At 69.7% G+C, this 54,529-nt stretch carries 55 protein-coding genes, 1 tRNA gene and 5 pseudogenes (2 of these 61 only partly in view); 33 read left to right on the top strand and 28 right to left on the bottom strand.

What is annotated here, in order from left to right; genetic code table 11:
* The 3 genes from ACZ6ZQ_RS27860 to ACZ6ZQ_RS27850 all read left to right on the top strand — a co-directional run.
* Window positions 1-631: the end of an FAD-dependent monooxygenase gene (locus ACZ6ZQ_RS27860; RefSeq protein WP_469771241.1), read on the top strand. The gene continues 1,070 nt to the left of window position 1, outside the view; 631 of the gene's 1,701 nt are visible here — the last part of the coding sequence; its start codon lies off the left edge, out of view; it ends in the stop codon at window positions 629-631.
* Window positions 632-819: 188 nt separating this feature from the next.
* Window positions 820-897 (top strand) — tRNA-Met (locus tag ACZ6ZQ_RS27855).
* A 904-nt stretch (window positions 898-1,801) separates the two neighbouring features.
* Window positions 1,802-2,536, top strand: coding sequence for a VOC family protein (locus tag ACZ6ZQ_RS27850; RefSeq protein ID WP_469771240.1), 735 nt, complete (start codon window positions 1,802-1,804; stop codon window positions 2,534-2,536).
* A 66-nt stretch (window positions 2,537-2,602) separates the two neighbouring features.
* Here the strand turns inward: ACZ6ZQ_RS27850 and ACZ6ZQ_RS27845 are convergent, their stop codons facing one another.
* Window positions 2,603-3,550 carry an STAS domain-containing protein gene (locus tag ACZ6ZQ_RS27845; RefSeq protein ID WP_469771239.1) on the bottom strand — a complete coding sequence of 316 codons (948 nt, stop codon included), beginning with the start codon at window positions 3,548-3,550 and terminating at the stop codon, window positions 2,603-2,605.
* 224 nt (window positions 3,551-3,774) lie between these two features.
* On the opposite strand from ACZ6ZQ_RS27845, the gene ACZ6ZQ_RS27840 reads away from it, so the two are divergent.
* Window positions 3,775-4,110 (top strand): helix-turn-helix transcriptional regulator, encoded by a 336-nt coding sequence (locus ACZ6ZQ_RS27840; protein WP_469771238.1) that lies wholly within the window; start codon window positions 3,775-3,777, stop codon window positions 4,108-4,110.
* A gap of 504 nt (window positions 4,111-4,614) precedes the next feature.
* Complete coding sequence (locus ACZ6ZQ_RS27835; protein ID WP_469771237.1) at window positions 4,615-5,319, top strand: GAF and ANTAR domain-containing protein; 705 nt, start codon at window positions 4,615-4,617, stop codon at window positions 5,317-5,319.
* Window positions 5,320-5,344: 25 nt separating this feature from the next.
* Here the strand turns inward: ACZ6ZQ_RS27835 and ACZ6ZQ_RS27830 are convergent, their stop codons facing one another.
* Window positions 5,345-5,506 (bottom strand): hypothetical protein, encoded by a 162-nt coding sequence (locus ACZ6ZQ_RS27830; protein ID WP_469771236.1) that lies wholly within the window; start codon window positions 5,504-5,506, stop codon window positions 5,345-5,347.
* Between the two features lie 301 nt (window positions 5,507-5,807).
* On the opposite strand from ACZ6ZQ_RS27830, the gene ACZ6ZQ_RS27825 reads away from it, so the two are divergent.
* Both ACZ6ZQ_RS27825 and ACZ6ZQ_RS27820 read left to right on the top strand, forming a co-directional pair.
* A complete protein-coding gene (locus tag ACZ6ZQ_RS27825) occupies window positions 5,808-7,271 on the top strand; it encodes an NAD(P)/FAD-dependent oxidoreductase (RefSeq protein WP_469771258.1) in 1,464 nt (487 codons plus the stop codon).
* Window positions 7,272-7,288: 17 nt separating this feature from the next.
* A complete protein-coding gene (locus tag ACZ6ZQ_RS27820) occupies window positions 7,289-9,133 on the top strand; it encodes a transketolase (RefSeq protein ID WP_469771235.1) in 1,845 nt (614 codons plus the stop codon).
* Between the two features lie 75 nt (window positions 9,134-9,208).
* On the opposite strand, the gene ACZ6ZQ_RS27815 is transcribed toward ACZ6ZQ_RS27820, so the two are convergent.
* Window positions 9,209-9,766 carry a TetR/AcrR family transcriptional regulator gene (locus ACZ6ZQ_RS27815; protein ID WP_469771234.1) on the bottom strand — a complete coding sequence of 186 codons (558 nt, stop codon included), beginning with the start codon at window positions 9,764-9,766 and terminating at the stop codon, window positions 9,209-9,211.
* 93 nt (window positions 9,767-9,859) lie between these two features.
* Between ACZ6ZQ_RS27815 and ACZ6ZQ_RS27810 the strand changes: the two genes are divergently transcribed.
* From ACZ6ZQ_RS27810 to ACZ6ZQ_RS27800, 3 genes are read left to right on the top strand one after another with little or no spacing between them, the layout of a single operon-like run.
* Entirely contained in the window at window positions 9,860-10,474 is a 615-nt protein-coding gene (locus tag ACZ6ZQ_RS27810) for a DUF2867 domain-containing protein (RefSeq protein WP_469771233.1), read from the top strand.
* 42 nt (window positions 10,475-10,516) lie between these two features.
* Complete coding sequence (locus tag ACZ6ZQ_RS27805; protein ID WP_469771257.1) at window positions 10,517-11,044, top strand: protein kinase domain-containing protein; 528 nt, start codon at window positions 10,517-10,519, stop codon at window positions 11,042-11,044.
* A gap of 16 nt (window positions 11,045-11,060) precedes the next feature.
* Window positions 11,061-11,306 carry a hypothetical protein gene (locus ACZ6ZQ_RS27800; protein WP_469771232.1) on the top strand — a complete coding sequence of 82 codons (246 nt, stop codon included), beginning with the start codon at window positions 11,061-11,063 and terminating at the stop codon, window positions 11,304-11,306.
* Window positions 11,307-11,738: 432 nt separating this feature from the next.
* On the opposite strand, the gene ACZ6ZQ_RS27795 is transcribed toward ACZ6ZQ_RS27800, so the two are convergent.
* Window positions 11,739-12,251: a hypothetical protein gene (locus ACZ6ZQ_RS27795; protein ID WP_469771231.1), complete on the bottom strand. Its 513-nt coding sequence runs from the start codon at window positions 12,249-12,251 to the stop codon at window positions 11,739-11,741.
* A gap of 245 nt (window positions 12,252-12,496) precedes the next feature.
* Entirely contained in the window at window positions 12,497-13,093 is a 597-nt protein-coding gene (locus tag ACZ6ZQ_RS27790) for a TetR/AcrR family transcriptional regulator (protein WP_469771230.1), read from the bottom strand.
* A 65-nt stretch (window positions 13,094-13,158) separates the two neighbouring features.
* On the opposite strand from ACZ6ZQ_RS27790, the gene ACZ6ZQ_RS27785 reads away from it, so the two are divergent.
* The 3 genes from ACZ6ZQ_RS27785 (at window position 13,159) to ACZ6ZQ_RS27775 (ending at window position 14,955) form a co-directional block, all read left to right on the top strand.
* Window positions 13,159-13,641, top strand: coding sequence for a DUF3995 domain-containing protein (locus tag ACZ6ZQ_RS27785; protein ID WP_469771229.1), 483 nt, complete (start codon window positions 13,159-13,161; stop codon window positions 13,639-13,641).
* Between the two features lie 3 nt (window positions 13,642-13,644).
* Window positions 13,645-14,058 (top strand): DUF6463 family protein, encoded by a 414-nt coding sequence (locus ACZ6ZQ_RS27780; protein ID WP_469771228.1) that lies wholly within the window; start codon window positions 13,645-13,647, stop codon window positions 14,056-14,058.
* Between the two features lie 423 nt (window positions 14,059-14,481).
* Window positions 14,482-14,955 (top strand): carboxymuconolactone decarboxylase family protein, encoded by a 474-nt coding sequence (locus tag ACZ6ZQ_RS27775; protein ID WP_469771227.1) that lies wholly within the window; start codon window positions 14,482-14,484, stop codon window positions 14,953-14,955.
* A 32-nt stretch (window positions 14,956-14,987) separates the two neighbouring features.
* On the opposite strand, the gene ACZ6ZQ_RS27770 is transcribed toward ACZ6ZQ_RS27775, so the two are convergent.
* Window positions 14,988-15,404, bottom strand: coding sequence for a VOC family protein (locus ACZ6ZQ_RS27770; protein WP_469771226.1), 417 nt, complete (start codon window positions 15,402-15,404; stop codon window positions 14,988-14,990).
* 409 nt (window positions 15,405-15,813) lie between these two features.
* On the opposite strand from ACZ6ZQ_RS27770, the gene ACZ6ZQ_RS27765 reads away from it, so the two are divergent.
* The 3 genes from ACZ6ZQ_RS27765 (at window position 15,814) to ACZ6ZQ_RS27755 (ending at window position 18,310) form a co-directional block, all read left to right on the top strand.
* Window positions 15,814-16,221, top strand: coding sequence for a YciI family protein (locus ACZ6ZQ_RS27765; RefSeq protein ID WP_469771225.1), 408 nt, complete (start codon window positions 15,814-15,816; stop codon window positions 16,219-16,221).
* Between the two features lie 8 nt (window positions 16,222-16,229).
* A complete protein-coding gene (locus ACZ6ZQ_RS27760) occupies window positions 16,230-17,405 on the top strand; it encodes an RNA polymerase sigma factor (protein ID WP_469771256.1) in 1,176 nt (391 codons plus the stop codon).
* A 470-nt stretch (window positions 17,406-17,875) separates the two neighbouring features.
* A complete protein-coding gene (locus ACZ6ZQ_RS27755; protein WP_469771224.1) occupies window positions 17,876-18,310 on the top strand; it encodes an ester cyclase in 435 nt (144 codons plus the stop codon).
* 214 nt (window positions 18,311-18,524) lie between these two features.
* Here the strand turns inward: ACZ6ZQ_RS27755 and ACZ6ZQ_RS27750 are convergent, their stop codons facing one another.
* Complete coding sequence (locus ACZ6ZQ_RS27750; RefSeq protein ID WP_469771223.1) at window positions 18,525-19,022, bottom strand: peptidylprolyl isomerase; 498 nt, start codon at window positions 19,020-19,022, stop codon at window positions 18,525-18,527.
* Between the two features lie 346 nt (window positions 19,023-19,368).
* The gene (locus ACZ6ZQ_RS27745) at window positions 19,369-19,923 is read right to left on the bottom strand and encodes a hypothetical protein (RefSeq protein WP_469771222.1); all 555 of its coding nucleotides are present in this window, start codon (window positions 19,921-19,923) and stop codon (window positions 19,369-19,371) included.
* Between the two features lie 287 nt (window positions 19,924-20,210).
* Here ACZ6ZQ_RS27745 and ACZ6ZQ_RS27740 point away from each other — a divergent pair, with 287 nt between their 5' ends.
* On the top strand, window positions 20,211-21,662 hold the full coding sequence (locus ACZ6ZQ_RS27740; protein ID WP_469771221.1) for an amidase: 1,452 nt from the start codon (window positions 20,211-20,213) through the stop codon (window positions 21,660-21,662).
* A gap of 33 nt (window positions 21,663-21,695) precedes the next feature.
* Here the strand turns inward: ACZ6ZQ_RS27740 and ACZ6ZQ_RS27735 are convergent, their stop codons facing one another.
* From ACZ6ZQ_RS27735 to ACZ6ZQ_RS27725, 3 genes are read right to left on the bottom strand one after another with little or no spacing between them, the layout of a single operon-like run.
* Complete coding sequence (locus ACZ6ZQ_RS27735; RefSeq protein WP_469771220.1) at window positions 21,696-22,046, bottom strand: nuclear transport factor 2 family protein; 351 nt, start codon at window positions 22,044-22,046, stop codon at window positions 21,696-21,698.
* On the bottom strand, window positions 22,024-22,221 hold the full coding sequence (locus tag ACZ6ZQ_RS27730) for a sigma factor-like helix-turn-helix DNA-binding protein (RefSeq protein WP_469771219.1): 198 nt from the start codon (window positions 22,219-22,221) through the stop codon (window positions 22,024-22,026). Before ACZ6ZQ_RS27730 ends, ACZ6ZQ_RS27735 begins: the two co-directional genes overlap by 23 nt.
* 7 nt (window positions 22,222-22,228) lie before the next feature.
* Window positions 22,229-22,921, bottom strand: coding sequence for an NAD(P)/FAD-dependent oxidoreductase (locus tag ACZ6ZQ_RS27725; protein WP_469771218.1), 693 nt, complete (start codon window positions 22,919-22,921; stop codon window positions 22,229-22,231).
* Window positions 22,922-23,503: 582 nt separating this feature from the next.
* Between ACZ6ZQ_RS27725 and ACZ6ZQ_RS27720 the strand changes: the two are divergent.
* Window positions 23,504-23,587, top strand: a pseudogene (locus ACZ6ZQ_RS27720) (antibiotic acetyltransferase); the annotation flags it as partial.
* Here ACZ6ZQ_RS27720 and ACZ6ZQ_RS27715 read toward each other — a convergent pair.
* Window positions 23,586-23,765: pseudogene (locus ACZ6ZQ_RS27715) on the bottom strand (SMI1/KNR4 family protein); the annotation flags it as partial. The pseudogenes ACZ6ZQ_RS27720 and ACZ6ZQ_RS27715 overlap by 2 nt on opposite strands.
* Window positions 23,766-23,795: 30 nt before the next feature.
* The gene (locus tag ACZ6ZQ_RS27710; protein ID WP_469771217.1) at window positions 23,796-24,095 is read right to left on the bottom strand and encodes a putative quinol monooxygenase; all 300 of its coding nucleotides are present in this window, start codon (window positions 24,093-24,095) and stop codon (window positions 23,796-23,798) included.
* A gap of 156 nt (window positions 24,096-24,251) precedes the next feature.
* On the opposite strand from ACZ6ZQ_RS27710, the gene ACZ6ZQ_RS27705 reads away from it, so the two are divergent.
* The gene (locus tag ACZ6ZQ_RS27705) at window positions 24,252-25,127 is read left to right on the top strand and encodes a helix-turn-helix domain-containing protein (protein WP_469771216.1); all 876 of its coding nucleotides are present in this window, start codon (window positions 24,252-24,254) and stop codon (window positions 25,125-25,127) included.
* Between the two features lie 100 nt (window positions 25,128-25,227).
* Here ACZ6ZQ_RS27705 and ACZ6ZQ_RS27700 read toward each other — a convergent pair whose 3' ends face one another.
* The 4 genes and pseudogenes from ACZ6ZQ_RS27700 to ACZ6ZQ_RS27685 form a co-directional block, all read right to left on the bottom strand.
* On the bottom strand, window positions 25,228-26,172 hold the full coding sequence (locus tag ACZ6ZQ_RS27700) for an ornithine cyclodeaminase family protein (RefSeq protein ID WP_469771215.1): 945 nt from the start codon (window positions 26,170-26,172) through the stop codon (window positions 25,228-25,230).
* Entirely contained in the window at window positions 26,169-27,302 is a 1,134-nt protein-coding gene (locus tag ACZ6ZQ_RS27695) for an aminotransferase class I/II-fold pyridoxal phosphate-dependent enzyme (protein ID WP_469771214.1), read from the bottom strand. Before ACZ6ZQ_RS27695 ends, ACZ6ZQ_RS27700 begins: the two co-directional genes overlap by 4 nt.
* Window positions 27,299-27,913: a helix-turn-helix transcriptional regulator gene (locus tag ACZ6ZQ_RS27690; RefSeq protein WP_469771255.1), complete on the bottom strand. Its 615-nt coding sequence runs from the start codon at window positions 27,911-27,913 to the stop codon at window positions 27,299-27,301. Before ACZ6ZQ_RS27690 ends, ACZ6ZQ_RS27695 begins: the two co-directional genes overlap by 4 nt.
* 203 nt (window positions 27,914-28,116) lie before the next feature.
* Window positions 28,117-28,384 (bottom strand): annotated as a pseudogene (locus ACZ6ZQ_RS27685) (PaaI family thioesterase); the annotation flags it as partial.
* Between the two features lie 560 nt (window positions 28,385-28,944).
* Here ACZ6ZQ_RS27685 and ACZ6ZQ_RS27680 point away from each other — a divergent pair.
* From ACZ6ZQ_RS27680 to ACZ6ZQ_RS27670, 3 genes and pseudogenes are all read left to right on the top strand, one after another.
* Window positions 28,945-29,355 (top strand): VOC family protein, encoded by a 411-nt coding sequence (locus ACZ6ZQ_RS27680; protein WP_469771213.1) that lies wholly within the window; start codon window positions 28,945-28,947, stop codon window positions 29,353-29,355.
* Between the two features lie 329 nt (window positions 29,356-29,684).
* Window positions 29,685-30,013: pseudogene (locus ACZ6ZQ_RS27675) on the top strand (AraC family transcriptional regulator).
* A gap of 45 nt (window positions 30,014-30,058) precedes the next feature.
* A pseudogene (locus tag ACZ6ZQ_RS27670) lies at window positions 30,059-30,331 on the top strand (VOC family protein); the annotation flags it as partial.
* 9 nt (window positions 30,332-30,340) lie between these two features.
* Here the strand turns inward: ACZ6ZQ_RS27670 and ACZ6ZQ_RS27665 are convergent.
* Window positions 30,341-30,931 (bottom strand): cysteine hydrolase family protein, encoded by a 591-nt coding sequence (locus tag ACZ6ZQ_RS27665; protein WP_469771212.1) that lies wholly within the window; start codon window positions 30,929-30,931, stop codon window positions 30,341-30,343.
* 164 nt (window positions 30,932-31,095) lie between these two features.
* Between ACZ6ZQ_RS27665 and ACZ6ZQ_RS27660 the strand changes: the two genes are divergently transcribed.
* Window positions 31,096-32,085, top strand: coding sequence for a GlxA family transcriptional regulator (locus ACZ6ZQ_RS27660; RefSeq protein ID WP_469771211.1), 990 nt, complete (start codon window positions 31,096-31,098; stop codon window positions 32,083-32,085).
* 79 nt (window positions 32,086-32,164) lie between these two features.
* Here the strand turns inward: ACZ6ZQ_RS27660 and ACZ6ZQ_RS27655 are convergent, their stop codons facing one another.
* On the bottom strand, window positions 32,165-33,490 hold the full coding sequence (locus tag ACZ6ZQ_RS27655) for a PP2C family protein-serine/threonine phosphatase (RefSeq protein ID WP_469771210.1): 1,326 nt from the start codon (window positions 33,488-33,490) through the stop codon (window positions 32,165-32,167).
* Window positions 33,491-33,893: 403 nt separating this feature from the next.
* Entirely contained in the window at window positions 33,894-34,637 is a 744-nt protein-coding gene (locus tag ACZ6ZQ_RS27650; protein ID WP_469771209.1) for an AraC family transcriptional regulator, read from the bottom strand.
* Window positions 34,638-34,691: 54 nt separating this feature from the next.
* Between ACZ6ZQ_RS27650 and ACZ6ZQ_RS27645 the strand changes: the two genes are divergently transcribed.
* Entirely contained in the window at window positions 34,692-36,008 is a 1,317-nt protein-coding gene (locus ACZ6ZQ_RS27645; protein WP_469771208.1) for an MFS transporter, read from the top strand.
* Window positions 36,009-36,120: 112 nt separating this feature from the next.
* A complete protein-coding gene (locus ACZ6ZQ_RS27640) occupies window positions 36,121-36,531 on the top strand; it encodes a hypothetical protein (protein WP_469771207.1) in 411 nt (136 codons plus the stop codon).
* A gap of 138 nt (window positions 36,532-36,669) precedes the next feature.
* Here ACZ6ZQ_RS27640 and ACZ6ZQ_RS27635 read toward each other — a convergent pair whose 3' ends face one another.
* From ACZ6ZQ_RS27635 to ACZ6ZQ_RS27600, 8 genes are all read right to left on the bottom strand, one after another.
* Window positions 36,670-37,281, bottom strand: coding sequence for a TetR/AcrR family transcriptional regulator (locus ACZ6ZQ_RS27635; RefSeq protein ID WP_469771206.1), 612 nt, complete (start codon window positions 37,279-37,281; stop codon window positions 36,670-36,672).
* Window positions 37,282-37,424: 143 nt separating this feature from the next.
* A complete protein-coding gene (locus tag ACZ6ZQ_RS27630) occupies window positions 37,425-38,285 on the bottom strand; it encodes a 3-hydroxybutyryl-CoA dehydrogenase (RefSeq protein ID WP_469771205.1) in 861 nt (286 codons plus the stop codon).
* A gap of 177 nt (window positions 38,286-38,462) precedes the next feature.
* Window positions 38,463-39,638 (bottom strand): acyl-CoA dehydrogenase family protein, encoded by a 1,176-nt coding sequence (locus ACZ6ZQ_RS27625; protein WP_469771204.1) that lies wholly within the window; start codon window positions 39,636-39,638, stop codon window positions 38,463-38,465.
* Window positions 39,639-39,677: 39 nt separating this feature from the next.
* On the bottom strand, window positions 39,678-40,850 hold the full coding sequence (locus tag ACZ6ZQ_RS27620) for an acyl-CoA dehydrogenase family protein (protein ID WP_469771203.1): 1,173 nt from the start codon (window positions 40,848-40,850) through the stop codon (window positions 39,678-39,680).
* 86 nt (window positions 40,851-40,936) lie between these two features.
* Window positions 40,937-42,997, bottom strand: coding sequence for an acetate--CoA ligase family protein (locus ACZ6ZQ_RS27615; RefSeq protein ID WP_469771202.1), 2,061 nt, complete (start codon window positions 42,995-42,997; stop codon window positions 40,937-40,939).
* A 1-nt stretch (window position 42,998) separates the two neighbouring features.
* Complete coding sequence (locus ACZ6ZQ_RS27610) at window positions 42,999-43,190, bottom strand: ferredoxin (protein WP_453668716.1); 192 nt, start codon at window positions 43,188-43,190, stop codon at window positions 42,999-43,001.
* A gap of 11 nt (window positions 43,191-43,201) precedes the next feature.
* Entirely contained in the window at window positions 43,202-44,683 is a 1,482-nt protein-coding gene (locus tag ACZ6ZQ_RS27605) for an NADH-ubiquinone oxidoreductase-F iron-sulfur binding region domain-containing protein (protein ID WP_469771201.1), read from the bottom strand.
* A complete protein-coding gene (locus tag ACZ6ZQ_RS27600) occupies window positions 44,680-45,129 on the bottom strand; it encodes a hypothetical protein (protein WP_469771200.1) in 450 nt (149 codons plus the stop codon). Before ACZ6ZQ_RS27600 ends, ACZ6ZQ_RS27605 begins: the two co-directional genes overlap by 4 nt.
* Window positions 45,130-45,535: 406 nt before the next feature.
* On the opposite strand from ACZ6ZQ_RS27600, the gene ACZ6ZQ_RS27595 reads away from it, so the two are divergent.
* From ACZ6ZQ_RS27595 to ACZ6ZQ_RS27560, 8 genes are all read left to right on the top strand, one after another.
* Complete coding sequence (locus tag ACZ6ZQ_RS27595) at window positions 45,536-46,774, top strand: aromatic ring-hydroxylating oxygenase subunit alpha (protein WP_469771199.1); 1,239 nt, start codon at window positions 45,536-45,538, stop codon at window positions 46,772-46,774.
* Window positions 46,775-46,991: 217 nt separating this feature from the next.
* Window positions 46,992-48,128 (top strand): polyamine ABC transporter substrate-binding protein, encoded by a 1,137-nt coding sequence (locus ACZ6ZQ_RS27590; protein ID WP_469771198.1) that lies wholly within the window; start codon window positions 46,992-46,994, stop codon window positions 48,126-48,128.
* A gap of 4 nt (window positions 48,129-48,132) precedes the next feature.
* Window positions 48,133-49,035 carry an ABC transporter permease gene (locus tag ACZ6ZQ_RS27585; protein ID WP_469771197.1) on the top strand — a complete coding sequence of 301 codons (903 nt, stop codon included), beginning with the start codon at window positions 48,133-48,135 and terminating at the stop codon, window positions 49,033-49,035.
* Window positions 49,032-49,964 carry an ABC transporter permease gene (locus ACZ6ZQ_RS27580; RefSeq protein ID WP_469771196.1) on the top strand — a complete coding sequence of 311 codons (933 nt, stop codon included), beginning with the start codon at window positions 49,032-49,034 and terminating at the stop codon, window positions 49,962-49,964. The genes ACZ6ZQ_RS27585 and ACZ6ZQ_RS27580 overlap by 4 nt, the downstream gene beginning before the upstream one ends.
* Window positions 49,965-49,969: 5 nt before the next feature.
* Window positions 49,970-51,076: an ABC transporter ATP-binding protein gene (locus tag ACZ6ZQ_RS27575; RefSeq protein ID WP_469771195.1), complete on the top strand. Its 1,107-nt coding sequence runs from the start codon at window positions 49,970-49,972 to the stop codon at window positions 51,074-51,076.
* A gap of 47 nt (window positions 51,077-51,123) precedes the next feature.
* Complete coding sequence (locus ACZ6ZQ_RS27570; RefSeq protein ID WP_469771194.1) at window positions 51,124-52,446, top strand: flavin monoamine oxidase family protein; 1,323 nt, start codon at window positions 51,124-51,126, stop codon at window positions 52,444-52,446.
* Window positions 52,439-53,848 (top strand): aldehyde dehydrogenase family protein, encoded by a 1,410-nt coding sequence (locus tag ACZ6ZQ_RS27565; protein ID WP_469771193.1) that lies wholly within the window; start codon window positions 52,439-52,441, stop codon window positions 53,846-53,848. Before ACZ6ZQ_RS27570 ends, ACZ6ZQ_RS27565 begins: the two co-directional genes overlap by 8 nt.
* A gap of 118 nt (window positions 53,849-53,966) precedes the next feature.
* Window positions 53,967-54,529 carry the 5' portion of a hypothetical protein gene (locus ACZ6ZQ_RS27560; protein WP_469771192.1) on the top strand. Its footprint extends 349 nt past the window's final position, so the window shows 563 of its 912 coding nt (coding positions 1-563); its start codon is at window positions 53,967-53,969; the stop codon falls past the right edge of the window.

The raw sequence follows: 54,529 nt of genomic DNA, 5'->3' as shown, positions 1-54,529 counted from the left end.
CGAGCGTCGCCCGGTCGGCGAGGAGGTCGTCGGCCGGACCGTCCGGCACGCCACGCACGGCATCGAGACCGACCCCGACGATCCACGGACCTTGATGCTCCGCGAGGCCCAGCTGCTCGTCGGCTACCGGGGCGGCCCGCTCGCAGGCAGCCCGTACGGGCCGGCCGACGCGCCCCAGCCCGGTGACCGGGCCCCGGACTGCGCCGGGCTGACCGCGCCCGTGGCCACCTACCCGTTGCGCCTGCTCGACATCCTGCGCGGCCGCACGGGGCACGTGGTGCTCCTGTACACGGCCGGCATTGCCGACCTGGTCGAAGCCGCCGAAGCGAGCAGGGCCGCCGGGGTGCTGTTGATGGCCGACGGCAGTCCGGGCACCCCCGAGGGCCCGGACCCCAGGACCGGGCTGCAGGCCGTCGTCGTCCTCGCCCTCGAAGCCGCACGGACCGCCGCCGATGCCCTGGCCGTCCCTGGATACCGCGACGCCGCCGGGGAGTTCGCCCGGCTCTATCGCCCCGACGGCTCGACGGGCTTCGTCGTCCGCCCGGACGGGCAACTCGGCGCCCGCTTCCCACTCACCGGCACCGCGGCGGCCCTGACCGACTACCTCGCGGCTCTGTCCGCGCAAGGGTGAGCACCGCGGAGGGCCACGCCGAAGATCCCCGCAGCGGAACGCCGAAGTCCCCCGACATGGCCCCTCGCATCGCCGGATGCCGTCCATCCGGACGCGCGCGGCCCGCGGCAGGCGGGCCCTCCGCCGGTCGGCACGGCCTGGTAATTCCCCGTCGCAACCTGACAGATGGCGTACGGCGGGCTCACCGACGCGGGGTGGAGCAGCTCGGTAGCTCGCTGGGCTCATAACCCAGAGGTCGCATGGTTCAAATCCTGCTTCCGCTACCAACTCCCGCCCCTCGACTCACCGTCGAGGGGCCGGCAGCGTGTGGGCGCCGGGAGTTACGGACCGGATGTGGCCGCCGCGACCTGCGGAGCGATGCTCATCTGCTCGCCGTCGTACCTCACCGTCTCGCCCGGCAGGATCAACACGACCTGGATCGCCTTCCTGCCGCGCCGCACCGATCCGGCGCACCTGGCCCGCCGATCCTGGCGCGTCGGCCATGAACAGCGTGGGGGTCATCTCCCATCCGTTGCGCGGCCGGCCACGCCTCCCGGGCCAGCGAGACCGCGCCACCGCGCGTGTCGTGGCGGCTCAGCCGTCCGGGCCTTCGGCCCGTACGCTGCCCGCGTCGAGGTGCAGCACGTGGACCGTGGTGCAGTCGGCTGCCAGGGTGGCGACCGGCTTACCGCAGCGGCGTGCGCGGTTGAAGCCCTTGTCACCGCCCGGACCGGATCGAGCCTGAGCGGCACGCTCGAGAGGGCTCAGCTGCCGCGTGCGGCGTGGCTGGCGTCCTTGGCCCGGTCCACCAGGGACGCGAAGGGCCCGACCGTCTCGATGCCGTTCCTCGCACGTTCTCGACGGAGGTGACGAACAACCAGAATTTGATTTGCAACAGCTCGATGTCGAGTGGATTAATCGGGGCCTCGCACACGATGACGAATGTCGGCCAGATTGGACGAGCACGCTGCCGACACGCCTTCCGTCACCCGGGCGACGCCGCCCACGGGGATCGGACCACGGCTCTGCGAGCAACCTCACTTGGTGACGGCATGTGCTCAGTGGTTCACCGATTTTCATCGTGCTGCCCCGGACGGGGGTACTGTGGAAAGGCTCTGAGCCCCAGCGGATTGGCGACTCATGTCGACATCAAGTCATGCGGTATTCGGCGCTCCGTGCTGGGTCAGCCTCATGGCCCGGGATCTGGATGCCGCTGAGGATTTCTACGGCGGCGTTTTCGGCTGGGATTTCCGACCGACTCGACTCGGGGAGGAATTCTCCGTCGCCTGCCTTGACGGAGCTCCTGTTGCCGGCATCGGCGCCCTCGCCGGCCGCCTGGCGGTTGCTGTCGCGTGGACCCCGTACTTCGCCGTGGACAACGCCGACGCGACCGCGGCGCGGATCCGGGAACGCAGCGCGACCGTCGCGGTCGGCCCACTCAGCTTCGACACCGGCCGGGCGGCCCTGGCTGCGGACCGGGACGGCGCAGTGTTCGGCATCTGGCAGGGCAGGGTCATCCCCGGCTGGGGCGTTGGCCGGGACAAAGCTCCCGCCTGGCTGGAGCTGCGCACCAGAGATGCATTCGAAGCGGCCATCTTCTACGCCGAGGTCCTCGACTGGGCCGGCGATCGGCCCGGCTCGTGCCAGGTTTCCTATGAGGATGACCATGTGGTCCTGCGCCAGAACGGAGACGCCGTCGCACGGCTCACCGGCGGCGCGATCGACGCGGCTCCCGACCCGCGGATCTCGCCACGCTGGCATGTGCACTTCTACGTTTCCGACATGGACTACGTCGTCGAGAAGGCAATCAAGCTCGGCGGCGTAGTCGTGTCGCAGTCCGTCACGACGAACGGCCGGGCCGAGGAGGTCGCGCTGTGCGACCCCGACGGGGGACTCTTCACAGTCACCACCCGCGTCAACGAATAGCGGCTCGGTCGGGGCTGAGAGTCACGGAGCGGGAAGCCCCCGAGGGGCGGCAAGGGCGGCTCGCGCTCAGTCGGCGTCGGCCGAGGCTGGGGGTGTGTCGGGCTCGTGTCGGGCGAGACTGCGCTCGAGTTGCTCCCGGAGACCGGAGGCGATGTTTCCCCCGTCGGCCCAGTCGACGAGCTGTTCGGCGACCCTGAGAAGCGGAATTTCGGTGGATCGCGAAACCTCCCGCAGAACGTGTCGGCTCTGCTCTGGAGTAAGCCGCCCCGTCCCGGCTACGACTCCGACGGCCTCATTGACTGTGGCGCGGTCGGCAATGGCCTTTCTGGCCCGTTCCTGAACGGCTGTGGCGTCGTCGAGCCGGATCCGACAGCCCTGAGACTCTGGTTGCGCGCCGGTCACCACCACCTCGTGGGTGCCGGGAGAGTCGTCGATCAGGAAGCCGACACTGGTGAGGGCCACCACTACCGCGGCGTGCAGGGCGCTGTCGATTCCGGGATATTCGGGTGCTTCCGGGCCTTGGTCATGCTCGTCCCGATGACGTAGACCGGCCGATGCCGCCCACCTGATGGCTATTCCGCGGGGATGCACCTCGACGCTCAACCCTGGCGCGCCCTCGGTGTCCGTGGGGGAGGTCTGGAAACCGACGCCGGTGAGGGTCTCGAGGACTCCGGTGAGCAGCGAGTTCGCCCGCTGGACGTCATCCTCGCGTGGCGACTCGCTGTCCAAGAGGTCGTGAAGGCCCTCCGCCTGCAGCCGGTCGCGAACCGGTGGATCCGCGTTCACGATGGTGATCGTCCGGTGGGACGCCATGGCTTCATTTCGCATTTCCCTGAGTACACGAGGGCCGGAGGAGTCACAGAAGACGACGTCGCCGAGGTCCAGCTCAAGGCCGCTCCCGGACCGTAGTGCAGCGGTGAGCACCTGGCGCAGTGTCGGAGCCCCCTTCGCGTCGATCTCGCCGCGTACGATCGAGAGGACGCGGCTGTGGGCGCCGTTGTTGGTGACGGTCACTGCGAGCTTCGCGCTGCAATTCGTGTAACCCGTGGGTACTCGTTGCGCGGCCGTGTCGTCAGGCTCATTCCGGGATGCTCCGGATCGAGAGGACATCAGAGCGCTCCCTCTACCCGACCAATCTTTCCCTCTCATCGTCCTACGCGGCCTTACACCCGTCAATAGATACATGAAATGTGATGCGCTAATTGAAATGGGTGTTTCCCGTCTCGTATGATTGAGAAATGGACAGGCCGATGCCGCAGCGCACCACGTGGACATTCCTTACGAATCACACACGTGTCCTCTCGGCCATCGCGCGCAACCCGTGGGTCAGGATCCGTGATCTCGCGGCGGAGCTGGACCTGACCGAAAGGACGGTGCAGGCCTTGGTGGCCGATCTGGAGGAGGGCGGCTACCTCACGCACACGCGCGAGGGCAGGCGGAACAGGTACCAGGTGATCATGGGTGGCAAGTTTCGCCATCCTGCTGAGAGGAACAGGGACATCGCACCTCTGCTCCAGATACTCGCGGGCTTTCCTGGCCGGGCGGACGGGTCGCAGGACGGTGATGACCACTAGGGTCCGTCTTCAAGAGCTCCCCGACGAGGCAGCTGAAGACCAAGCACCACCGACCGCGTGTCGTGACGCCAGTTCCTCAGCCTGGCCAGAACACCCCTCGGCGCAGGTGCCCCAGTTCCGAGGGGTCATGTGAAGCGTCGATCCGGCTTCCTGTCACGTGGTCATCCAACTGTCGGCAGAAGTCCAAGGCGGCGAGATGGCCTATGGCCACACGCCCCGCTTCACGCGTGACCAGGTCCATCAGCTCCTGCGGCTCCTGTGGCCCGGCCGACGACGAGCAGTATCACTTCCCGCCCGTACAGCTGTTCCTGCCTGGGCGTTCAGATCGCCCGACGCGCCCTCGGCTGAGCCAGGACTGACCCCGTCGGCAGGGGGGAAGGCGCCATATGCAGGGAAGCGGTAGGGAGGTGAACCGAGATGGAGCCCGTGCCCCCCGAAGACCACGGTCGGGGTGGCAGCCGTCCCTACTTCGACGACGATCGTCCACTCCTTGGAACCCAGGGCATGAGCACCCTGGACAGGGGGTTTGCCCTGGCCGCAGCCGGGGCGGCCGCCAGAAGCGCACCAGCGCGGCTGTGCCGTGCGTGCGTGGAGGTCCTCGACATCACAGGGGCTTCCGTCTCCCTGTCCGGGGGAGGGGCTGCCCGGGCGGTGTGGTGGTCGAGCGACCCCGTCGCCGGCAAACTGGCCGAAACTCAGTACACCCTCGGTGAAGGCCCATGTCAGAGTGCGTTGGACCTCGCGGCCTGGGTGGTCGCAGCGGATCTGACCCGGGGACAGGACGCCCGCCGCTGGCCGGTCTTTGCCCAGCAGGCCGTAGCGCTCGGCGTGAAGGCGGTCTTCTCGCTTCCGCTCGGAAGCATGGCGGTGCCGATCGGCACACTGGATCTGTACCGCGACACCCCCGGCGCGCTGAGCGAGCGGGACGCGGCTTTCGCCTTTCACGCTGCTGGCGCCATCGGCTGTGCGTTGCTGACCTTGCAGGCCGGCCTGCCCGAAGAGGGCGGACTGGATGCCGCCACCTGGCTGGACATGGCCGAAATCGACCACGACGAGGTCCACCAGGCGACGGGGATGCTCATGGTGCGACTCGCTCTCACTCCCGAGCAGGCCCTGGACCGGCTGCGGGCATATGCCTTCGCACACGGCGAGACTGTGACCGAGGCTGCTCGCGATGTCGTTGTCGGGCGCATCAGAATGGACGACTAGGGGCTGTCTTCCGGATCAGGCTGGATCAGCGTGCGTGGCAAGGCACGCGGTGGACGGTCAGTTCCTCGATCACCTGGTCGGCGATGTCCCTCCGTTCAGTGTGGGCATGACTGTCTGTCTTCTCGAACCGCTTGAACAGCCTCTCCACCGTCCTGTGGTCCTCACGCAGCATCACGATGGCGTCCACAGGGTTCCTCGGTTCGTCGTCGACCGGATGGTCCGCAGTCGGTCCTACTGACGGGAACCGATGGGACACGTTCAATCGGCTGTGCCGGGTGGACCGTTGTGTCTCGTGTGGCCGTGACGGGCGGACGGGGGGAGGCTGGATTCACGGAGGCGTTCACGGCTTCGCTGCCCGGTGCTGCCGGCAGGCTTCTGTACGGCCTCGTCGACGACGGCGTTTACGACGGAATCGGACGGGTACCCGGAACGTCCTGTCCCTCGCACCCTGTCCACATGGGAGGCGATTCGTCGTGCAGGCCGAGGACATGCAGGCCCGACGGCACACGCAGGCTCAGCAGGACCGCTCCCGGAACGCACGGGACCGCGTGCCCCGCGTCGTCATCGTAGGAGCGGGGTTCGCCGGCCACCGGACCGCGCGGACCCTCTCCAGGGTTCTCGCCCGGGAGCGCGTGGAGCTCGTGCTGCTCAACCCCACCGACTACTTTCTGTACCTGCCCCTGCTGCCTCAGGTGGCCGCCGGCATCCTGGAACCACGGAGGGTGACCATTTCGCTGGCGCACACCCTCCCCCGGGTGCGGCTCGTGCTCGGTGAGGCGACGCAGGTCGATCTCGCGGAGCGCCGCGTGCACTACACGGACCCGGAGGGCGGCCCCGGGGAGCTGGCGTACGACCGGCTCGTCCTCGCGGTCGGAAGTGTGAACAAGCTCCTGCCCGTGCCCGGGGTGAGCGAGCACGCCCACGGTTTCCGCGGGCTGCCCGAAGCGCTCTACCTACGCGATCACATCACCCGGCAGACCGAGTTGGCCGCGTACTCCGACGACACCGACGAGTGCGCCGCCCGGTGCACCTTCGTGGTGGTGGGAGCGGGGTACACGGGGACGGAGGTCGCTGCCCAGGGGAAGCTGTTCACCGACGCGCTGCACGCCCAGATGGCCCGGCCGAGGCCGCCCCACGGCGCGGCCTGGCGTTCGCCCGGCACCCGCCCGCGCTGGTTGCTCATCGACGTCGCGGACCGCGTGCTGCCCGGACTCGACCGGCGGCTGTCCGAGACCACGGACCGGGTGCTGCGCGGCCGGGGCGTGGAGATACGCACCAGTACGTCCGTCAAGGAGGCGACTCCGGCCGGTGTGTGGCTGGACGACGGCGAGTTCATCGCGACCAGGACGCTCGTCTGGTGCGTCGGCGTACGGCCCGATCCGCTTGTTGCCGGAGTCGGCCTGCCGACGGAGCGCGGCAGGCTGCGTGTCACGCCACGGCTGGAGGTGCCGGGGCACCCCGAGGTGTTCGCCTGCGGTGACGCCGCCGCCGTGCCCGATCTGACCCGCCCCCTCTCCGGGAACGGCACCGGCGTGAGCCCCGACGGCAGCTCCGGCGGTTACGACGGCTTCGAGCTGACCCCCATGACCGCGCAGCACGCAACCCGTCAGGGCGATCTCGTGGCCCGCAACGTCGCCGCCTCCCTCGGGCACGGCACAGCCCGCCCTTACCGGCACCACGATCTGGGTTTCGCCGTGGACCTGGGCGGAGTGCAGGCGGCCGCAAACCCTCTGGGCGTACCCCTGTCGGGACCGCTCGCGGGCGCGGTCACCCGCGGTTACCACCTCGCCGCGATGCCCGGCAACCGGGTGCGGGTGGCGGCCGACTGGCTGCTGGACGCGGCGCTGCCACGCCAGGCGGTGCAACTCGGTCTGGTCCGCTCCTGGTCCGTGCCGCTGGACACGGCCTCGCCCGAGCTCGCCCGGGTCCCGGGGCCGCCGTCCAAGGAGTGACGTGCGAAAGGAGTGACATGCGCTACGAAGAACTGGCCGAACTCGGCCAGCAGTTGCGGGTGGATTCGGTACGGGTCGCCGACGCGGCGGGCTCGGGGCATCCGACCTCGTCGATGTCGGCCGCCGACCTCGCCGCCGTACTCCTCGCCCACCATCTGCGCTATGACTTCGAAGCCCCGGACAATCCGGCGAACGACCGCTTGATTTTTTCCAAGGGGCATGCGTCGCCCCTGCTCTACTCCCTCTTCAAGGCGGCGGGCGCGGTCGACGACGAGGAGCTGCTGACGTTCCGCCGGCTGGACAGCCCGCTGGAAGGGCACCCCACGCCCCGGCTGCCCTGGGTCGACGTAGCCACCGGCTCGCTCGGCCAAGGCCTGCCGATCGGCGTCGGGATGGCCCTCGCGGGCAAGTACCTCGACCAGATCCCGTATCGCGTGTGGGTGCTGTCCGGGGACAGCGAGATGGCGGAGGGCTCCGTCTGGGAGGCCGTCGAGCACGCCTCGTACGAGAAGCTGAGCAATCTGACGCTGATCGTCGACGTCAACCGGCTCGGGCAACGGGGGCCGACCCGCCACCAGCACGACCTGGACGCGCACGCGCGCAGGCTCCGTGCCTTCGGTTGGCATACGGTCGAGATCGACGGCCATGACGTCGAGGCCGTGGACAAGGCCCTCACCGAGGCGAGGCGGATGCAGGACCGGCCGACCGCGGTCATCGCGGCCACTTTCAAGGGCCGCGGCGTCGCCGCTGTGGAGGACCAGGAAGGCAAGCACGGCAAGCCGCTGCCCGACGCGAAGGCGGCGATAGAGGAACTCGGCGGGCCGCGCTTCGTGCGCGCCGAGGCCCAGGTCCCGCCGTCGGCGAGCGTTCAGCCGCCCCGGGCCAAGGGCCCGTTGGAGCTTCCGCGCTTCGACCGCGGCGACGAGGAGGCGACGCGCACGGCGTACGGACGGGCCCTGGCGGCGCTCGGCTACGCACGCGGGGACGTGGTCGCTCTTGACGGCGAGGTCAGCGACTCCACGCGGGCGGAGTACTTCAAGAAGGAGCATCCGGACCGGTTCTTCGAGTGCTACATCGCGGAACAGCAGCTCGTCGCGGCGGCGGTCGGCCTGCAGGCGCGCGGCTGGGTGCCGTACGCGTCCAGCTTCGCCGCGTTCCTCACCCGGGCCCATGACTTCGTCCGGATGGCGTCGGTGAGCCGGGCCGGTATCAATCTCGTGGGCTCGCACGCGGGTGTGGCGATCGGCCAGGACGGCCCCTCGCAGATGGGTCTGGAGGATCTGGCCATGTTCCGCGCCGTCCACGGCTCGACGGTTCTGTATCCGTGCGACGCCAATCAGACGGCACGGCTGGTGGCGGCCATGGCGGATCTGGACGGAGTCCGCTATCTGCGCACGACCCGCGGCGCGACGCCCGTGATCTACGGCGCCGACGAGGAGTTCCCGGTCGGCGGCAGCAAGGTGCTGCTCCGCACCGACCAGGACCGGGCGACGATCGTCGCCGCAGGCGCGACGGTGCACGAGGCCATGCTCGCCGCGGACGCGCTCGCCGCCGACGGGATCCCGGTCCGGGTCATCGACCTGTATTCGGTGAAGCCGGTGGACGTGAACACGCTCAACGACGCGGCCGGGGCGACAGGATGCATCCTCACGGTGGAAGACCACCATCCGGAAGGCGGGCTCGGTGACGCGGTCGCCGACGCGTTCTCGGACGGTCGTCCGGTACCGCGACTCGCCCGGCTGGCCGTGCGCAACATGCCCGCGTCGGCGACACCGGAGCAGCAGATGCATGCCTCCGGCATCGACGCGGAGTCGATCGCTGCGGCGGTGAAACTGCTGGTGGAGAGGATCGTCGTGCCCTAGAGGGTCGTCGCACTGGCGGATCGTCGTGCCCGAGGGGCCTACTTGAGCCTGTGCCTGGTTCACAACCTCGGTTGTTCACGGTTGGGGTCGCAGGAGAAGTTCTCCGGCCAGGTGGATCGCTTCGCGTTTGGTGCGTCCGGGATGGTCTGCGGCGATGAAGTGGCGGCCGATCGCGAGCGCGAAGGTCAGAGTGCTTCGTGCCTCGACCTCGTCGGGGTCTGCGATGAAGCTCCCGAACATTGCGCGAAGGAAGTCCATCCGGGCGTTGTCGATCCGCCGCAGTCGCTTCGCGACCGACGGGTCATGGCGAGCCCACTCACGGACCGCGAGATCGATCCGGTGCAGGTCTTCCGAGAAGGTCAGTTGGCCGACGCGCCGGACCCTTTCGGCCGGGTCCCCGCCTTCGGACTCGACCTGCTCGAGGATGTCGTTGGTGCAACGCCGTTCCCACTCGTCGAGCATCTCGTCGAGCAACGCGGGACGCCCGTTGAAGTACCCGTAGAACCCGCCCTTCGTCACCCCGATCTCGGCGGCCAGAGTCTCTACTCGGACAGCGTCCGGTCCGCCCCGGGCGAAGGCGTGGAGTCCCGCTTCGATCCAGCGACTTCGTGGGGTACGAGCGATGGGAGGCACCGTCTCACCTGTTCTCAGGGGTGTTTGATCCGGAGAGTGTACGGTACCGTACAGATGAGATGTACGGCTGCGTACAGAACGAGAGGTCGAATCGTGGCACGACTCGCGAAGTCCACCCACACCGAGCATGCGTGGCGCATCCACGAACTCACCTCCGACTTCGGAGTCGAGGACGTATGGGCATTCCGCACCCCCGGAGCCGGGCCTGACGACTTCCCGGCGATGCTGGCAGCGATGCGGACATCCGGCGGGCTCGCGAGACAGACCTGGCCGGTGCGGTTCTTGTTCGCCGTTCGATGGAAGCTCGGCGCGCTCCTCGGCTGGGACAAGCCGACGGCGGGTGTCGGTGCGCGGGTTGCCTCGCTCCGGGGCCGCCTGCCCGGTGACCTCCGCGATGCTCACCGGGGCCAGGACAACGACAATATGCCCCTGAAAGGGATCTACGAGATCGCCACGGAGTCCGCTCGCGAACTGGCGAACAAGACCGTGCACACCGTGATGCACCTCAGCTGGGTGCAGGGTGCGAACGGTGACCACGAGCTGCGGATGGCCGTCCTCGTCAAGCCCAACGGATGGTTCGGGCGGCTCTACATGGCCGCCATCGCGCCTTTCCGATACTTCATCGTCTACCCAGCCCTGGCCCGCCAGTGGGAACGAGCCTGGCTCGACCGCGACGATCTCGCGGCGCAGCATGGCGAACGGGGCTGATGATGAACGCCGGCAAGCAACTGCTGCGCTGGGCGAGCGCGGCTGTCGACGGCTGGGTGCTTCGGCCGAAGGACGCCGCCGCCGACCGGGGTCTCACTCACCTCGCACCGGAGCACCGCCCTGTCCTCGCTTACGCCAAGGAACTGCATCGGCTGCCGGCTGCCCGAGCGGTCCGTACCGGCTCTGGCGGCCGAGCTGTGCGGGGCGCTGGGGGCCGTACACGGGGCGGGGCTGGCCCACCGGGACGTCAATCCGTCCAATGTGCTGTTGGGCCGCCGTAGTCCTTTGCTCATCGACTTCGGGATCACGCGCGCCATGGAGGACTCGCGTCACACGAGGACCGGCGGTGTGATCGGTTCTCCCGGCTATCTGGCGCCGGAGCAGGCGAGTGCCGGGGGATCGGGTGCGCCGGGCGATGTCTTCTCCCTGGCTGCGGTGCTGGTGTACGCGGCGACGGGAATGGGCCCCTTCTCCCACCCGAGCGAGGAGGTCTCGGCCGCGGTGTTGCTGTACCGCATGGTGCACGAGGAACCGAACCTCGATGGCGTTCCGGCGGCGCGCCGCTGGTAGCCGGTTCACTGCGACGGTGGTTGTCCGGCCGTACCGGCCGGGCGGTCGCAGGGCCATTGCCGCGGCCCTGATCGCCGCGGCGGGCACGCTCGTCGTGCAGCGTCTCTCCGGCAATGACGCATCCGGCGGGAGGCCTTCGCCGTCACCCACCGCCGCTTCACTTCCCGCGTCCTGGGCAGGTACATGGGTCGGCACCGGCCCGGGCACCCCAACCGCCGACGGCGTCACCCAGGCCCGGACCGACCAGGTCGCCGTCACCTGACCCTCCACCCGGCACTGCGGGGTGAGCTGGCGGGCAAGCAGGTCAGCGACGTGGCCGAGGTGGGCTCCGGCCGTGAGCTGGGATGCACCGAGGCCCTGCAACTGCGGGAAGTGCGTGGGACATCGATGGTCTTCGAGGCGGTCACCAGCCACCCCACCGACCGATCGGCCGTCGTCTCCTACCCCAAGGGCAATGTTTACGTGGTCACGATGACCGGCCGCGACACCCTGCGCCTGGGTGACGAAGGTGCCCAGTCCGCCGGGGCGCCGTCCATCTCACCCGGCGCTGACGGACGCGCCCGCCAGCCCGTCGGCTCGCCAGCCCGGCGGCCTGGCGGTGTCGGCTGGACGACCGGACGGTCCTCCACGGGATCGTTGCCGGAAAGGAGGCTCGCAGCCCGGCGCGTGGCCGGTGCAGAGGTGGGGGCAGAGGTTATGCCCGTCCCCGTGCCCGGTGCCGCTTTGTGTAAGACCAGGTCACCGCGGTCATCAAGGCCGGGATGGCGAACAGCGGGGCGAAAGCGAAGCCCCAGACGGTCTGTGCCGTACCGCTCGACATGTACGTCTGGCTCTCGACGGTGAAAGCGACCACGAGTTGCCACAACGCCACCAGGACCAGGACGCCCGACGCGGTCCAGGCGAGCGCGGCGAGGGCCCGGGGGCGCAGCGGCCGCCATCTGTCGCTGACGAGCAGCAGCGGAAACAGGGCGGCCAGCTCGGCGAGGACGGAGAGGCCGACGACGTATGCGATGCCCCAGCCCGGGATGTCGAAGACGTCGCGCAACACCTGGTCGCTGTAGCCCACATAGACACCGGATGCCATGGCGATGCGCCACAGGCCGGACGGGAGTGCGCACAGAGCGATGGCGTGGGCGGCACGGCGAGCCCAGACAGGTGCGGGTGCGGATGCGGAGAGGGGGACGGTCGCTGTGGTCATGACGTACATGCTGGCCCTGGACCTGACAGCCGCGCTTCGTCCGCTACGGCGGACTCTCTCCGCCGTACGGCGGAGAGCCCACCCGCTGAGGGAGGACCTGAGCAGGGCTCAATCGCCGCGCGAGCCCGGGTTGTCCAGCCGTCCGGCGATCGAGGACATCGCGACCAGCGGGGTGAACGTTCCCTGGCACAGCAGCATCGCGGATCCCGGAAGTCTGTGGGGTTGGCGAATCCATGCGCACTGTCTGCTGCGGCTCACTCCGGCTTCGCCTGGTGCTCGGCGGATCGGGCCAGCGCGGTGATGAGGTGCTCCAGGGCGGCAGTGGCGGTGGTTCCGGTCGCGGCGACTTCGGGCACGATGTCGCAGGCGGAGCGGCGGAGTTCGAGCCATCCGAGGAAGGCGGCATACGCGGCGACCGCCTGACGCCGGGCTGGGGCGGCGGCCAGCCCCAGATCGGTGTACAGGTCGGTGAGATAGGCGATCCGCCGTTCGGTGACCCGGCGCAGGACCGGGGCAACGGCGGGGTGATCGGCGTGAGCCACGATCGCGGGCTCCAGGCCGTTGATGTCTTCCTGCCCCAGCGCGATGGTGAAAAGGGCCGTCAGCCGCTGCCGGGGGTCGGTGATGTCGCCCAACTCTTCGATCAGCGCTGTGGTGTCGTCCCGCTCCCACACCTCCAGCGCGGCCGTCAGCAGCGCATCGCGATCCTTGAAGTGCCAGTAGAAGCTGCCCCGGGTTGCCTCCAGCTCGCCCGCGAGCGCGTTGACCGAGACTGCGGCGATGCCCCCACGTGCCATCGCGCGCAGCGCCGCGGTCGACCAGTCCTGGGGGGTGAGGTGCCTTCTTGCCATGTCCGTACAGTACTGTATGGTCATTCCATACAGGGGTGTACGGACGCTACGGACACGGGGGCGACATGGCGCTGACGAAACTCGCCGGGGCGACGGCCGCAGTCGGCCTGGGCGCGGTCGGAGCCCTGCACGGGATCTGGACCTTCTCGCCCTGGCCACTGGCCGGCCGAGCCGACTTCGCCCGTACGGTCGTCGGGGTCGCTGAAGCCGACCTGCCCACGCCGGAGTTGACGGCCGTGGTCGCGGCAGTGCTCGGGGCGGCGGCCTATGTCACGGCGGCCCGGGCCGAGTTGGTCCCGCAGGTGGGGCCGCGTCGTGTGGTGCGCCGGGGCGTATGGGGCGTCGCCGGCGTGCTGCTGCTGCGAGGTGCGGCTGGTCTGGTCTCCTCCGGTCTGACCCGTCGGCCGACCGACTTCACCCGCTGGGACCTGGCGCTGTACTCCCCGCTGTGTCTGGCGCTCGGGGCGCTGACGGCATACGTCGCCGTCTCCACCCGCTCTTCCCACCGCCAGGGCCGACGCCGCGCGTCAGACAGCCAAGGAGCGTAGGAAATGAGAAAGGTGACAATGAGCCGATTGATTCCCCGACTGGTGATCGGGCTGACCGCACTGCACTTCGCAGTCGCTCTGATCGCCTCGAGCACCTTCGACGACGTGGCCCGCGACGGGCTCTGGAATGCCGTCCCCGGATATCCGCAGCGCGAATACGAGATGTGGTTCTTCCTCGCAGGGTTCGGCCTCCTCGCCCTGGGCACACTCAGCCAACGCATCGTCCGTGACACCGGCAGGCTCCCGGCACAGCTCGGCTGGTACCTGCTTGCCATCGGTGTGCCGCTGCAGATCCTCTATCCCGTGTCCGGCGCGCCCGGGCTGATTGTGCTCGGGGTGCTGGCCCTGATCGCTGCCCGGCGTGACAGCGCGGTGGAGAGTCGTCGGACACCCCCTGCCGGCAATGACCGACCGTGATTGGTGCTCGTGATCACCCGGACATCTGGCGAGCCTGAGCACGGGGTCGCTGCTGAGCCGGTTGCGGGCTTCCTCGGTCACAGGTTCCCACTTCCAGGCCGACTCGTTGTGCTGGGCGGCGAGTTCGGTGGTGATGCCGCTGCGTCAGCCGCCGGTCTTGCGCAGGGGGCAAGCACGGCGTCGATGCGGCACTCACGCGCCCTGCGTCCCGTTACCGACGCCACTCGGTGAGTCGTGGGTGATCAGGGAGGGCTGTGCGTCCAGTCACCCAGGCGCGTGGGCATCGGCGGTTCGCGAGCCCGAACCTCGTGGCGTGGCTGAACACCGCGACAGGGGAGGCGCACGTCACATTCGTTCCTGTCACATCGTGCCGAGCTGTTCCGTCAGAGATGTGTAACCACCAGCAACGGCAAGGAGTGCACCATGGATGCTCGCATGAACCTCATCGGCAACCCGGTCGCGGCCAAGTCCCTGAAGCACCTCGTCTCGGCGGGCAAGGTGGTCTCGGACTCGACGTTGCCGGCCGCGACGCAGGAACTGGTGAAGATCCGCGCCAGTCAGATCAATGGCTGCGGTTTCTGCACCGACATGCACACCAAGGAAGCCGCGCACGCCGGGGAGAGCCCGGTGCGCCTCAACCTGGTCGCGGCCTGGCGGGAGGCCAAGGTGTTCACCGATGCCGAGCGCGCTGCCCTGGAGCTGGCGGAGCAGGGCACCCGCATCGCCGACGCGGCCGGTGGTGTCACGGACGAGGCCTGGGCGAATGCCGCCAAGCACTACGACGAGGACCAGCTCGCCGCCCTGGTGTCTCTCATCGCCCTCATCAACGCCTTCAACCGCGCCAACGTCATCGTCCAGCAGCCCGCCGGCGACTACCAGCCCGGCCAGTTCGGATAACCAGGGGGGAGAGGCCGACGCGCCGCCTCCGCTCAGGTCTGCTGCTCGCTGATGTTGACCAGCCAGGTGATGCCGAAGCGGTCCGTGCACATGCCGAAGACGTCGCCCCACATCTGCTTCTCCAGCGGTACCGAGACCGTGCCGCCTCCGGAGAGCTTGTCCCAGTAGCCGCGCAGTTCGTCGGCGTCATCCCCGCTCAGGCTCACGGAGATGTTGTTCCCGGGCTTGTGCTCCATCCCTGGCGGAGTGTCCGCGCCCATGAGCGTGAAGCCGCTGTCGGTCTCGAGCATGCTGTGCATGATCTTGTCGGCGGCGTCTCCGGCCTCCTTCTCGCCGAAGTCGCCGAACGTGTTCACCGCCAGGGTGCCCCCGAAGATCTCCTTGTAGAACTCCATGGCTTGCCGGGCGTCGCCGTTGAAGCTGATGTACGGGTTGAGTCGAGAAGGCATGGGTCGTTCCTTTCGCGATGAGACTTCGGTTCTGGCAGATTAGGCGGTGCACTGCCGATGATCGGGGCGACTCCCCGGCCGTCGAGCGACGGCCTGTTGCTGCAACGGGTCGACGACCGGCCCTCCAGGCTGATGCCCTGCACGGCGACGACTGCAGCATGGCTGGTGAGCATGCCGACCGACGAGCCATCAGCAGGCCCTGTGCGCGACCACGGGGGATGGCATCGCGGCGTGCTTGTAGCACCGACCCGGCACCGAGGTCGGCGTGCGCTGACCGGCGATCCCTCGCAGCGCGACGGCAACGAGAGTCAAAAAAAATCGGACGGCGATGTCGAGAACCCGCGTCCGGCTCCGTCCCTGGGGTGAATGCGACCACAATGGGTCGCACGAGCACCGAGGGAGAAACACGATGGCCAAGTACCTGCTGCTGAAGCACTACCGCGGCGCCCCGGCTTCGGTCAACGACGTGCCGATGGACCAGTGGAGCCCGGAGGAGATCTCGGCGCATGTGCAGTACATGAACGACTTCGCGGCCCGGCTGGAGAAGACAGGCGAGTTCGTCGACGGTCAGGCGCTCGCCCCCGAGGGAGCGTGGGTCCGCTACGACGGTGAGGGGCGCCCGCCGGTCACCGACGGACCGTTCGCGGAGACGAAGGACCTCATCGCCGGCTGGATGATCATCGACGTCGACAGCTACGAGCGCGCCGTCGAGCTGGCAGGGGAGCTGTCGGCCGCCCCCGGGGCGGGCGGCAAGCCGATCCACGAGTGGCTGGAGGTGCGCCCGTTCCTGACCGCGCCGCCCACCATCACGGAGTGACCTCATCGATGGACGAGGTCCTGCTCAGGAGCCTCACGCCGAGCGTGCTCACCGTCCTCGTCCGCCGCGGAGCCGATTTCGCGGCGGCCGAGGACGCCGTGCAGGACGCTCTGGTCGAGGCGCTCCGGGTCTGGGCGGCCGACCCCTCCCCAAGCTCTTCGAGCGGGGGATACCCCGTGCGGGATGCCAAGGGCTGGCTGGTCACCGTGGCCTGGCGCAAGTTCCTCGACGCGACGCGCGCCGACGCCGCCCGCCGACGGCGTGAGGACCGAGTAGCGGAGGAGCCGGCGCCCGGGCCGGCGCCCGCGGTGGACGACACGCTCCAGCTCTACTTCCTGTGCGCCCACCCGTCGCTGACCCCGGCATCGGCGGTCGCGCTCACGCTGCGCGCCGTCGGCGGGCTGACCACCCGCCAGATCGCCCAGGCCTATCTGGTGCCCGAGGCGACCATGGCGCAACGCATCAGCCGGGCCAAGCGCACCGTCTCCGGCGTGCGCTTCGACCAGCCCGGCGACGTCGCCACCGTGCTGCGCGTCCTCTACCTCGTCTTCAACGAGGGCTACTCCGGCGACGTCGACCTCGCCGCCGAGGCCATCCGGCTCACCCGGCAGCTGGCGGCCCGCATCGACCATCCCGAGGTGGCCGGGCTGCTCGCCCTCATGCTCCTCCACCACGCCCGGCGTGCCGCCCGGACCGCGCCCGACGGCGGCCTGGTGCCGCTCGCCGAGCAGGACCGCAGCCGGTGGGACACTGCGTTGATCGCCGAGGGCGTCGGGATCCTCCAGGCGGCCCTCGCCCGCGACCGGCTGGGCGAGTTCCAGGCCCAGGCCGCCATCGCGGCACTCCACGCCGATGCGCCCAGCGCCGAGGAGACCGACTGGGTGCAGATCGTCGAGTGGTACGACGAGCTCACGCGCCTGACCGACAGCCCGGTCGTCCGGCTCAACCGCGCGGTCGCCGTCGGGGAGGCCGACGGACCGCGCGCCGGCCTGGCGGCGCTCGCGGAACTGGACGACTCACTGCCCCGCCACGCCGCGGTGGCGGCGTACCTCCACGAGCGCGACGGCGACCTGGCGACGGCGGCACGGCTGTACGCCGAGGCGGCCCACAAGGCACCCAACCTCGCCGAGCGCGACCACCTGACGCGCCAGGCCGCCCGGCTCAACGCCCGCGGTTGTCGCTGACGGGTCGCGCTCGGATTTTCCCGCGGCACCGGGCGCGCGGCCGCGTCGGCGGACGCCCCACCGTCGCCACTGACGAAGTCATCCGGGCCGCCCGCGACCTGCTGCCCCACCCCGGCCGCTCGATCACCTCCATCGCCAAGCTGCTGGGCGTCTCCCCGGGCACGCTCTACAACCACATCCCCGGCCCGGAAGGAACTGCGCGCCGGCGCCTTCGCCCACCAGCTCGAAGCTCCCGCGAAGTAGGCAGACCCAGCAAGATCAATCTCACCGGGATTTCCTGTACCTCAACCAAAAGGCAGCGGGCAGGAAGCGCCACGTGATCGTGGACGCGATCGGCCGGCTGTTGCCGCGCTTGGCAGCGGCTCCAGGCCGTCGTCCGCGCGTTGTGTCACATTCCTGGCGGCCGTGCCGTCCTACTGCTGAGACGCCGTCCAGCACGCGGCGAAGGCACAGAGCAGAGGAGAGGCCGCATGTCGGCAGCCGGGGCAACAAGCGACACGGCGACGCTCCACCGCTTCCACTCCGCCGTGAACAGCGGCGACCCGACAAGCATCTCCAAGGCCATCGACGAGTTCGTCGCACCGGACATGGTCTTCCACGCGCCGGTACCGATGGGCGCGACGGGAACGGAGGCCCTGAAGCGGGTGTGGGAGGTGCTCCTGCGCGCGTTCCCCGACATCCACGTCGCCGTCGAGGAGACGATCACGGAGGACGACAAGGTCGTCTCCAGGGACACGGTGACCGGAACCCACCGGGGCGAGTACCAGGGCCTGCCGCCCACCGGAAAGACCGCCACCTACAACGAGGTCTTCATCTTCCGCTTCGTCGACGGGCGGATCGCCGAGATCCGGGGCGTCGTCGACGTCCGCGCGCAGCTGCGCCAACTCGGCGCCCTCCCGTCCTGAGGAGACCCGCAGGTTCACGGCCTCTCAGGCCGGCGCCGCGTCTTCTGGGGCCAGCGGGAGCGTCTGCAGTGTGCAGAAGGCTGGGGAGTGGGCCGACGTCATTCCATGACCTTCACCGATGGTTGTACCGCAACCTGATCGGCGAGGAGGCGGCCGGCCGGGACCGCGCAGTGTGTGGGCGGCCGATGGCCGCCCACACAGGCACAGGGGGGTGTTACTCGCCCACGACCCCGGACGCGGCGACGACGATCTTCGCGCGGGTCGCACCGGAGCGGGTGCCCAGCGACTCGATCTGCTTCACGATGTCCTCGCCCTCGACGACCTCGCCGAAGACGACGTGCTTGCCGTCCAGCCAGGGGGTCACGACGGTGGTGATGAAGAACTGGGACCCGTTGGTGTTCCGCCCGGCGTTCGCCATGGAGAGCAGGAACGGGCGGTCATGCTTGAGCTGGAAGCTCTCGTCGGCGAACTTCTCGCCGTAGATGCTCTTGCCGCCGGTGCCGTCGCCCCTGGTGAAGTCGCCGCCCTGGAGCATGAAGTCCGGGATGACACGGTGGAAGGGCGACTCGGCGTATCCGAAGCCGTGCTCGCCGGTGGCCAGCTCGCGGAAGTTGCGAGCCGTCTTGGGAACGATGTCGTCGTACAGCTTGAAGACGATCCGGCCCGCGGGCTTGTCGTCGATGGTGATGTCGAAAAATACGTTGGAAGGCACGGGGCATTCTGACATGGCCGCTGCCCTTGGGTCTGTTTCCCGCGCGTGGCAGGCGCGCGTGGTCGCCGGCAGGGGCCCACCACCTACCGCGGCGGTCTTCGTGTCCACCCCGACAGCCACAGCGCGCACCGGCTCGGAGCCGCAGACCCGCGGCCCGGCCGGCCCAGGCCCCGCTGGCTCAGGCCCCCCGACGACAGAGGGGCCAGGCCGATACACCGACTTCCACGGCGGTCCAGCAGCGCACCAGCTCGGGCTTGCTCTGACAGCTGCACACCCGGCGTCGGACAAGGGCGCTTCCCAGGGCCGTAAGACGACCGCTGTGCGGCATGGTGAACAGTGCCGCACTTCAGCTGTGCTGCATCCAGACGCCTGGCTCCTGGTACACACCCTCATCGGCGGACAGGTCGACCCGTAGCAGGCTCAGTCCGCCCGGGATCACATGGTCCCCCGGCTCGGGAAAGACCATGCTGGTCCAACGCTCCCACTCGGCGATGCTGCCCGTCATCGTCTGCGATGCGGGAGCCGCCGAAAGGATCTTCGCGCCCAGGCGCTGATGGGTCCGGATCCAGGGATCAAGAGCCATTCCGTCGCGACGACGCCACCCCATGAAGGCGTCGATCGGTGTCAACGGGTACTGCGCCTTGATCGTGGGGCGCACCGGCGCAACGACCCGGGCCAGCCCGGCATCCTGCGCAGTGCGGCGCAGTGCGGCGCAGTGCGGCGCAGCGCGGTCAAGGTCCGGCCCGCCAGCCCGCGACCCTTGAGCGACGGGGTGACCACCGCACCGCAGACGCACGAGCCGGTCAGCCGTGAGGAACTCAGGAAAGCTCTCGCTGAAGAGCTCCTTTACGTGCTCATCCGGCCACGTGCGCGCGTCAGTGCGTTCGATCCTCAATGTCACGCCTGTTCATAGCACACGGGTGGCGCCTGAAGGCGTCGCCGAACCGTCCGCTGCGAGTTCAGGATTCCCCAACGGTCCTCCGTCGGTTCGCAGCTTCGCGAAGTACGCGCCGGTGTCCGATGAGGGTCTCCTGAACTCCCAGGCGACACCTATCCCCCGCGCATCGCCATCGCCAGCGGTCGGGCGAATTGTCGGTGGCCGGAGCGGAGCATGATGAGTATTGAGACATCCCCGTTGCGCGAGGCGGCATTTCATGGCCTCTTCCGGAGGTCGGTACGGTCGGATTCATGGAATGGAATTTTCAGACGGCCGAAGAACTCGCGGCTTCGTTGCGTGCCGGTGAAGTGACCTCGGCGGAACTGACCGATGAGGCGATCGCCCGTATCGAGCGGGACGACAAGGCGATCAACGCGATCTGTGTGCCGGACTTCGACCGTGCGCGGGCCGCCGCGCGCGGTGCCGACCAGGCGCGCGCCCGCGGTGAGGACCGGCCGCTGCTGGGTATTCCGGTGACGGTCAAAGAGTCCTACAACATCGCCGGGCTGCCCACGACCTGGGGCATGCCGTCGCAGGCGAACTTTATGCCGGCCGAGGACGCGGTGCAGGTGTCGCGGCTCAAGGCCGCGGGCGCGGTGGTGCTCGGTAAGACCAATGTGCCGGTGGGGCTGCAAGATATCCAGAGCTTCAACGAGATCTACGGCACCACCAACAACCCGTGGGATCACGGTCGGACGTCGGGTGGGTCCTCGGGCGGATCAGCGGCGGCCCTGGCGTCCGGGTTCGGCGCGCTGTCCATCGGCTCCGACCTTGCCGGTTCGTTGCGCACCCCCGCGCATTTCTGCGGCATTTACGCGCACAAGCCGACACTCGGACTCGCGGCAACCCGCGGCATGGTCGCGCCGCCGGCACCGCCATTGCCGGTCGACCTTGGCCTCGCCGTCGTCGGTCCGATGGCGCGCACCGCCCGCGACCTCACGCTCCTGCTCGACGTCATGGCCGGACCGGACCCGCTGACGCTCGGTGTGGCGTACGACGTGACGCTGCCGCCCGCGCGCCACGAGCGGCTCGGCGACTTCCGGGTCTTGGTGCTCGAGGAGCATCCGCTCACTCCGACCGGGTCCGCTGTGCGGGCGGGCGTGAACCGGGTGGCCGACGCGCTTGTCGACGGCGGCGCCCGCGTCGAGCGGCACACTCCGCTGCTGCCCGATCTGACCGAAGCCGCGGTGCTCTACACGCAGTTGCTCTTTTCGGGCTCCGTTGCGCGTTTTCCCGTCGAAGCGGACGAGCAGCTGCGGACCCGCGTCGCCGGACTGAGCGCAGACGACCAGAGTCTCGATGCGGCGCGGTTGCGCGGCATGGTGTTCAGCCACCGCGACTGGATCGAGGCGAACAGCCGTCGCGAGCTCCACCGCCACGGCTGGCGACAGTTCTTCGCCGAGTTCGACGCCGTGGTCTGTCCGATCACGCCCACTCCCGCGTTCCCGCACGACCACAACCCCGATCCGAGGGAACGCCGGCTCGACATCGACGGCGTCGAGTACCCGTATTTCGACCAGCTCGTCTGGGCCGGTCTGGCCACCATGCCCGGCCTGCCCGCCACCGCCATACCAGCGGGCCGGTCCCCCGAGGGCCTGCCGGTGGGAGTACAGCTCATCGGCCCGATGCTCGAGGACCGCACCCCGCTGCGGCTGGCCGAACTGCTGGAGCAGAAGATCGGCGGCTTCCAGGCACCGAAGTAGTTTTCGACGACGATCCCGTACTTTCTGGTCTCCTTACCGGCTGATCCGACGCGGAACCGCCACCGCTACGAGCTTGTCCGGGTTGCGGATGGCGTAGATGCTGGTGATCTTCCCGTCGGCGATCTCGACCAGGAAGACGCCTTCTGGGTGGTCGCCGCTGTGGACCACCATCGCGGGCGTGTTGTTGCAGTTGACCACCTTGATCCGCGAATCCGTCAGCCGTCCCATGCGGAAGATCTTCATGAGGACCGCGGCCACCTTCTCCGCGCCCACCACCGGCCGGCGCGCAGCGGTGGTCCTGCCGCCGCTGTCTGCGGTCCAGGTGGCGTCCGGTGCGAGGAGCGAGAGCAGCCCCTCCAGGTCACCGGTTGCCGCCGCGGTCATGAACTGCTCGGTGATCCGCGGTCTTCGCCGCGTCGACAGGGTCCAAGCGCTTACGCCGCGCCCGTACGTGCTCGCGGGCGCGGTGCGCCACCTGGCGCACCGTCACCACGGACTTACCCAGCGCCGCGGCGATGTCGTCGTAGTCGAAGCCGAACACCTCGCGCAGCACGAACACCGCACGCTCAGCGGGGGTGAGTGTTTAGCAGCCGGCCGAGCGTGTTGGTGCGCAGCCCGCTGGCCGCCGCCAGCTCCGGCACGCCGAAACCTGCCGCCCAGATGGTCAGTGCGCTCGGACGCACCGCACTGTTGGCAGAACCGTCGGCAAGGACGACCGCATCCGGCCGGACCTCGGTCACCACGCCTGCCTCAAGCACGGCGACACCGTGCCGGTTCAGCCACTTGGCGACGTATCGGCGCCCCGGCGCACTCAGGGAGGGTGCCAGGGTCCGGCCACACACCAGCGTGACCGTGCGTCCTTGCTCGGCCAGTTCGGCGGCCGTCTCGATGCCTGTCAGCCCGCCGCCGATCACGGTGACCGGAGCATCGAGGGGCAACTTCTCCAGCCTGGTGCGCAGCCGTTGCGCGGACTCGAATTCAGCGATGGCCAAAGCGAATTCGACCGCGTCAGGCACCGATGCCGGTGTCGCTGCGGTGCTGCCGACCGCGTAGATGACGTAGTCGTAGTCCAGGGCGCGGCCCGACGCGAGCTGCACGGTGCGCGCGGTGGTGTCGATGCGCGTGGCGCTGTCGACGACCAGCTGGATGCCCTCGCCGAGCAGCGTGCCGTAGTCAATCGTGGCGTCGCCGGTACGGGCCACGAACTGGTGCAGCCGGATGCGTTCGACGAACTTCGGCGCGTTTTCTTCGTTCGACACAAGCCTTGGAACGATCATGTGATCGCGACACGGCATCGCGTATCGGTCACCGGCTGGATGAGGCATGGAGGTGCCCGTGGGATTGCCTTCGGAGGCATTTCAGCGAGGTCAATCACAACCACGGCGGGCGCGGCCTTTACTTCATGGATCCCGCCGGGCATGGCATAGAGATCATCACTCGCCCCCTACGGCAGCGCCGAAACGGGCTCTCGGATATGTAGAGAACGCGCCGTCGGTCCGCCATCACCGTCACCGGCACTGAGCACCCGTAGAGCCGTGCTCTCGCACAACCGACGACGGATGAAGCGGGATTCAGCCGTATCCGACGTCACCGAACACCGGCCGTCACCGAACACCGGCCGTTGCCGCACGGAACCTGCTGTCGCACGCCCAAGCCCGGCACGTCTCGTCACTGTCGCCCGTCGCCGTCCGGCCCGTCGAGGGGGTCGGCCCCGACCGACGGCTGACCCGCCGCAGCACTCGCTCGCCACTGCACCCGAAAGGAGAACCACGCATGACACCAACCGTTCCGGAGCCAAGCGTGCTGCACCCGCTGCCCGAGCACGAGCGGGTGGTGCCCTCGGCGACACCGTCGTTGGGAACGACCTGTGGTTCGGTCGTGGCGCCACCGTCATGCCCGGCGTGATGATCGGCGACGGGGCGGTGGCAACTGGATGCCGAGGCGCGCTTCCGCGGCGGCGCTCTCCGCCTCGGTGGCGCCGATGGCATCGGGGATCCGCTCGCGGAGCGTCCGCTCCAGCAGCGCCAGATCCGCCGACGGTACCGGCACCGCCCCGGGCACCGGATCGGGCAAGCGACGCCAGGGCTCGGGGACGGAATCCTCGTTTCGCGGGCGGCCAACTGGTGCGGGGGCTCAGGCGGGGACGTCGGTCAGGCGGCGCAGGGTGAACGGTTCGGCGAGGATCTCGTCCAGGACCTGGGCGACGTGCTTGAAGTGCGGCAGCGAGAAGTGGTGGTCCAGGGCCGCGCTACTGGCCCACTCCTCGAAGATGATCATGTGGTCGGCGCGGTTGGGATCGGTGAACGGCTGGTAGCCGATGCAGCCCTCCTCCGCCAGGGACGGCGCGATCATCGCGTTCAGCTCGTCGCGCAGACGCTGCTCCTGGCCCGGCTTGGCGATGAAGCCGGCAACGATCGTGAGCGTGTTCGACATGGGTGACTCCTGGTCTGGTGCCGTTGTTCGTTGGTGAACGACGTCCATCCTGCGCACCCGGTCCAGGTCGACCCAGAGCTCCGCCCAACCCGGGTCCGCCCTGCCTGGGTCCGCCAGGACCAGGCAGACCGCACGGCCCTGACCGACACTGGGATCATGGATCGTGCCCAGCAGCTCAGTGAGTTCCTCAGGACCCGACGCGCCCGCCTTCGCCCCGAAGACGTCGGAGCGGGCACCTTCGGCGGCCGGCGGCGCGTGCCGGGCCTGCGCCGCGAGGAACTGGCGCTGCTGGCCGGGGTGAGCGTGGACTACTACACCCGCCTGGAACAGGGCCGGGCCCGCAACGTGTCCCCCGACGTCCTGGACGCCGTCGCCCGCGCCCTCCGCCTCGATACCGACGAGCGCGTCCACCTGCACAACCTTGCCAAACGCACCAGCGCCCGCAAGGGCCCCGGCCGCCCGCAACAGGTCGGCCCCGAGATGCGCCAGGCGCTCCAGGCCCTCGCCTCCGTCCCCGCCTACATCATCGGACGCCGCCTGGACCTCCTGGCCTGGAACGACCTGGCCCGGACCCTGATCGCCGACTTCCCCGCCCTGCCCGCGGCCGAGCGGAACATGGCCCGCCTGGTCTTTCTCGACGACGCCGCCAAGTACCTCTACCCCGACTGGGAGAGCAAGGCGCGCGACACCGTCTCCAACCTCCGTCTGGACGCCGGCCGCCACCCTGACGACCCACAGCTGGCCACCCTCGTCGGCGAACTGTCCCTGGGCAGCGCCGACTTCCGCCGCCTATGGGCCGACCACACGGTCCGGGGCAAGACTCGCGGCCGCAAGCGGTTCAACCACCCTCAGCTCGGCGAACTCGCACTCGACTACGTCGCCATGCGTGCCCCCGACGACCCCGACATGACCATGATGATCTACAGCGCACCGCCAGGATCCGAGGCTGCCACCACCCTCCAACTCCTGGCCGGCCTCACCACACCACCCGTTCCCAGCACGGCGGACCTTCCGGCCAAGAGCACGCGCTGAACCGTCGGATGAGTAAAGGCGAGGGCTGACCGCACTGTTCTGGTCGAACATCAACCCATACGGCATGGGTCCGGGTCCGCGGGCGGCAGGCGCGTTGTGTCTACTGATGCGTCAGTTCGCGCAGGACCGCTGAGGCGAGAGCTGCGTCGAGTGCGCCGACGCCGGTCAGGTCTGCGACGGTGATCGCGCCGTCCGGCCGCTCGACAGGCTTTTCGAGCAGGAGACCGGCAGGGGTGTCACCGGTGGACGTGACCGATCCGTCGAGAACTGCACGGCCGAAGTCCCCATGGTCCACGCACTGTTGGTGGTCGTCGGTTGCGATCAGTGCCGCGCGGGCGAAGAGCGCCGGGGGGAGCTCGTTCTTGTGGGGCATGTCGGTGCCGATGCCGGTGACGTGTGCGCCCTGCCGGACGTGGGCGGCGCTCAGGACCGGGGTGGTGGCAGGGGTGGTGGTGATGACCATGTCGGCGCCCGCGGCTTCTTCGGCGGAGGCGGGCCGGGCATGCTGCCCGCGCGCGTTGAACTCCTCGCAGAGCGCCCGGGCTTTGTCCTGGCTGCGACCGTTGACCAGGACCGTGCTGATCGGACGGAGCCTGGCGAGCCATTCGACCTGGAGCCGGGCCTGCTCTCCGGTGCCGAACACGGCCAGCGTCGTCGCACCGGGGCGGGCCATGGCGTGGGTGATCAGCGCGCCCGCGGCGGCGGTGCGCAGGGCGGTGAGGAGGCCCTGGTCGTCGAGAATCGCTTGGACCTGGCCGGTTCGGGCGCTGACGACGCAGACCAGGCCGTGGTTGGAGGGCAGGCCGGCCGCGGGATTGTGATAGAAGCCCGTCGCGATCTTGACGATGAAGTCGGGCGCACCGGTGACCCAGCCCGCTTTGACGTGGCAGTCGCCGTCGGCGTGGGGGAATTGAAGGTGCAGCGGTGGCGGCACGGTGGTGCGGCCGTGGGCGTGGGCGATCAGCGCGTCGCGGACGGTGTCGAGGACCAGTTGCGGGGTGGCGGCCCGCTCGATGGCGGCCGCATCGAAGACGGCCCGGCTCACCGGTGCGCCCGCATCCACTGGGTGAAGGCGGCCAGGCCCTCTTCGGGACGGGCGCGACCGACGCCGATGCGGAACCGGTCGGTGGGGGTGGGAGTGAGGTCGGAGCGGTAGATGCCGGCGGGCAGCAGCAGGACGCCGGCTTCCTCCACCAGGCGGGTGCAGAACTCCTCGACTCGTTCCGGGCCGAGGTGGCGGGGGTAGGCGACGCAGCCGCCGTCCGGGGCCTGCCATTCGAAGACGTCCGGGAACTCGGCGAAGAAGGCGTCGAAGACCGGCAGGTTCCGTGCGATGAGGGCCCGGTTGCGGTCCAGGATCGTGGTGCGGGCCTTGAGTGCGATGCGGGCCAGGACCTCGGCGGGGGCGGAGTTGCAGATGGTGGTGTAATGCTTGGCCCGCTCCAGCCGGGTGAGCAGGGCGCGGTCGCGGCAGGCGATCCACCCGATCCGCAGACCCGGCAGGCCCAGCGACTTGGAGGTCACGTTCAGCGACAGGGCGCGCTCGGACAGGTCCGCGGCCTGCGGCAGGGTGCGGGCCGGATCGCGTTCCAGGCCGCGGTACACCTCGTCGCTGAACAGATGGATGCCATGCTCGTCGCACAGCCGCGCCAGCTCGGTGAAGTCGGCGGCGCTGATGACCTTGCCGGTGGGGTTGTTGGGGAAATTCACCGACACCACCCGGGTGTTCGGCCGGATCGCCGCCTTGATCCGGTCGAGGTCCAGGGCCCAGTCGCGATCCGGGTCGAGGGCGACGCCGGTCACCTCGCACAGCGCCAGCGGCACGGTCTCGGCCGCCTGGTAGTTCGGGGTTACCACCACCGCATGATCACCAGCGTCGAGCAGGACGTTCATCGCCAGGTACAGGGCCTCCTCAGCGCCCGCGAAGCAGATGACGTCCGCGGCGTCCGCCCGCTCGTACATCTGGGCGATCACCTGACGCAGAGCCGGATCACCGTAGGTCTCGGTGTAGCCCAGCGGCAGGTTCTCGAACGCGGTCCGGTCGTGGTCGTCGGCCAGGGCGAGCAGTTCGCTGAGCGTCATGGTTTGTACGTCGGAGGCCGTCATGTTGTGCTGCGCGGTGAACTCCCAGCGGGAGAAGTACGTTTCCAGGCGGAAGTCGGGCAGTCGGGTCATCGCGTGTGGTCCTTTGCGTTCGGTGCTCTGAGCTCGGCCAACAGGCCGTAGAGGGTCGATCGGGAAACCCGAAGGGCGCGGGCGACGACCGGGGTGGCACGGCGCACGGCGAAGACCTTGGCCTCGTCCAACCGCGCGAGCACGGCCAGGCGGTCGGCGCGGGTCAGCCGCTCCACCGGGCGGCCGCACTCGCGCACGTAAGCGCCGACGATGTGCTGGACGCGCTCGCTCCAGTCCTGCTCGAACAGCGGCTCCGGGCGGGACACGGTCGGTGCGCCGAACGCCGACAGCACAGCCGCGGCCTGTTCCAGCGGCGTGCGGTCGAGATTGACGCACAGCACCACCGAAGCCTTGCCGTCCGCATCGCGCAGGATCGCGCTGACCGAGGACAGGCGCCGGCCGTCCGCGAGCAGCTTCTCGTACGGCCCGAACACGTCCCGGGCCGACGGATCTAGGGCGTCCAGCTCACCCAGCAGCGACGGATCACCCGGACCGCGCGAGCTCATGGGATTCCAGATCGCCAGGATCCGATCGGTATCCGGATCATGCAGGACCACCTCGGCGTACGGACCGAGCAGCAGTGCCACGGCCTGGCACGCCGGGGCCCACATCCGCACACGAGGGTCGGTGCCCTCTTCCACAGTACCCATGGCTGGACCTTACGTCCAAGCTGGATATTCAGTCCAGATCCGGGGTGTGGGCGAGGTCACGCCGCCTGGGACTTCGCAGCCGACGTGACGGCGGGAACGTTCCCGGCGCCGCGGTACACCTTCTGACGGGGGCCCGGGCGGTGTGGACGGCGAGCGGCCGTGGGGCTGAGCGCATCGGTGTTCTCGGGGAACAGTGTGAAGGCCGCGTAGCCCCCCGGCACTGTCCGCGATGGCGCTGGTGGCACCGGCATGGAAGTAGCCGTGCTGCTGGGTCACTTCGGGCCGGCTCGGGAGCACTATGTGCACGCGGCCCGGCGCGATGTGGGCTGTCCGTGCACCGAGGTGGCTCATCAGCCCCTGGCTGTGGAAGCTCGCCTGGATGCGCTTCTGTACCTCGGGGCTCGCCTCTTCCTGCTGCGTCGGGTCTTCCATGTGCTCTCCTTCGGCGGCATCACGGTCTGTGAACGGGGTGAGGCGGTTCCGTCAGCCGGCCAGGCGTGCCACCAGCAGGAAACCGCCGATGGCGATCATCATGGCACCGGAGGTACGGGTGACCGCCCGGGCCGCCGACGGCCGGGTCTTCAACAGGGGCGGGCGGGCACGCCGACGGCAAATGGACAACGGCGCAGGCCGACATGTGGAGCGTGCCGAGGAGTCCCTTCTGCGCGGCAACGGGCCAGCCCGCCGCGGGGGCCCTCGTCATGAAGAACGTCATCGACGACCGGCCACTGCCCGAGTAGCCACCGCTGGAACGACACCGTCAGGTCGACCCGCGGACGCCCGCGGAGTATGCGGACGCCCGCGCAGTCTGCAGGAGGCATCGCTCGATCCAGCGACGGCGCCACACCTGTGCCCTCGATACCGGGGGACGCGACAGCGCCGGGCTGCGGAGATCCTCGGCGACGCAGCACCGAGCGGCGCGCGCGACACGTGGCCAGACGGATCAGGAATCGAGAAGCCTCGGTCACCGAGCCGCAACTAACGTGACGGCCATGGACATCACCATTCACACGACCGCCCTTCCGCATGACGACCCGGACGCATCCCTGGCCTTCTACCGCGACACCCTCGGCTTCGAGGTCCGCAGCGACGTCGGACAGGGCAAGATGCGCTGGATCACGGTCGGCCCCGTTGATCAGCCCGGCACCTCCATCCTCCTGGCACCGCCGGCCGCCGACCCCGGCATCACCGACGACGAGCGCCGCACCATCGTCGAGATGATGGCCAAGGGCACCTACGGCTGGATCCTGCTGGCCACCCGGGACCTCGACGGCACCTTCGAGCAGCTGGAGGCCCGCGACGCCGAGGTCGTCCAGGAACCGACCGAGCAGCCGTACGGCGTTCGCGACTGTGCCTTCCGCGATCCCGCGGGCAACCTGATCCGCATCCAAGAGCTGCGCTGAGCCTCGGGTAATGGCTAAGGGCTGTCCCGCAATACCCACCGGGCGCACGACGACAGCTACGGCACCTCGCTGCGTTGTTGAATCGTCCCGATACATCCAGTATTGGGACGGCCCTCCGCCTTGCGATGCGTCCCCTCGGCCCTCCGGGCCTGGGGAGACCCCATGCATCTGACGCCGCGCGCTGGTCCGCCGGGTATTGCGGGACAGCCCTCAGGGCCTCGGTGGCCGGCACCTCCATGCCTCCTCGCGATGTCGGCCACCGGGCCTCGGCGTTCTTCACCCTCAGCATGTACTCAGGTGCTTGCGAACAGCGATGAAAGGGTCCTCTCATGTGTCATCCCGCATGGACGCGCGCACTTACCGCTGCGCAGCGTCTGAGCGACCTCGCGCGGCTGCGGCGCGTCCGCGACCGGATCGACCGGGAGTACGCGCGGCCGCTGGACGTCGAGGCGCTCGCCCGCGGCGCTGCTTCGCGGTCGGCTGCTCGTCGCTGGGCACCTTCAGCGCCCGCTTCACCGAGCTGGTCGGCATGCCGCCCACCACCTACGAGCACGGCGCGGCGGGCGCTGCGGCGGGCATGCCGTCGTGCGTGACGGTGCAGGTGACCAGACCGGTCAGGAATCGAGAAGCACCGTCGACCGAGCCGCAACTAGCGTGACGGACATGACCTCCATCGAATCCGTCACCCTCGAGGTGGCCGACCATCGTGCTTCTGCTGGGAGCGACGGACGTGGCCGCGAGTAAGCGGTTCTACGTCGACCGCGGCCTCGTCGTGGCGAAGAGCTTCGGCCGCAAGTACGTCGAGTTCGCCGCTCCGTCGTCTCCCGTCAAGCTGGCGCTGTACGGGCGTCGTGCCCTCGCCAAGGACGTCGGCGTCCCCGACGACGGCACTGGATCGCACCGGCTCGTGCTGGGCAGTGGTGCCGGGTCCTTCACCGACCCGGACGGGTTTGCCTGGGAGACCGCATCGCTGTGAGGGGGCGGTTCAGCCCAGGGAAGCAGCCGACGGAACGACCACGCCGTACAGGTCTGCGATCGTCGCGAGCGCGCTGCGATGAATCTGCTCGGCAGTCAGGCCGCCGCCCACCGACGGCAACGGCCGCGTCGCACAGGCATCGGCGACGACCGTGGGACGGTTCCCGCGCAGGAACGCACCTTCCGCCGTGAACGTGACACACATGTGGGTCATGAACCCGGCGATGATGACGTCGTTGTTCCCGGCACGATCCACCAGCTCGCCCAGGTTCGTCTCGTGGAACGCGTTGGGCGTGGTCTTCACGACGACCTGTTCGCCCTCGATGGGCGCCATGCTGGGGTGGATCCGGCCGATCTCGGCACGGATGTCGTACGGGGTGCCCGCACCGCCGTCGTTGATGACGTGGACGACCTTCGCACCCGCTTCCCTGGCCCCGGCCAGCAGCGCGGCGGCAGCGTCGAGCGCGGGCTGCCACCCCTGAAGTTCCATCACACCGCGGGTGTAGGTGTTCTGGTAGTCGATCAGGATCAGCGTCGCGCCGGCCGGCGAAGCCGGGGTCTGGTCGAATCCGTTGAGTTCCCGCAGGGTTGACGTAGGCATGATGCACCTTCTCGGGTGAGGTATCAAAAGGTCAGGGCCACCGTGTGATGGCGCACCGCCCACGCTACGAACCCACCACGCATGGCGGCAATGTCATGTAACTTGCAGATACGGACACCGGGTCCGGTGTTGTGCCACCGCCTCCGACCGGACGGACACACCCCTTGAGCAGCCTCAGCCGGTTCATCGTCGTGCTCCTCTTCGACGGCGTCGACCTCCTCGACGTCACCGGCCCCCCGGAAGTGTTCGCACTGCTGCAACGGGAGACCGGCGACGCAGAGGGTTACCACGTGGTTCTGGCCGCCGAAACGATGGACCCCGTCACCACCTCTGCCGGGGTGCGCATCCTCCCCGACATCACCTTCCAGGAAGCATCCAACCGCAGCATCGACACCCTCATGGTTCCCGGCTCGGTCGAGGTCGACGGCAACCGTCGCGTCCACGCCGTCACCGACCCCGCGGTGGTCAACTGGGTGAAGGAGCTGGCAGGCAGGGCCAAGCGCGTCGCGTCCGTGTGCGTGGGGGCGCACATCCTGGCAGCCGCCGGGTTGCTCGACGGCAAACGCGCCACCACCCACTGGTCCACCGCGCAGCAGCTCGCCGCCGACCACCCTGCGGTCGACGTCGACGCCGACCCCATCTTCATCCGCGACCACAACGTGTGGACCGGAGCCGGCATCACCGCCTGCCTCGACCTGTCACTCGCCCTCGTCGCCGAAGACTTCGGCGAGGCCGTCGCACTGCGCGTCGCCCGGCAGCTCGTCATGTACCTGAAACGTCCCAGCGGGCAGAGCCAGTTCAGCGTCCCGATCGAACCCGTCTCGACCACCCGCCGGATGGACGACATCCGCCACTACATCACGCAGCACATCGCCGACCACCTCACCGTCACCGATCTCGCCGAGCACGCCCACGTCAGCGAACGGCAGCTCATCCGCATCTTCAAGGCGGAACTCGGCATGACACCCGCCGTCTACATCGAATCGGCCCGCGTCGAAGTGGCACGGAACCAGCTCGAATCCACGGACGACACCCTCGAACGTGTCGCATCGGCGTGCGGCTTCAACACACCCGACACCCTGATTCGCGCGTTCCGCCGGAAACTGAACACGACGCCGACGGAATACCGCAGCAGGTTCCGGCACTCCCGATAGTCCCCGCCCGCCCATGTTGCCTGTCCACCACTCCAAGCGCTGGTGTTGCGGTGCAACCGGATGAGCAGAGGCGGAATGACTACGTCGACCGGGGTGTGCGCAGGGCAAGGATGGCCATGTCGTCGTGGCCGTCGCTGGGGTGGTGGTCGACAAGGGCCTGGCAGAGGTCGCTCAGGGACAGGTCGCCGTGGGCGGCCGCGGTTCGGGCGAGGGCGTCGAGGCTGGTGTCGATGGGGTGCTGGGGGTGCTCGATCAGTCCGTCGGTGTAGAAGACCACGGTGGAGCCGGCGGGGAGTGGGTGGGTGTGGTCAGGGCGGGGTTGGTCGGCGTCCACCCCGAGGGGGATCCCGGGTTCGGCATACAGGTACTTCGGCCGTCGGCTGGGGGTGATGAGCAGGGGCGGGAGGTGGCCTGCGGCGCTCCAGCGCAGGGTCCAGGCGGAGCCTTCCGGTTCGATGCGGGCCAGGCAGGCGGTGGTGACGGGGTTGTCGGTGATGGCGTGCAGAGTGTGATCAAGCTGTGTGAGGACTGCGCTGGGAGGGGTGCGGCGGTCGTAGAGCAGGGCGCGCAGCATGTTGCGGGTCTGGGCCATGGCCGCCGCAGCTTTCAGGTCGTGGCCGCCCACGTCGCCGATGACGGCGGCGCACGCCCCGTCCGGGAGCAGAAAGGCGTCGTACCAGTCGCCACCGACCCGTGCGGGGGCGGTCGCCGGCCGGTAGACGGCGGCGCCCTCATACGGCCGCAGGTCGGACAGGGTCGGCAGCAGCAGACGCTGGAACTGTTCGCTGCCCGCCCGGGCGTGCTCGAACAGGCGCGCGTTTTCGATGGCCACTCCTGCGGCCCCGGCAAGTGCGACGACGATGTCCTCGTCGTAGGCGTCGAACGGCTCCCCGTCCCGCCGGTCGGCCAGGTAGAGGTCTCCGTAGACCTCGCCCCGGACGCTGACCGCCACTCCGAGCAGGCTGCGCATCGGTGGGTGACCGGACGGGAACCCTGCGGAATGAGGGTGGGAGGCGATCTCCTCGACCCGGAGCGGTTCGGGGCGGCGGATCAGGGCCCCGAGCAGACCCCGTCCGTGTGGCAACTCGACGCCGCTCAGGTCGGCCCGCTCCTGCTCGCTCAGCCCCACGGGGATGAAGTGCGCCAGGCCCTCGCCCTCCTCATCGAGGACGCCCAGCGCACCATAGCGAGCCTGGACCAGGTCCATGGCGGCCGTGACGATCCGGTCCAGCACCACCGGAAGTTCCAACTCCCGGCTGACCGCCATGACCGCGTCCAACAGCGCCTGCAACCGGTCCCTGGTCCGGGCCAGCCCCCGGAGCTGCGCGGAGATCTGGTCGAGCTGATCGTCCAGGAAGTGATGCAGGTCAGCAAGGTTCGGTGGTTTCGGTTGTTCACGTTCCATGGGTTCTCCCGATGCCGCCGCACAAGCCGTCCTACCTGGCGGGCGTGCATTACTCAACCTCACCCGGGCGGACCCACGGCTCGCCGACCCGCGGATGGAGCTCATTGGTCTCCGCGTGCTGCCGCATCACCTCGAGCTCGGTCCGGGCCCGCACCGGGCCGGTCTCCCGGGCCAAGTCCTCGACACATCTCGCACAGACGCGGCTCGGCACCTATTCACCCGGCATGGGTCCCTCATACGGGTCACACCGCTCGGGTGCCGGCTCCGGACTCTTCGGTTTCGCGGTCTGAGTATGCGTCCTCATGCACCGAAGCCTTCCGTCGAAGCCAGCTGTGGGCGGGTGATGCGCCCGGACCTGGAGTGGTCGGGACGGTTCGTGGTGGGTGCCTGAGGAGTCCGCAGCTCAGTCCTTCGGGTGCGTCCCCGGTGTGTGGCCGAAGGTGCGGCGGAAGGCATCGATGAACGCGCTGGCGGACGACCAGCCGCACAGGTGCGCGACTGCGGTGACCGGAGTGTTCTCGGCCAGCAGGACCAGCGCGTGGTGGAGTCGCAACTGGGTGCGCCACTGCGGGAACGTCATGCCGAGGTCGCTGCGGAACAGCCGGGACAGGGTACGGTCGCTCGCCCCGACCTCACGGCCCAGTTCGGCGAGGGTGCGGCTGTCCGCCGGATCGGTGCGCAGGATGTCGCACAGCGTTCGCAGCAGGGGGGCGGTGGGTGTGGGCAGGTGCAGGGGCTCCTGGGGCGAGGCCCGCAGCTGGTCGAGCAGCACCGCGCGCAGGCGGGCCCGCTCGGGACTGTCGCCGCCCGGTGGGCGGGTGTAGGCGACGATCAGTTCGCGCAGCAGCGGACCCACGGCGAGTACCGTCGGCGTCTCCAGGCCGAGTGGGTTCTCGGTGGCGGGCAAACCCACCAGGTGCAGCTGGAGTTCGCCGTGGGCATGGTGGGCATGCACGGTTCCGGCGGGTACCCAGATGGCTCGGGTGCCCGGGGCGACCCAGGAGCCCGCGCTGGTGGTGACGGCCAGCACTCCGCGGCCGGCGTAGACGATCTGGTGGTCGTCGTGCCGGTGGGCGTCTATCGCGGCGCCGGACGCCAGTCGCCGGGTTCGGGTCGGGGCGATCGACTCGTGGCGGATTTCCGTCATCACTCGGCAGTTTATTGGAAGTGCGACACAGTGCCCAGTACCGATCATGACGGGGTGCGAAGGAATACATCGATCACCCTGCTGTCCGTCGGGCACGCGTGCGTCGACGTCTACCAGGGCGCCGTGGCGTCCCTGGTGCCGATCTTCGTCGCCGAGCGGGCCTACAGCCATGCCGCCGTCTCGGGCATCGTGCTCGCCGCCTCCCTGCTGTCGTCGGTGGCACAACCGGTGTTCGGTGCGCTCACCGACCGCTGGGCGATGCCCTGGCTGCTGCCGGTCGGCACCCTGCTGGGCGGCCTCGGCATCGCGCTGAGCGGGGTGAGCGGCTCCTACGCGCCGACCCTCGCGTTCGTGGCGGTGTCCGGGGTGGGCGTGGCGGCCTATCACCCCGAGTCCGCCCGGGTGGCCCGGCTTGCCGGCCGGGGCAGCCACAGCGCGATGGGCTGGTTCTCGTTGGGTGGAAACCTCGGTTTCGCGGCGGCCCCGCTCATGGTCGCCGCCGTTGTCTCCCCCGGCGGTCTGCGCTTGACGCCGCTCCTGGTGCTGCCGGCGCTCGTCGGCGCCGTGCTGTGTCTGCCCGCGTTGCGACTGCCGGCGCAGCGTCAGTCCTCCGGGAGGGGTACGACGGTGGCGGTCGGGGCCGACGACCGGGCGTCGTTCGTGAAGCTGTCGCTGGTCGTGGTGTGCCGGTCGATCGTCTTCGTCGGCCTGAGCACGTTCGTCTCGCTGTACGCCACCGAGCGCATGGACGGCAGCACGGCGGCGGGCACCGCGGCGCTGTTCGTGCTCTTCCTCGGCGGCGCGGTGGGCTCCGTGCTGGGCGGCGCGCTGGCCGATCGTTGGGACCGGGTCACCGTCGCGCGCTGGTCGTACCTGCTCACGGTCGGATCCGTCGCGGGCCTGATCTTCGTACCGGGCCCGGCGTTGTATCTGTTCGTGGCGCTGACCTCGGTCGGCCTGTACGTCCCGTTCTCGCTGCAGGTCACGCTCGGTCAGGACTACCTGCCCTCCCGCGTCGGCACCGCCAGTGGCATCACGCTCGGTCTGACCGTCAGCATCGGCGGTCTGGTGAGTCCTCTCATCGGCAGCGTCGCCGACGCGACATCCCTGCAACCCACCCTGGCGCCACTGATCCTGATGCCCGTCCTGAGCTGGCTGCTGCTGCGCACCCTGCCCGAACCCGCCGTGCCGCAACCCGGGCCCGCGGCCCATCCGAACGGAGACGACTGGGCAAGCCATACCCGGCATCAGCCTCGAGGGCACACGGGTTTCCTTCGGCACGAGGTACGGGGAGACGGCGAGGCGCGTGTGTCCGTGATCCCTGGCCATAGCCCCCGAGAGCGGTGGCCTGACGACATTGCGCCGACGTGAAGTGTTCATGATCACAATGTGATCACTCGAGGCGTGGAGTGGAATCCTCTCGGCCGGAGCCATGGAATGATCACTTCCGCAAATCTGCTTCAACACGCCCTGGAGGTAACCCATGAAGCGCGCACTTGGACGGGTGGCACTCGTCGGCGCCATCGCGGCAGGCTTCATCGCCACGACGCACGGCAGCGCCTTCGCCCTGACCTACGAGTGCTGGAACACCAGCGACGCCACCGACCCGGGGGGCAGGTCCTGTTCGATACGTCATCAGAATGCCAGCGGCATGAACGTCGACTACGCCTACTTCAACGCGTATGACGAGACGCTGACCCTCTCCGACTACGAGGCCAATGGCGAAGGCGTGGTCGCGTACGTCGAGGGCAACCGTTTCCCGCTCACGAGTGGGGCCAACACCAGCTACACCTGGGACCTCAACTACGCAGAGGGAACCAACATCACGTTCAAGTCCTGCCAGACCGACAACGGCGCGGAATACGACTGCAAGACCGTCTACGCCATCGCGTAGTCCCGGTGCGGTCGTCCGGGGGCCTCGCGGTAAGCGAAGCCCCCGGTGGTCGTCCGCGTCGGCTCCCCAGCAACGCCTCGATCGCCGCCGCGACTTCCGGGGCCTCGGCGAGTCAGCAACACATCGACGCGCGTCGCATCAGATCGCGGGGAACTGCCGCCCCACGCCGATGGTTCCCGCAACGGCGCCCCAGATGGCGTTCTGCGCGGTGTCCAGCGTTACCTTGGGGTCCGTCAGCATCAGACGGATCCCGAATCCGTCGCACAGCGCGAGCAGCAGGGTGCTCGTCGCATCGACGTCGCACTGGGCGAATTCACCGGAGTCGACGCCCCTCCGCAGGGCATTGCCGACCCACTCGTGCAGTTGCTCGTACAGGTCGACGGCGAAGTGTCGCGCCGTGTCGTCGCGCAGCGCGCGCACCCAGAGTTCCTGCCACAGCCGCCAGTCCTGCCGGAGCTCCGGGTCCGTGGGGAGCAGGGCCCGCAGGATGCGGGCCAGGATCACCGCGGCGGACACCGAATCGGCGTCCCGTTCGAGGTCCGTGCCGGTCTGCGCGAAGGAGTACGTCATCGCCTCGGCGAACAGCTTCTCGCGGGTCTCGAAGTGGTAGTGCAGCAGAGCGGTGGACACGCCCGCGTGCTCCGCGACCATCCGCATGCGGATTCTCTCGAAGCCGACCTCGGCGATCACCTCGCACGCGGCGGAGAGGATCCGCTCACGCGTCTCGCGTGTGCGTTCGGCCTTGGTCACGTGGGTGCTCCCTGGTCTGGTAGGTGCCGACACCGTCCGTGGGACGTCACGTCCCGCACTGTTCCATCTTCGCGTATCTCCGTCGGCTCCGGGCCACGGTCCGCTCGGACGCCGGAAGCCCAGCCCCGGTACGCTGCGGCGGCTCATCGGTGGGTGTGAAAGCCCCGGCCCGACTTCCGGCCGAGCAGGCCCGCATCAACCATGCGTGCCAGAAGTGGTGGCGGGGCGTACAACGGCTCTCGGAACTCCTCGTACATCGACTCCGCGATGGCCTGGACCGTGTCCAGCCCGATGAGATCCGTGAGCGCGAGCGGGCCGAGCGGATGGGCACAGCCGAGGACCATGCCTCTGTCGACGTCCTCCACCGACGCCACGCCGGTCTCGACCATCCGGACCGCTGCCAGCAGATACGGCACCAGCAGCGCGTTCACGACGAACCCGGCCCGGTCCCGGGCGCGGACGACCTGCTTGCCGAGCGTCTCCGACGCGAACGCCTCTGCCCGCGCCGTGGTGGCTTCACCTGTCAGCAGGGACGGCACCAGTTCGACCAGGGGAAGGACCGGTACGGGGTTGAAGAAGTGCAGTCCCACCACCTGCTCAGGTCGCGAGGTGGCCGCCGCCAGGCGAATGACCGGGATGGACGACGTATTGGTCGCGAGGATCGCATCGCGGCCCGCCACGGTTTTGTCGAGCCGCTCGAAGACCTCCAGCTTCGCCCACTCGTGTTCGGCCACGGCCTCCACCACCAGATCACGGTCGGCCATGCCGTCGATGTCCGAGGTCAGCGTGATCCGCCCCAGTGCGGCGTCCCGTTCCTCGGAGGTCAACTTCCCTGCGGCCGCCGCACGGTCCAGCGAGGCCACGATGCGGCGCCGGCCCGCCACCGCGGCGCTCTCGCCGGCCTCGACCACCACCACGTCCAGACCTGCCCGGGCACACACCTCGGCGACGCCTGACCCCATCAGGCCGCAGCCCACGACCCCGATCCGCTCGACAGCCGTCATCGGTACTCCGTACGTTGCTCGGCGGCCCGGGCGTGCGGGCCGGTCGTGGCTGATGAGTGCGTGCCGGCCGAGGCTCACAGGGGGTGAGCCGTCCGGCTGTCCGTGGCCGCCCGGCAGAGGCGGTCCGGGTCCGGGTCCGGGCGACGTACACCCGAACCCGGGACGTGGCGGCTCCCCCTAGGTCCGGTCGGAGGGCATCTGCAGGACGTCCGTGCCGCGCTTGATGAGTTCGTTGGCGATGATCAGGCGCTGGATCTCGGAGGTGCCTTCCCAGATGCGGTCGACGCGCAGCTCTCGGTAGAGGCGTTCGACGGGGTAGGAGCGGTCGTAGCCGCGGCCGCCGAAGATCTGCACGCACCGGTCGATGACCCGCCCGGACGCCTCGCTCGCGGACAACTTGGCGATGGCCGCCTTGGCATGGAGGGTCTTGCGGTCGGACAGTCCCGCGTCCACCTCCCAGGCGACCTGGTGGGTGTAGGCGCGGTTGACGGCGATGTCGACGGCGCAGTCGGCGAGCATGCCCTGGACGAGCTGGAAGTCGGCGATGGGTGAGCCGAACTGGCGGCGCTCGACGGCCCAGTCGCGGGCCAGTTCCAGCGCTCGCTCGGCGGCTCCGACCGTGCGCGCCGCGATCATCAGACGCTCCTCGGTGAACCAGGAGCGCGTGATGTCGTAGCCGTTCCCGATACCGCCGAGCACCGCGTCCTGCGGGACACGGACGTCCGTGAACGTGAATTCGGGGTGCTCGTAGACGAAGGTGTGCATGAAACGCGGCACCCGGGTCATCTCGATTCCCGGGGTGTCCTTGTCCACGAGGAACAGGGTCGGCGCGCGATCCTCACCGGCCGCGGCCAGCACGATCATGAAGTCGGCGTGGTCCCCGACCGTGACGAACCACTTCTCGCCGTTCAGCACCCACCCGTCCGCGGTGCGTGTCGCGGTCGTCCTGATGCTCTGCGGGTCGGACCCGGCCTCGGGCTCGGTGACCGCGTAGCAGTCGCGACGCCGGCCACGGATGACCGGGACGAGGTAGCGCTCGCGCTGCTCGGGGGTGCAGAAGCGCAGCGCGTTCGCCGGGCGCCAGACCATGTCCCACAGGGCGCCCGTCAGTCGCCCCAGCTCCTCCTGGACGACGGCCTGTTCCAGGATCGTCAGTCCGGCGCCACCCCAGTCCTTCGGCATGTTGACGGCCTGGAGTCCGCTGGCCAGCACGGCGTCGCGGATGTCCGCGTGGGCCTGCGGCGGCAGGCCGTTGTTCTCCTCGCAGTCGAGCTCGTACTTCATGATGAGCTCGGTGAGCCCACGGGCGGAGTCCTTGAGCTCCTCGTGACGGGCGGTGAGACGGAAGTCCATGTCAGTCCTTGGGTGTCGGGTGGCCGGGCGGGGGAGTGGTCAGAAGGTGGGCAGCGCGAGTGCCCGAGTGCCGCGCTTGATGAGTTCGTTGGCGATGATCAGGCGCTGGATCTCGGAGGTGCCTTCCCAGATGCGGTCGACGCGCAGCTCTCGGTAGAGGCGTTCGACGGGGTAGGAGCGGTCGTAGCCGCGGCCGCCGAAGATCTGCACGCACCGGTCGATGACCCGGCCCGCCGCCTCGCTCGCTGCGAGCTTGGCCGTCGACGCCTTCGCGTGCAGCGCCTTGCGGTCGGTGCCGGGCTGATCGGCCTCCCAGGCGACTTGGTGGGTGTAGGCGCGGTTGACGGCGATGTCGACGGCGCAGTCGGCGAGCATGCCCTGGACGAGCTGGAAGTCGGCGATGGGTGAGCCGAACTGGCGGCGCTCGACGGCCCAGTCGCGGGCCAGTTCCAGCGCTCGCTCGGCGGCTCCGACCGTGCGCGCCGCGATCATCAGACGCTCGTCGGTGAACCACTCCTTCGTCAGTTCGTAGCCGTCCCCGACATTCCCGAGCACGTCTTCGTCGGGAACGAACACATCGGTGAACGTGAACTCGGGATGCCCGTTGACCGCCGAGTGCATGAACCGCGGCACCCGGGTCATCTCCAGCCCCTGCGCCTGCTTGTCGACGAAGAAGAGGGTGGGCGCCCGCTCCGGGCCGGCGTCGGCCTGCACCAACAGGAAGTCGGCGATGTCGCCGCAGGTGACGAACCACTTCTCGCCGTTCAGCAGCCAGCCGCCGTCCGTGCGGGTCGCGGTGCTCGTACCGGAGGCGGGGTCCGAGCCCGCGCCCGGTTCCGTCACCGCGAAGGCGTCGAAGCGCTCGCCGCGGATGACGGGCAGCAGGTACTTCTCGCGCTGCGCCTCGTCGGCGTACGCCAGGACGTTGGCGGGACGCCACGGGATGTCCCAGAGGCAGTTGGTGACCTTCCCGAACTCCTCCTCGACGATGACCTGGTCGAGCAGCGACAGACCGGCCCCGCCCCATTCGGTGGGCATGTTGATGGCGTACACACCGGCGTCGATGGCGGCTCGGGTCAGCTCGCACACGGTGTCGGCGGGCAGTGGGCCGCCGGCCTCTTCGGACTGGTTCTCGTACTCCATGAGGAGCCTGGTGTACGTGGCGGCCCGGCCCTTGAGGGCGGACTGCTCGGGTGTGTAGCGGAAGTCCATGGTGTGCTCCGGGCCTTTCGGTCGGGACGGGCGTGGGAGGTGGTACGAGGCAGGGTGCGGCGCGGTGATGGGACGGGGGCGGGCTGTCAGGCCGGTACGGCGCGGGAATCCAGGGCGAGCACGCCGTCCGGGCGGACCAGAAGTGGATTGACCTCGAGTTCGGCGATCTCCGGATGGGCCGCGGCGACGGTGGTGATCCGCTCGATGACGTCCGCGGCGGCGGCCACATCCACGGCGGGCCGTCCGCGGACACCTGACAGCAGTGCGGCCGTCCGCAGGCCTCGCAGCAGCTCCGCGGCACGCGCGGCCGGGAGGGGCGCCAGGGCGAAGGCGACGTCGTGCAGTGCCTCGGTCAGTACGCCACCGAGACCGACCATGGCGACCGGACCGAACCTCGGGTCGCGGTTGACGCCGACGATCAGCTCGATGCCGTCGCTGAGATCCGCCATCGCCTCGACCGAGTACGACGGCGCGCCGAGCCTGCTGTGCATCTCCCGGTACGCGGCCAGCAGTGCCTGCCGGTCGGCGAGCCGCAGGGCGACCCCGCCCGCGTCGGACTTGTGCAGGAGATGCAGGGCCTTGAGAACGTAGGGTCCGGTGAACGCGTCGGCCGCGGCGAGGAGTTCGGACTCGGAGGTGATCTCGCGGGCCTGCGGGAACGGCACGCCGGCGGCAGCCAGGAGGCCCCGTATCCCGTGGTGCCCTGCGTCGCGCAGCGGCGCGGCGGCCGGAGGCAGCGGGGGGACCCCCGGCGCCCCGTCCGCGCCTGTCACTGCCATCGCGGCCAGGGCGCGGGCGGCGTCCTCGGTCGCCGAGAACACCGGGATGCCAGCCCCGGCCAGGGTGCGGCAGCTCGGCGACTGCGGATACATCGACTGCACGACCAGCGGCTTCGGCGTGGTCCGCCAGTGGGCGACGATCTCCCGCGCGGCCTCGGCCTCGCCCTCGGCGAGGGTGGCTCCACCGCCCCCGAGACCGCTGCCGGAGGCCGCGTAGCCCCCGAAGTAGCCCGTCATCAGTACGGCGTCGACCTCGTCCGTCGCGAGCAGTCCGCCGACCGTGTCCGCGTACGACCGTGGACTCTGCTCGCCCATCCCGGCCAGGTCCACCGGGTTGGCGACCGCGGACTGCTCCCACAGGACCGCCCGCAGCCGGTCCTGTGCCCCGGCGCCGAGTTCGGGTACGTCGAGACCGGCGGCCTCCGCCGCGTCGGCGGCGATCACACCGTGCCCGCCGCCGTCCGTGAAGACGGCGGTACGCCGTCCCCGGGCACGTGCCCCCGCGCTCCGTGCGGCGAGTACGACGGCCATCTCGCGCTGCGTGGCCACCAGTGCCACACCGGCGTCCCGGCAGGCGGCGGCCACCACATCCGCGGACGTGGTGAGCGCGCCGGTGTGGGACTGGGCGCTGCGGGCGGAGGCGGTGCCGCGGCCCCCGGCCAGCAGGACGACAGGCTTGCCCGCCGCGGCGGCGGCCCGGGCGAACGCACGGCCGTCGCCGAAGTCCTCGGCGTACACGGCGATCGCCGAAGTGGACTCGTGCCGTGCGCAGTCCTCGACGAGGTCGACGAGGGTGACGTCGGCCTGGTTGCCGAGCGAGACGAACCGGGAGAAGCCCAGGCCGTGCGGCGCCATGCGGAGCTGGAGTTCGAGAGCCAGATTGCCGCTCTGGCTCAGCAGCGCGACACCGCCGTCCGTGAAGGTGTCCGAGGCGAGGTACAGCTCGGTCGTGTTGTCGGCGATACCGAGGCAGTTGGGGCCGACCAGCACCGCGCCCGCCTCCCGCACCCGCGCTACGACCGCCCGCTGGCGGGCGAGCCCGGCCGTGCCGGCCTCGGCGAAGCCGGCGGTGATAGCGACGATGGCGCGGGCTCCGCAGGCCAGGGCGTCGTCGACGGCGGTTTCGAACCCGGCGCCGGGCACGGAGATCACCACCAGTTCGACGGGCTCCCCGATCTCGCCGAGACTCGTTGCCGCACGGCGGCCGAGGACCGTGCCGCCGCGGCGGTTGACCAGGTGCACGGGCCGCCGTTCGGGCGCGCGCAACGCCTGGGCGGCCACCGCGTGACCGTACTTGGCCGGATCGTCGCTGGCGCCGACGACGGCGACGGACTTGGGGCTGAACAGCGCCGTCAGGTCACGTCCCATGTCACTTCTCCAGCCGGAGTGCGGAGTTGGGGCAGCTCTCGGCGCAGGCGCGCGCGGCCTCCTCCTCGCCGGGCGGCACGTCGACGGCGAGCACCGCCGCATAGCCCCATTCGTCGAGTTCGACCAGATCGGGGGCGTGCTCCTGGCAGAGCCCGTAGCCCTGGCAGCGAGTGGAGTCGAGAAAGAGTTTCATGGGGGTCCTTATCAGCGAGGGCACGCGCGGGGAGCCGAGAGGGTGGGGGAGGCAGGGGGGTCGTCGGCGACACGCGGCACGTGCACCACGAGCCGGTGACCGCCGGTCGGGGGTGCGGCGGTGCAGGCCGGGCACGCCGCCTCGACATGACCGCGCACGAGTCCGCGGAACGCGTCGAGAAGGCTGCCCGCCGTACGCGCGGCGGCGTCGAGAAGCCCGCACGCGCCGCGTCCGGGCAGCCCGGACGACCAGCGCTCCAGCCGTTCGGCGGTGTCGGCGGCCGCGGTGCCGGTGGTCAGCCGCCGCAGCGAATCCCGTATGGCGGCCGTACCCGAGACGCACACGCCGCACTGGCGGGCGCTCTCGGCCGCGAGATGGTCCACGGCGTCGGAGGCGACGGCGACGGGGCACTCGCCCGGCCGGAGGAAGCGGATCGCACCGCAGCCCAGCGCCGTGCCCGCCCCGGCCATTGCGCCGTGGTCGAGCGGGAGGTCCAGCGAGCCCGGTCCGATCAGCCCGCCGAACAATCCGCCCATGAGCGCTGCGGTCGCGTCGTCGCTGCCCTGTGCTGCGGCGAGCCGGCGCAGGGTGGTGCCGTAGGGGGCCTCCGTGAGCAGTGCCGTGCCGGTGTCGGAGGACAGGCTGAGCAGTGTGCCGTGGGCGATGTCGTGGCGCCGCTGCGGGTAAGCGGCGATGAGAGCGATCCGGGCGAGCGTCTCGACGTTGGAGACCAGGGTCGGCCGGTCGGCCACGCCGCGCTCGAACGGGCGCGGCGGCTTGGCGGACGGCAGGGCGGGCCCGCCGTTGATGCGCCGTACGGCAGCGGTCTCCTCGCCCGCCACATAGGTGTGACCGGTTTCGATCACCTCGACCGGCAGCGGCGCGGGACGCTCGGCCAGGGCACGGCGGACGCGTGCGGCCGCGTAGGGGTCGGACAGATAGACGTAGCCCTGTGAGGCCCCGGTGATCGCGGCGGCGAGGGCGAGTCCGTCCAGTACGAGGTGCGGCCTGGCCCGCAGCAGCCAGCGGTCCTTGACCGACCCCGGCTCGCCCTCCTCGCCGTTCGCCACGACGACAGGCACGCCGCCCGCGTCCCGGACGGCCGCCAGTTTCACGGCGGCCGGGAATCCCGCACCGCCGCGGCCGAGCAGCCCGGCGTCGGCAATCCGTTCCAGCAGTTCTGCCGGCCCGGCCGTCTCCTGGTAACCGCCTGCTTCGAGGTACGCCTCGGCGCTCTCCGCGACGTCGGGCGCCGGGCCGAGCACGGTGCCGGGTCCGCCGGGCACGAGGGACCGGATGCGGGTGGTGGCCACAGCCGTCGCCGCACCCCCGATCACGTTCGCGTCCGCACGCCGGCTCGCCACCGGCTCTCGGGTGGCGCCGGCCCCGTGGCCCGCGCGGGCTCCGGCTGTCCGGGCCGCTCCCCGCCGTCCGGCTGTGCCGGCCTCCGTTTCCCCGACGGGCTGGGCTCCCGGCCCCGGGTCCGAGGTCATCCCCGGCCTCCTTCCGCCGCAGGTGCCGACTCCTGGTCGCCCGTACGCCCGGCCGTGCCGGCGCGCAGGGCCCGTAGCGCCGTCTCCAGCGCTTTGCGGTCGGGCGCTGTCCGTTCGTAGCCGGGACCGGGCAGGCCGATGAGCATCCGGTGGTGGTCCAGGACGACCTCGCCCGCAACCAGCGCGGCACCGCGGTCTCCTGGCGCGGAGCCTTCGGCGACCGCGGTGACCAGGTCGGTGACCTCGGCGAGATAGCGCAGCCAGCTGCGTTCGCTGCCGTGCAGGATCAGCCGCTCCACCCGCCGCCGCTCGGCGGCGGCGGCCGGCTCGGGCCGCGTCGCGGCTGCGTCCCGCGCACGGGTGCGCAGGGCGGCGACGGCTGGCGGCAGCTCCCGTTCCGGTTCGGGTGTCAGCCCGAGCCAGACGAGACTCCGACGACCGCTCATGCGTGCCTCCGGTGAGAGGGGTGGGGATCCGTCAGGGCGCGACCGGACCGGTTGGGGAGCCGAGGTGCCTGGGGGAGCCGAGGGTGTGGTGCACACCGGGTCCGTGGCCTGGGCAGGGACGGGGCGCCATGAGACGGGGGATTCAGCGGTACGGGACCGGACGGCGGGCCGGCCGGGAAGCCGACGGCATCCGGTTCACGAGAAAGGTCCGCAATCGCCGGGGAGCGGCGATGAGGACTACGCTAACTAATCAATTAGTCAGGCTGCAAGTCTTGACAGTGCGGAAACCCGTCAGCAATCTGACTGACCAATTAGTCAGGCGGTCCTGCATTCGCCGGGCCCCGCCGACCGCCCCTGGGCCGCCTCACTACCGATCGCCGCCTGCGCGGCATGGAGGAACCAGCCGATGCAGCCCGAAACCGAAGCACCCACGGCGCCCTCGGCGCCACTGAAGCGGGAGCGCCCCGCAGGCCTCACCGGCTCCGCTGATGCCGACCGGCGCAGCACCGGTCAACACGGAGCGGGCCTGGAGGCCCCGAGCCGGGCACTGTCCGCCCACCACTACACCGACCCGGACACGGCAACCTCGGAGACCCGGCACATCTTCGCCAGGTCCTGGCAGCTCGTCTGCCACGAATCCGACCTCCCCGGGCCGGGCGCCCGGCTCGCCGCCACGGTCGCCGGCCGCGAGGTGCTGGTCGTCCGCACCGAGGACGGCGCCCTCGCCGCCCACCTCAACATCTGCCGGCACCGTGGCACCCGGCTGGTCACCGGGCCGGAGCCGTCCGGCAAGGCCATCCGGTGCCCTTACCACGGCTGGACGTACAAACTCGACGGGCGCCTGGTCGGGGCCCCCGAGGCGCGGCAGATCCCGTGCCTGGACAAGCCGAAGCTGGGACTGTTCTCCGTCCGCGTGGAGTCGTTCCTCGGCTTCGTGTTCGTCAACCTCGACCAGGACGCCGTACCCCTCGGCGAGCAGTGTGCCGGGCTGGCCGAGGCAGTCGGTAACTACGCCGGGGCCGATCTGGTGCCCATCGGCCGCAGTCGTATCCATGACCTGGACGCCGCGGAGGTGCAGCACGCCAATTGGAAGGTCGCCGTCGACAACTACCTCGAGGGCTATCACGTACCCGTCGCCCATCCGGGCCTGATGCGCCTGCTCGACTATCAGGCCTACACCAGCGAGATCCATGAGGCCTACACGCTGTTCGCCTCACCTCTGCGTGACAAACCGTCCTCGAACTGGGCCGAGCGCCTCTACCAGCGCATCGCCGCACCCATGCCCGGCCTGACCGAGGCCGATCGGCGGGTCTGGCGGTACGCCGTGATCTATCCGAACACACTCATCGACTTCTACCCCGACCATGTGCTTGCCTGGACCGCGATCCCGACGGCGGTGGACCGCGTGGCCGTACCCGGAGCGTTCTACACGCGCCGTGGCACCGGGCTGCGCACCAAGCTCGCCCGGCGGCTGAACATCCACATCGGCTGGATCACCAACGACGAGGACGCCGAACTGGTGGCCCGTGTGCAGAAGGGACTCTCCACCCCGGGCTTCGAGCCCGGACCCCTGTCCCGCCGCGAAGCCGCGGTCGGCTGGTTCGCCGACCGCATCCGTGCCGACCTCGACGGCGCGGCGCCCTGAGCCTGACCCCCACCGGCCGCACGAGCGGCACCGAGCCGAATCCGCCCTACGGCCGGCGTGGAGCATGAACCGCCAAGGCCACCCCCTGACGAGCACGCAGGCGGTCCCCCCGAACCGGCCCGCGGCTCCCTGGCCCCCCCACGTGCACACATGCCAGGACCACCCCGCCCGCACCAGGTGTCCGTTGCCCGCACGGACCCTACGGAGAGGACCACGGATGTCCCCCGACGCATTTCCCCCGTCCCGCCGCTCCTTCCTGCGCACCGGCTCCGCCGCGGTCGCCGGTCTCGGCCTGACCGCCGCCGGCTGCGGATTCTCCTCGTCCGGCCCTGCCGCCGAGAAGGCCGACGAGAAGCCCATCGACGTCAAGGTCGACGGTGACCTCGTCTACTTCAACTGGGCCGACTTCGTCGACCCGGCCGTCTTCGAGGGATTCGAGAAGGAGTACGGAGTCAAGGTCATCCAGTCGAACTTCGACTCGATGGAAGGCATGGCCGCCAAGCTCAACGCCGGCAATCGCTACGACATCATCTTCCCCACCGCGAAATGGGCCCAGCGGCTGGCGCAGGGAAACCGGCTGCGCCCCATCGACCACCACCGGCTGAAGAACGCCGACGCCGTCTTCAGCCACTACGACTACTTCGCCGACCCCTGGTACGACCCCGGTGCCCGGCACACCGTCCCCTTCACCATGTACAAGACAGGGATCGGCTGGCGGAAGGACAAGATCGGCAGCGACCTGTCCGGCTCCTGGGACGATCTGTGGAACGCCCGGGCCAAGAGCAAGGTGTTCCTCCTCGACGACCGGGACGAAGTCCTGGGCATGGCAGCGCTCAAGCTCGGACTCGACGTCTCCACGAGCGCCGAGGGTGAGCTGGGCCGCATCACCGACTCCCTGCGCTCCCTGCGGCCCCATCTGCGCGGCTTCTCGAGCGACAGCTACAACAACCTGCTCACCGGCAACGCGGCCATGACCCAGGCCTGGAGCGGCGACATGGCCGCCATGCTCAACCAGGCGAAAGACCCCTCGATCTTCGGCTTCGAAGTGGCGAAGGAAGGGGCCCCGGTCAACTCGGACTGCTATGCCATCCCCTCCGACGCCCGCCACCCCGGCACAGCGATGCTCTTCATCGACTACATGCTCCGCCCGGAGAACGTGAAGAAGAACATCGAGTACATCGGCTATCCGATGCCCGTCGCCGGCACCGAGGACACCTACGCCGCGCTCGTGGAGCCGTTCCCCGAGTGCCAGGTCTCCAGCGCCGACCTCAAGGACGAGCTCTACTTCCGCAACGTCACCCCGAAGGGCGAACAGGCCCGCGACACCGCCTGGACCCGCGTGAAGGCCGGCTGACGACATGCAACGACGCACAGATCACGCCCTGACCCGGCCCCGCAGACGACCGTCCGCGGGCGGCAACCGGCTGTGGACCTGGCTCATGGTCCCGGGCACCCTCTGGATGTCCGCTTTCCTGATCGCCTCCCTCGTCCTGGTGTCCGCACTGGCGCTCGGCACCACCGACCCCCTGGGCAATCCGCAATTCGGACTCAACTTCGAGAACATCACGGCACTGGCCGAACCCGCCTACCGGGCGGTGCTGCTGCGCTCCCTCGGCTACGCACTGATCACCTGCGTCATCTGCCTGGCCGTGGCCTACCCCGTCGCCTACGCCATCGCCCTGCACGGCGGACGCTTCAAGAACTTCCTGATCGCCGCCATCGTCGTCCCGTTCTTCGCGAACTACCTGGTCCGGATGTACGGCTGGTCCGTCGTCCTGTCCGACGACGGCCCCCTGCTGAAGGCCCTGCGCGCCATCGGGCTCGCCGACAGCGGCACGAAGATTCTGCAGTCCGGCGTGGGTGTCATCGCCGGACTGGTCTACGGCTTCGTCGTGTTCATGATCATCCCGCTGTACGCGGCCCTGGAGCGCATGGACGTCTCGCTGATCGAGGCGGGCCGCGACCTCTACGGAGGTCCCCTGCGGACCTTCTTCTTCGTCACCCTGCCGGCCACCCGGCAGGGAGCGGCAGCCGGCTGCGTCCTCGTCTTCCTGCCCGCGATGGGCGATTTCGTGAGTGCCCAGCTGATGGGAGGCCCCGACCAGATCATGATCGGCAACCTGATCCAGGACAAGTTCTTCCAGGGCCAGAACTGGCCGCTCGGCTCGGCACTCACCATGCTCATGATGGCGGTCCTGTTCCTCGGGATGGTCGGCTACCTCCGCCGGGCCCGCAAGGACGAAGCGGTGATGACGCGATGACTCTCCGCCCGGCGCTCAAACCGCAGCGCCGCCCCGCCCTGCGTGCGGTCCGCGCCATGGACACGCGCGTGGGAAACAGCCCGGCCACCGGCGCGTCCCGCCTCCGCAGGCGCCGCCGTGGCACCGACCGCAAGCCCCGCTTCGCCTTCGCCGTCACGGCCGCGTTCTTCGCGCTCCTCTACCTGCCCATCGGCGTCGTCGTCCTCTTCTCCTTCAACTCCCAGAAGTCCCTCACCGTCTTCAAGGACTTCAGCCTCCGCTGGTACTCGGCCTTCCTCAAGGACGACGTCCTGCTCGACTCACTCGGCATGAGCCTTCGGGTGTCCCTGGTCGCCATGGCCGGTTCGCTGGTCCTCGGTGTGGCCCTGGCACTCGGCCTGGTCCGCTGTCGCAGCCGGCTGGGCTCCCTGGCCGGCCTGATCATGCTCGTCCCCCTGATCACCCCCGAGATCGTCACAGGGGTCGCGGCCATGCTGCTCTTCAAGGGCATGGGCATCACGCTGTCCACCGGCACCGTCATGCTCGCGGAGATCACCTTCTCCATCTCCTATGTGACGGTCATCCTCCGGTCCCGGATCGCGGCCCTCAACCCCGAGGTCGAAGAAGCCGCGATGGACCTCGGAGCCAGCCGCTGGCAGGCGCTGCGCCTGGTCACCCTGCCCGCGCTGCTCCCCAGCATCCTCGCCTCCGCCGTACTCGTCTTCGCCCTCGTCTTCGACGACTTCGTCCTCGCCTACTTCACCACCGGCGTCGATCCGCAGCCGTTGTCCGTCCGCATCTACTCCGCGATCCGGTTCGGCGTACAGCCCACGATCAACGCCGTCGGCACCCTGATGCTCGCCGGATCCATCGGCCTCATCGCCCTCGCTCTGTTCATCCCGCGCCTGTTCGGCCGTCGCGGCGGCCTCGACCTCCTCTCCGGGAAGTGACACCCGTGACCACGACGACCACCTCGGCCGCCATCGCGGCGACGCACACCGAACCCGCGGTCCGGCTCGACGCGATCAGCAAGAGCTATGGCGACTCCTTCGCCGTCCGCGACCTCACCCTGGACATCGCGCCGGGTGAATTCTTCTCGCTCCTCGGCCCCTCCGGCTGCGGGAAGACCACCTCACTGCGCATGATCGGCGGATTCACCGACCCCACCGACGGCACCATCCTGCTGGGCGGCGAAGACGTCACCGCCCTGCCTCCCAACAAGCGCAACGTCAACACCGTCTTCCAGAGCTACGCCCTCTTCGACCACCTGTCGGTCGCCGACAACGTGGCCTTCGGACTCAAGCGCGCAGGCGTCGGGCGCGCCGAGATCCGCGAACGCGTCGCCACCATGCTCGAACGCTGCCGGCTCGACGGATTCGCCGACCGCAAGCCCCGCACCCTCTCCGGCGGCCAGCGCCAGCGTGTCGCCCTGGCCCGCGCCCTCGTCAACCGCCCCCAGGTGCTGCTCCTCGACGAGCCGCTCGCCGCGCTCGACCTCAAGCTCCGCCGCCACATGCAGGTCGAACTCAAGCAGATCCAGCGAGAGATCGGCATCACGTTCGTCTTCGTCACCCACGACCAGGACGAGGCGCTCACCATGTCGGACCGCATCGCGGTGATGAACGAGGGCCGCGTCGAGCAGTGCGGCACCCCCGAGGACGTGTACGAGCACCCGGCCAACCGGTTCGTCGCCTCCTTCATGGGCATCTCCAACCTCGTACCCGGCACCTACCGCTCCGGCCAGGTCACCCTCGACGACGGGCCCTCCCTTCCCGTGGGCACCCGCGCGGGTGTCACCGACGGCACCCGCGTCAGCCTCTCCATCCGTCCCGAGAAGATCTGGCTCACCGACATCGAACCGGGCATGGCCCGGGCCGAAGGCGTCGTCCGGGAAACCGTCTACTCCGGCGCCACCACGACCTACCTCATCGAACTCGCCCCCGGAATCGTCCTGTCCGTCCTGGAGCAGAACACCGCCCGCTCACGCATGGAGGACCGCTGGAGCGGCGGCGAGCGCGTCGAGTTCGGCTGGAAGCCCGAACACTGTCTGGTCCTGGACTGAACCGTCCCGAGCCTCCCAGCCGACCCACCGAAGGGAGAACACCCCCGATGAACCGCGACGTCATCGTGCTCGGCGCCGGACTCGCCGGACTCGCCGCCGCACGGGACCTGGCGGCCGGCGGAGCCGACGTACTCGTCCTGGAGGCCCGTGACCGGGTCGGCGGACGCGTCGAGCAGACCACTCTGCCCGACGGCCGGCTCGTACAACTCGGCGGAGAAGTCGTCGGCCGCGCCCACACGGCCTACCTCGCCCTCGCCGAAGAACTCGGACTCACGCTCGTACCCAGCTACGTCGCCGAACCCGGCGCCATGGCCCGCGCCACACCCGAAGGGATCTCCGCCGGGGACCCGCCGCACTGGTTCGGCCCCGGGGACGACGCCTGCCACCGCCGGCTCACCAGCACCTTCACGGCACTCGCCCACAGCGTCGCCCCCGACGACCCCTGGGCGCATCCCGACGCCGACGCCCTCGACACCCTGTCCGTCGCCGGCTGGCTGCGCTCCGAAGGCGCGAGCCCCGCCGTGGTGCGCCTGTGGGAGATCGGCCAACTCGCCCTGGCAAGCGGCTCGTACGAACGAACCTCGCTCCTGTCCGCCCTGCGCAAGCACGCCGCGGTGCCCGGCGGGGACGAGAGCGAGCACTACGACTACGAGGACTGGGAAGGACTGCGGATCGCCGAAGGCTCGGCGACCGTCGCCCTGCGCATGGCCGACGCGCTGGCGGGCCGGATACGCCTGGGCGCCCCCGTCGAGGCCATCGCCGTACGGCCTGCCGGCTGCACCGTACGCCTCGCCGGAGGGGAGACGCTCACCGCCGGCGCCATCGTCAGCGCGCTCCCCGTCGGCCCCCTGCGGCGTCTCACGGTCACCGGAGTCTCCGACGCCCGGCTCGCTTCCCTGCACCGCCAGCGGCAGGCCCTGGCCGCCAAGTTCGTCGCCGCCTACGACAAGCCGTTCTGGCGCGATTCGGACCTGAACGGACTGTCCGAGTGCGAAGGCGTCGTCGGCAGCACCTGGCCGCAGAACCGGGGAATCCTCTCCGCCCTCGTCCCGCCCGAGCGGTACGGCGTACTGCTCGGCATGCCCGAGGCGCTGCGGGAGCACGAACTGCTCTTCGACATCGCCCGGCTCTACGGCGAGGAGGCTCACTATCCACTGAGCACGTACGTGCGGATGTGGGGCACCGACCCCTGGACCCGGGGCTACGTCACCCAGTGGGTACCCGGCGACGTCATGGCCGTCGGCCCCCTGCACGGAACCCACGAACCGCCCTTCTACGTCTGCGGATCCGACCAATGGGTGGCCGGCTACATGGAAGGCGCGGTACGCACCGGCCGCGCCGCGGCGAAAGAGGCACTCACCCGTGACTGAGAAAAGCAATGTGGTCCTCAACCACATCGGGGGAGTGGACGTGCCCGCCGCGTCGGGCCGCACCACGGATCTCGTCGACCCGACGACCGGCCTGACGCACGGCACCGCCCCGCTCTCCGGCCGGGCCGACACCGACGCCGCCTGCGCGGCCGCGGCCGACGCCTACGAGCGGTGGTCCACGACCACGCCGGCCGAACGCCAACGTGCACTGCTGCGCATCGCCGACGCCATGGAGACACACGCGGAGCACCTGGTCGACGCCGAGACCGGCGACACGGGCAAACCCACTGGCCTGTTCCGGGCCGACGAACTGCCCGCGGTCACCGACACACTGCGCTACTTCGCGGGAGCGGCACGGAACCTGCCGGGCGCCGCAGCAAGCGAATACACCGAGGGACGCACCTCGCTCCTCCGGCGGGAACCGATCGGCGTCTGTGCCCAGATCACCCCCTGGAACTACCCCCTGATGATGGCCGCGTGGAAGATCGGCCCGGCGATCGCCGCCGGGAACACCACCGTGGTCAAACCCGCCGACACGACCCCCTCGTCGACGGCCCTGCTCGCCCGGATCGCCGCAGAACACCTGCCGCCCGGGGTCCTCAACGTGGTGTGCGGCGACCGCGACACCGGACGCGCCCTCGTCGCCCACCCGGCAACCCGGCTGATCGCCGTCACCGGCAGCGTCCGCGCCGGGCAGCAGATCGCCGCCGCAGCAGCCATGGACCTCAAGCGCGTCCATCTGGAGCTCGGCGGCAACGCACCGGTCATCATCCACGACGACGTCGACATCGCGTCGACCGCTGCGCAACTGGCCGCGGTCGCCTACTACAACGCGGGCCAGGACTGCACGGCTCCCGCGCGTCTGCTCGTGCAGAGCGGCATCCACGACGCGTTCGTGGAGTCGTTCACCGCCCACGCGTCGGCCCTCATCCCCGGCACCGACTTCGGCCCCATCAACAACGCCACCCAGTTCGTCTCGGTCCAAGGCCTGCTGGGCCGGCTGCCCCGTCACGCGAAGATCGTCACAGGCGGTTCCGGGCGACCGGGGCCCGGCTACTACCACGAGGCCACCGTCGTCACCGGAGTCCGCCGGAGCGACGAGATCGTCCAGGAGGAGATCTTCGGCCCCGTCGTCACCGTCCAGTCCTTCACCGACGAGGCCGAGGCCCTGGGGCTCGCCAACGACGTGCGGTACGGGCTTGCGGCAAGCGTGTGGACGACGGATCACGAACGTGCGATGCGGGCGACACGGGCACTGCACACCGGGATCGTGTGGGTGAACACCCACGGCACCACCGTGGCCGAGATGCCGCACGGCGGAGTCAAGCACTCCGGCTACGGCAGCGATCTGTCGCTCGTCGGCTTGTTGGACTACACGCAGGTCAAGCATGTGATGCTGTAGCCCGATGTCCAATGCTGGTACGGCAGGCGGCACGATCCTGTGCGGCACGCGAGGACAGTTCCAGCGGGCGACGAAGCGGCCCGGCCGATTGTCAGTGGCCGTCCCTAGAGTGCTCCGTATGGGAACAACGCCACTGGAAGAATTACTGCGCCAGAACCCGGACGACCCCGCCGCCTGGCGTGCTTACAGCGACGTGCTGCTGGAGCAGAACGACGCCCGGGGCAGGCTGATCGAGCTGGAGCTGCAACGCGCGCGCGAGGTGCGGGACGACGAACGCCAGGCGCTGCAGAGCGAGATCGACCAGCTGACGAAGGAGCATCAGGAGAGCTGGGACGCCGAACTGCCGCAGGGCGTGAAGGCTGCGGCGCGCTTGTACGGCTTTGCCACCAAGGTGGCCGTCGCCTGGTCGCCGGAGGCTCCCGCGCGCATAGCTGAGGCCCTCCAGGGCCGCTTCGTGACAGCGCTGCGGATCCGGCCGGGTACCGCTGCCGAGGAGGCTGACGACGAGTACTGGAGCGACGAGCCCGACTTCGACGAGGACAACATGCCGCTCCCGCCGCCGCCCCACGAGGTCGGTGCCCTCGCGGACCTCGATCTCGGCGGGATCCGCGAGCTGGACCTCTCGTACTTCCGCATCGGCGATCCCGGCGCCGAGAGCCTCGCCGCCGCTGCCTCGGCCGG

This window comes from Streptomyces sp. NPDC053673, from assembly GCF_055585225.1.
This window is presented reverse-complemented; position numbering and strand designations above follow the sequence as displayed.

What these genes read in the sequence shown, in the direction of transcription:
- ACZ6ZQ_RS27650 (WP_469771209.1), bottom strand. Translation starts at nt 34,637, where the DNA reads ATGACGGAAATCCGCCACGAGTCGATCGCCCCGACCCGAACCCGGCGA.
- ACZ6ZQ_RS27770 (WP_469771226.1), bottom strand. Translation starts at nt 15,404, where the DNA reads ATGCCTTCTCGACTCAACCCGTACATCAGCTTCAACGGCGACGCCCGG.
- ACZ6ZQ_RS27820 (WP_469771235.1), top strand. Translation starts at nt 7,289, where the DNA reads ATGCGCTACGAAGAACTGGCCGAACTCGGCCAGCAGTTGCGGGTGGAT.
- ACZ6ZQ_RS27835 (WP_469771237.1), top strand. Translation starts at nt 4,615, where the DNA reads ATGAGCACCCTGGACAGGGGGTTTGCCCTGGCCGCAGCCGGGGCGGCC.
- ACZ6ZQ_RS27655 (WP_469771210.1), bottom strand. Translation starts at nt 33,490, where the DNA reads ATGGAACGTGAACAACCGAAACCACCGAACCTTGCTGACCTGCATCAC.
- ACZ6ZQ_RS27765 (WP_469771225.1), top strand. Translation starts at nt 15,814, where the DNA reads ATGGCCAAGTACCTGCTGCTGAAGCACTACCGCGGCGCCCCGGCTTCG.
- ACZ6ZQ_RS27610 (WP_453668716.1), bottom strand. Translation starts at nt 43,190, where the DNA reads ATGAAACTCTTTCTCGACTCCACTCGCTGCCAGGGCTACGGGCTCTGC.
- ACZ6ZQ_RS27630 (WP_469771205.1), bottom strand. Translation starts at nt 38,285, where the DNA reads ATGACGGCTGTCGAGCGGATCGGGGTCGTGGGCTGCGGCCTGATGGGG.
- ACZ6ZQ_RS27615 (WP_469771202.1), bottom strand. Translation starts at nt 42,997, where the DNA reads ATGGGACGTGACCTGACGGCGCTGTTCAGCCCCAAGTCCGTCGCCGTC.
- ACZ6ZQ_RS27775 (WP_469771227.1), top strand. Translation starts at nt 14,482, where the DNA reads ATGGATGCTCGCATGAACCTCATCGGCAACCCGGTCGCGGCCAAGTCC.
- ACZ6ZQ_RS27825 (WP_469771258.1), top strand. Translation starts at nt 5,808, where the DNA reads ATGCAGGCCCGACGGCACACGCAGGCTCAGCAGGACCGCTCCCGGAAC.
- ACZ6ZQ_RS27595 (WP_469771199.1), top strand. Translation starts at nt 45,536, where the DNA reads ATGCAGCCCGAAACCGAAGCACCCACGGCGCCCTCGGCGCCACTGAAG.
- ACZ6ZQ_RS27690 (WP_469771255.1), bottom strand. Translation starts at nt 27,913, where the DNA reads ATGTGGGCCCCGGCGTGCCAGGCCGTGGCACTGCTGCTCGGTCCGTAC.
- ACZ6ZQ_RS27705 (WP_469771216.1), top strand. Translation starts at nt 24,252, where the DNA reads ATGGATCGTGCCCAGCAGCTCAGTGAGTTCCTCAGGACCCGACGCGCC.
- ACZ6ZQ_RS27785 (WP_469771229.1), top strand. Translation starts at nt 13,159, where the DNA reads ATGGCGCTGACGAAACTCGCCGGGGCGACGGCCGCAGTCGGCCTGGGC.
- ACZ6ZQ_RS27790 (WP_469771230.1), bottom strand. Translation starts at nt 13,093, where the DNA reads ATGGCAAGAAGGCACCTCACCCCCCAGGACTGGTCGACCGCGGCGCTG.
- ACZ6ZQ_RS27605 (WP_469771201.1), bottom strand. Translation starts at nt 44,683, where the DNA reads ATGACCTCGGACCCGGGGCCGGGAGCCCAGCCCGTCGGGGAAACGGAG.
- ACZ6ZQ_RS27755 (WP_469771224.1), top strand. Translation starts at nt 17,876, where the DNA reads ATGTCGGCAGCCGGGGCAACAAGCGACACGGCGACGCTCCACCGCTTC.
- ACZ6ZQ_RS27710 (WP_469771217.1), bottom strand. Translation starts at nt 24,095, where the DNA reads ATGTCGAACACGCTCACGATCGTTGCCGGCTTCATCGCCAAGCCGGGC.
- ACZ6ZQ_RS27795 (WP_469771231.1), bottom strand. Translation starts at nt 12,251, where the DNA reads ATGTACGTCATGACCACAGCGACCGTCCCCCTCTCCGCATCCGCACCC.
- ACZ6ZQ_RS27640 (WP_469771207.1), top strand. Translation starts at nt 36,121, where the DNA reads ATGAAGCGCGCACTTGGACGGGTGGCACTCGTCGGCGCCATCGCGGCA.
- ACZ6ZQ_RS27695 (WP_469771214.1), bottom strand. Translation starts at nt 27,302, where the DNA reads ATGACCCGACTGCCCGACTTCCGCCTGGAAACGTACTTCTCCCGCTGG.
- ACZ6ZQ_RS27740 (WP_469771221.1), top strand. Translation starts at nt 20,211, where the DNA reads ATGGAATGGAATTTTCAGACGGCCGAAGAACTCGCGGCTTCGTTGCGT.
- ACZ6ZQ_RS27760 (WP_469771256.1), top strand. Translation starts at nt 16,230, where the DNA reads ATGGACGAGGTCCTGCTCAGGAGCCTCACGCCGAGCGTGCTCACCGTC.
- ACZ6ZQ_RS27780 (WP_469771228.1), top strand. Translation starts at nt 13,645, where the DNA reads ATGAGAAAGGTGACAATGAGCCGATTGATTCCCCGACTGGTGATCGGG.
- ACZ6ZQ_RS27580 (WP_469771196.1), top strand. Translation starts at nt 49,032, where the DNA reads ATGACTCTCCGCCCGGCGCTCAAACCGCAGCGCCGCCCCGCCCTGCGT.
- ACZ6ZQ_RS27585 (WP_469771197.1), top strand. Translation starts at nt 48,133, where the DNA reads ATGCAACGACGCACAGATCACGCCCTGACCCGGCCCCGCAGACGACCG.
- ACZ6ZQ_RS27590 (WP_469771198.1), top strand. Translation starts at nt 46,992, where the DNA reads ATGTCCCCCGACGCATTTCCCCCGTCCCGCCGCTCCTTCCTGCGCACC.
- ACZ6ZQ_RS27570 (WP_469771194.1), top strand. Translation starts at nt 51,124, where the DNA reads ATGAACCGCGACGTCATCGTGCTCGGCGCCGGACTCGCCGGACTCGCC.
- ACZ6ZQ_RS27665 (WP_469771212.1), bottom strand. Translation starts at nt 30,931, where the DNA reads ATGCCTACGTCAACCCTGCGGGAACTCAACGGATTCGACCAGACCCCG.
- ACZ6ZQ_RS27620 (WP_469771203.1), bottom strand. Translation starts at nt 40,850, where the DNA reads ATGGACTTCCGCTACACACCCGAGCAGTCCGCCCTCAAGGGCCGGGCC.
- ACZ6ZQ_RS27850 (WP_469771240.1), top strand. Translation starts at nt 1,802, where the DNA reads ATGGCCCGGGATCTGGATGCCGCTGAGGATTTCTACGGCGGCGTTTTC.
- ACZ6ZQ_RS27840 (WP_469771238.1), top strand. Translation starts at nt 3,775, where the DNA reads ATGGACAGGCCGATGCCGCAGCGCACCACGTGGACATTCCTTACGAAT.
- ACZ6ZQ_RS27600 (WP_469771200.1), bottom strand. Translation starts at nt 45,129, where the DNA reads ATGAGCGGTCGTCGGAGTCTCGTCTGGCTCGGGCTGACACCCGAACCG.
- ACZ6ZQ_RS27625 (WP_469771204.1), bottom strand. Translation starts at nt 39,638, where the DNA reads ATGGACTTCCGTCTCACCGCCCGTCACGAGGAGCTCAAGGACTCCGCC.
- ACZ6ZQ_RS27680 (WP_469771213.1), top strand. Translation starts at nt 28,945, where the DNA reads ATGGACATCACCATTCACACGACCGCCCTTCCGCATGACGACCCGGAC.
- ACZ6ZQ_RS27735 (WP_469771220.1), bottom strand. Translation starts at nt 22,046, where the DNA reads ATGACCGCGGCGGCAACCGGTGACCTGGAGGGGCTGCTCTCGCTCCTC.